Here is a 57,671-nt window from a genome sequence, read left to right on the forward strand (position 1 = left end):
ATGACAACCGTCATGATCCCAATAATTAAAGGAATGAATGAGGCCATGACACTTCCGAATGCTAAAAGTAACACTACAATGGCAATCGGTAGACCGATAGCTTCGGCACTAGCCAAGTCTTTTTGACTAGCCGTGTTGATATCTTTGTTGATGACTGGTCCACCTGTAATGGAGACGGTTTCTTCTTCATCTGCAATGGCTCGAATGTCTTCTACGATAGTTGGCAATTCTTCCGTTTCTCCAGTGAAGTGGATTTGAGCGTACGCAATATCTCCCGAGCGTAAGCTGTCGTCCTCTAGTGGAGAGACGATTTGATCTGCTACATTTAAATCCTCAACAGCAATTAAGGAATTCTCGATAATCTCATCTGAAGAGCCATCGAATACCATCAATATCGTATCTTTAGGGATATCAAATTTTTCAGTCAGCACTTCCATGACTTGTTCGTGCTCTCCGTCCGTGCGGAATCCATCTCCCTGGAGTTTATCGGGAAGTTGAATGGCAAAGTAAACGGAAGCAATTAATAGCAGTACCCAAAAAGCAATGATGCTTTTATAAAATCGCGTGACAAACGCGGCGAGAGCTTTCACAGCCGTTCCTCCTTATTTAAGTCAAGTTACCTTATTATTCTACTCCAATCGAAACGATGAATCGAATTTAAAGCTACTGTTTTGAGAAGCCACATTGATTGTACCGCTCGAGAATGAACGCTATGATAAAAGGGAAGTCTCTACAGGAGTAAACTGTAGACAGTGAGAACAGGGAGGGTTTTGAATGGAATATCGGATTGAAAAAGATTCAATGGGTGAAATTCAAGTGCCTGCAGACAAACTGTGGGGAGCCCAAACGCAACGAAGTAAGCAAAATTTTAAAATCGGAACAGATACGATGCCACTTGAAGTCGTTTATGCACAAGCAGCAGTGAAATCTGCAGCGGCAGAGGTGAGTTTTTCTTTAGGTAATCTGTCTGAGGCCAAACGAAATGCAATTGTCCAAGCAGCTGATGAAATTCGCTCTGGTAAATGGGATGACCAGTTTCCACTAGTGGTATTTCAAACAGGTAGTGGAACTCAAACCAATATGAACGTCAATGAAGTGATTGCCAATCGAGGCAATCAGTTGTTAGAAGAACAAGGCTCGGAGGAACGACTCCACCCAAATGACGACGTCAACAAATCACAGAGCTCAAATGATACGTTTCCGACTGCACTTCACATCGCAGGGGTTGTTGCAGTGGAAAAGCGCTTATTACCGGCAATCGATGCTTTGCACAAGACGCTTGAACAGAAATCAAACGAGTTCATGTCAATTGTGAAGATAGGACGTACGCATTTACAAGACGCCACACCTTTATCTCTTGGCCAAGAGTTTAGCGGGTGGGTTCGGATGCTTGAGAAGTCGAAGCAGATGATTGAGACGGTTCTGCCTTTTATGAGAGAGCTCGCTATCGGAGGAACCGCAGTTGGTACCGGGATCAACGCACCAAAAGAATTTGGTGACTTGGTAGCAAAAGAGATTACACGTTTAGAAGGAACGGAGTTTGTATCTGCGAAGAACAAATTCCATGCGCTAACTTCGTATGACGATGTAGTTGCTGTGCACGGGGCAATTAAAGGGCTAGCAGCTGACTTGATGAAGATTGCAAATGATGTGCGTCTTCTCGCAAGTGGTCCTCGGTCTGGAATTGGGGAGTTGACCATTCCGGCAAATGAACCGGGTAGCTCTATTATGCCAGGGAAAGTCAATCCTACTCAGAGTGAAGCGATGACGATGGTGGTCGCTCAAGTGATGGGGAACGATACGACGATTTCGTTTGCAGCGAGCCAAGGGAATTATCAACTGAATGTGTTTAAGCCTGTAATCATCTTTAATTTCTTACAGTCTGTTCGATTGTTGTCAGATGCTATTCATAGCTTTAATGATAACTGCGCTGTCGGGATTGAACCGAATCAAGATGTCATCAGCCGCCACGTAGAGAATTCTTTGATGCTAGTTACGGCACTCAATCCGTATATTGGCTACGAGAATGCTGCAAAGATTGCGAAGTACGCGCATGAGAATGGGACGACTTTGAAAGAAGCGGCACTGCATCTTGAGTTGTTGACGGAAGAACAGTTTGACGAGTATGTGCAGCCACAAAACATGATATAAAAAAACCGCCACTTGGCGGTTTTTTGCTTTTACATAGAAGTCCGGATGGTGTAGTAAATAATGACAAATGACAAAATGATAACGACATTCCAAATCGTATAAGTCGTTTTGGAAATCGGGCGGTCTAACGCTTTCCAGCGATTCACGATGACAAAGAGAACTGCCGTTAAAGCAATAGCTATAAGTACTGTGATCCAGCCTGAGAGCTCTAAAGTGGCACTTACTAGCAATGCTATGAAAACAGCAGGGATCAAAATGGCCCCGTTCACCAGTTTGCGAATGGTCCAAGTAGTTGGGTTCATGTCAGAACTCCTTTCAATTCCGCATCAAGTTCTTTTACAAGAAACGGCTTTGCGTACAAGAAACGTAAGAAAGCAGCTGTTTCTTCAACAGTCGTTTGCTTCGGTTCCTGTCCTGTAAAGTAAGCACGAATCAAAATATTTTTAGGAGTGTTCTCCAAGTTTACGAATTCAACGAGTTGTGTCTCGTACCCTACTAAATCCAGTACTTGCGCACGAATCGAATCCGTAGCTAAAGAGGCAAAGCGCTCTTTGATCAAGCCGTGGCGAAGCATAACATTCAGTTCAGGAGAATCAAGCTGGGTAAACAGTTCATGTTGACAACACGGTACGCTCAAAATCACTTTTGCTCCCCATTTTACTGCACGAGCAAGCGCCATATCTGTTGCAATATCACATGCATGAAGAGTGACAACCATATCCACTTGTTGCGCTTCGTTGTAGTCTGTAATATCTCCCACTTCAAAATGAAGTCCTTCATAATCAAGCTCTCGTGCCAATTGCTCACAATGTGCAATGACATCTTTTTTCAAATCTAGGCCTGTTATGTGGACTTCATAACCTTTTAATTCACGCAAATAATAGTAGAGTGCGAACGTCAAATACGATTTGCCAGAACCGAAATCGATGATGTTAAGAGGTCTGTCTGTTGGTAGATAGGCAAGTGAGTCTTCAACAAATTCCACAAAGCGATTGATCTGTTTGAACTTGTCTTGTTTCTGACTTTTAATTTTTCCGTCTTTGGTTTGGACACCAAGATGAACAAGAAAAGGATGGATAGTATCCGGATCTAGCACGTAATTCTTTTTACGATTATGAGAAAGCTGAGAAGGAAGAGATTCTTCATTTGTCGAGCTTTTGATTGTGACTTTTTTCTTCTTAGAGAGTTGAATATGTGTCGATTCACCTGCCCAAGTAATCTGAAGCTGACGATATTGCTCGAGGAGTTCTTCTACTTTACGAGAGATATCTTCAAGCGTGATGTTTTCATGAGTGATTGTCTGGTCAAAATGATATTCCAGTTGGATATGGTAAATCCCTTTGATTTCAATCGGTTTCCACTTGATTTTTGTGGCTGTATCCGTTTTAAGTCGTGGTTGACTGATGACAGCACGAATGAGCTGGCGGTCCTTCAACCGAGTCGTGAGTTCGCTTTGTAGTTCTTGTAGTTCCATAGAGGATCCTCCGTTCAATCAAGTTCTGTAGTTCATCATAGCATACTCAAAAATTGGAAGGGAATCGAAAGTCTCGTCAGAATTTTGTGATAATATAAAAGGGACAACATAACAAAGGGTGATTGTTTTGTTTAATGAATTGACGATTGGGGAAGTACTTCGAAAAACGGCTAAAAGCTTTCCGAAGCAAGAAGCCTATGTCTATCCGGAACATGGAATTCGGAAGACGTATCACGAGTTTGACCAAGAGACAGACCGACTAGCGCGAGCATTTATGGCCCTCGGTATTGAAAAAGGGGAACATGTGGCCATCTGGGCAGATAACAAGAGAGAGTGGCTATTAACCCAGTTCGCGACAGCTAAAATGGGAGCTGTACTAGTAACCGTCAACACGAGCTATCAAAAGAAAGAACTCGAGTATTTGCTTCAGCAATCTGATAGTACGACGCTACTTTTAGCAGATGGATTTAAGGGGACTTCTTATATCGATATCGTGCAGCAAGTCGCAAAAGATCATGTGCCGCATTTAAAACGCACTATCCTGCTAAATGATAGAGATGTCGAAGGAATGATGAAGTGGTCAGAGCTTGAAGCATTGGCGGATCAGGTGACAGAAGAGGAACTTGAAGAACGATTCCAGTCGTTGTCTAATGAAGATGTGATCAATATGCAGTATACCTCAGGGACGACCGGATTCCCAAAGGGTGTTATGCTATCGCACCGGAACATTGTCAATAATGCACAACTCGTAGGTGATTACATACATCTGACGGAAAATGACCGTCTGTGTATTCCAGTACCCTTCTTCCACTGTTTCGGTTGTGTGATGGGAACGCTATCGAGTGTCATCCACGGGACTACTATGGTCATTGTCGAACAGTTCCATCCTAGAAAGGTGCTACAGGCTGTTCAAGATGAGCGCTGTACGGCTCTTTATGGTGTACCTACTATGTTCATAGCAGAATTGAACGAACCGGACTTCGCCCAGTTTGATCTGTCGAGCTTACGGACTGGGATCATGGCGGGCTCGATTTGTCCTATGGAAGTCATGAAAAAAGTGATTCAGGACATGGGAGCCAGCGAAATCACGATTGCTTATGGACAGACGGAATCTTCTCCAGTAATCACACAGACGAAGACGGATGACGCAATTGAAAAACGAGTAAGTTCCGTAGGACGAGCCCATCCAGGTGTCGAAGTGAAAATCATTGATCCAGCAACTGGTGAAGAGTCGCCAGTAGGAGTTCCAGGAGAATTGTGCACACGAGGATACTTGGTAATGAAGGGCTATTATAAAAACGAAGAAGCGACAAAACGTGCGATCGACCATCAAGGCTGGTTGCATACCGGAGATATCGCTGTTATGGATGAGGACGGTTATATCGACATCACCGGTCGGATTAAAGATATGGTGATCCGTGGAGGAGAAAATATTTACCCGAAAGAAATCGAGGAATTCCTTTATCAGCATCCAAGTGTTCAAGATGTGCAAGTTGTGGGTATACCGGATGCCAAATACGGGGAAGAATTAATGGCATGGATCATCGTGAAAGAAGGGCATACTCTTACTGAAGCAGATGTGCGCGATTTTGCTCGTGGCAACATTGCACATCACAAGATTCCACGCTATATCGAGTTTACTGAAGGCTATCCAATGACCGCTTCTGGTAAAATTCAGAAGTACATGCTTCGGGAACTTGGGCAACAAAAAGTGACAAACTAATAAGTTATTTCCCGGGAAATAGACACGAAAAGACAGGAGAGAGTTTATGCATCTAGATCACATCGTGCACTTTGTGACAGCACCACCCGAAACTATGAAAACAGAAGCGGATTCCGCTGGGTTTAAAAGTGTCCTCGGAGGCAAGCATGCGCAGTGGGGGACAGCCAACACACTTTCTTTCTTAGCATCGAGCTATATAGAATGGCTGTCTCTCATGGATGTGTCAGTAGCGGAGAGAGCGGATCACCCCTTGACCCAGTTGCTGCTTCACGACCGTCCAAATGGACCTGGGTTTGGTACTATCTGTTTGCGTCCAGAATCGATAAAAGACGTGTGGCAGAAATTTCAACGAAAAGGAATCGCCACGACTAAAGTATTGGATGCTTCACGGGAAACCCCAGCTGGAGACGTGTTGCGCTGGAAAATGCTATTTGTACTTGAAGAACCTACAGATCAACTGCCGTTACCATTTTTCATTGAGTGGGAACAGACGCAAGTAGAGAAATACAAGGATTTGAATGCTGAGGGACAACTTCCGGAACATGTAGAAAAGTTGCATGTACAACAACTGGTTCTATCTACGGAAGATCCAAAAGCTACAGTGAAAAAATGGGCAGAGTTGTTCGACGCAAAAACAGAAGGCAATGAAGTCATTCTAGACAATACCCGACTGCACTTTGTAAGCTCGGAAGGAGGTCCTTGTCGCCTGCAACGAGTTGACATCGCAGGGACGGGCACGCACAATACGATAGAGATAGAAGGCGGGACGTATACATTCCTGCCGTAGGAGGTGTCCATAAATGGAACAACTAAAAAGAGATAAAGCTATATTAGTAGGTGTGCAAAAGCAACTGGACCATCACTTTGACTATGAGATGGAAGAGTTAGAGAACTTAGCTGCTGCCATCGACATTGAGACTGCTGGAATCGTCACGCAAAACTTAGAACGAATCCATGCGGGGACTTATGTGGGTACAGGAAAAGTAGAAGAAATCCGACTTTTATTTGAAGCGATGGAAGCAGACCTCGTGATTTTCAATGACGAACTGTCTCCTTCACAAATTCGCAACCTGGAAGCTGCATTAGAGTGTGAAGTCATGGACCGCACGATGCTAATTTTAGCCATATTTTCTCGCCGTGCAAAAACGAGAGAAGCAAAACTACAAGTGGATCTTGCGCAGCTACAATACATGCTGCCACGTCTAGTAGGTCTTCGCGCTTCTCTATCTCGTCAAGGTGGAGGCACGGGTGGTGGATTTAAAAACCGTGGAGCCGGGGAGACGAAGCTCGAGCTTGACCGTCGTAAAATTGAAGATCAGATTTCTCGTATCAAACGAGAACTCGAGACGGTAAAAAGCCAGCGAGATACACAACGCAAGCGTCGTCAGAAACAGGGGCTACCGGTCGTTTCTTTAGTTGGGTACACAAATGCAGGGAAGTCTACAATCATGAATCAAATCATGCAAGTGGCTGGTAAGGAACAAAAACAAGTATTTGAGAAGGATATGCTGTTTGCCACCCTCGAAACGTCTGTGAGACAAGTAAAGCTAGAAGATCAAAAGCAGTTCTTACTCACAGATACCGTTGGATTTGTCAGCAAATTGCCGACTCATCTTGTGAAAGCCTTCCGCTCTACACTTGAAGAGGCTCGTGATGCGGACTTGTTGCTTCATGTGGTGGATGTTTCAAACGAAGAATACCGCTATATGATGGATATTACGAACAAAACTTTAGACCAGATTGGTGTAGAGGATGTGCCTACTCTTTATGTATTCAATAAGAGTGACAAGGCCGACCGGGATTATCCTGTCTATCAAGACGATCAATTGTGGATTGCTGCAAAAGAAGGTGCCGGAATCCCTGAGTTGATTGACCAGATTAAAGACCGTGTTTTCCAAGATTATCAGACGCTCATGTTGCGAATTCCTTTTGAACAGGGAGAAATCGTTGATTATTTAAACACGCATGCGAATGTACTTGAAACTGAGTACGATGATCAGGGGACGTTAATGACGGTTGAGCTGTCAGCAAAAGATGCGGCTCGACTTTCTAGTTATTTGCATTAAAAAAATATGTTCTTTTCAAATTGCTCGTAAGTGGTTTCGGTAGCAGAACGTCCTCTTCTCATTCGAGACGATAGACCTTCTCTAAGAACCATAAACCAAAGGTGCAGGACTCGCTTTTTGAGCGAGTCCTGCACCTTTCTTCATCGTACTTGAGAAAATCCACATCTAATGATAGAAAAAGGTCGATCTGCAACTGCTTTGCCGGAAGTTGTGGAAACTCAAAATCCCGGTGTCGGCTCTGCCTCTATTCGGTAATGCAAAGAATACGGGTAGTTTCTAATAGACTAGGTTTAGGCGGGCTGTGCTGGGGCAAGGCCCGATGTATAGAGCTCGAACGCACAGTCTAGGACAGCTGGTATTCGGAATACATAAAAGGTCCCAACCCCTGGGGTTGTATCAATGAGAAGTACACTTAGAGTGGTCGAATAAGTTATTACTATTCTCTCGCTGACTGGACTGTTAAGTTACTACTTGTGATGACGGGCCCGCTCCAGCGTAGCCCAACTGCTATCTGATCCGTATTCAGCAAGTGGGTTACTACTTCAAAACAAATAGAGGCGGAGACGTCGCAAATATGAATCAGTTCCACAACTTCCCAACAAAGCTTTGACAGTATAGGTCGTATCTAAAGACTTGGATTGATTTATCAGAAGACTATGAAGAGCAGTGGCCGATTCGCTACTTGAGCGAATCGGCCACTGCTGTTTTTATTCATTTTCAAAAATTAATCCTTGTATAAGAGATTAGACTAGTACTTCAAGAATGCAATTTTATTAGAGAAGTTATTTTTAGCTCTCTGTTTACTTTGTAATCCCAAGCTTGGACTCGCGGTACTGACTGTTATGAAGTGTCGCAAACACGCCTCCATAAGCTACCAGTTCGTCATAAGTGCCTTGCTCCTCAATCCCATTCTCCGTCACTACCACAACACGATCAGCGTCGCGAATCGTTGCAAGTCGGTGTGCGATGATCAAAGTTGTCCGGTTTTCCGCTAGTTCAGCTAGGGACGTTTGAATGATTTGCTCAGTTGCCGTGTCTAAAGCTGAAGTCGCTTCATCCAAAATTAAAATCGGTGGATTTTTTAAGAACATCCGAGCAATTGCTAGACGTTGTTTTTGACCTCCTGAGAGTTTCAAGCCACGCTCACCAATCTGCGTTTCATAGCCATCTTGAAGACTTGTCACAAATTCCTCAAGATGCGCTTTTTTAGCAGCTGCCATAATTTCCTCATCAGTTGCTGCCAAGTTACCATAAGCAATATTTTCTCGAATAGTTCCTGTGAACAAGAACACATCTTGTTGTACAATTCCAATTTGATGACGTAAAGATTCTGTCGTCATGTCCCGAATTGGGATGCCATCGATTGAAATCTCGCCTTCATTCACGTCATAAAAACGTGGTATCAAGGAACAGATAGTCGTCTTTCCAGCACCAGATGGTCCCACAAAAGCTACCGTCTCTCCAGCAGCAATTGAGAGGTTGATATTCTCGAGCACCGACTTGTGATCGTCATAGCGGAAGGAAACTTCAGTAAATTCGATATCTCCTTTTAATGCAGGAGCTGGTTTTGCGTGAGGCAGGTTTTGCACTTCTGGCTCTTGTTCAATCATTTCCATAAAGCGTTTGAATCCAGCCATTCCTTTTGGATACAGCTCAAGCAAGGCGGTGATTTTGTCTACTGGCTTGATGAGCACATTCACGAACAACACAAAACTTACAAATTCCCCGTATGATAAATCACCATTTAATGTGTACCAAGATCCCACCACAAGAACGACTAGCGTCACAAACCGAGTCATCATGAAGATGCTCGAATGCGTACCAGCCATGACTTTATAAGCACGAAGCTTCGCTAAACGGAACTCTCCGTTGTCTTTTTGGAACCGGTTCATCTCAAACTGTTCATTTGTGAACGATTGAACGACTCGAACACCTGAAACGCTGTCTTCCACACGAGCATTCACGTCTGCAATTTTGCCATACATACGCTTCCATGCTTTATTCATTTGGATATTTCCATATGTAGCCACGATGGAAAGGAAGGGAACCATGACAATCGCAATAATAGCGAGTTCCGGATGAATGTTGAACATGATCAAGAAAGCTCCGATCAATGTCATCACTGCGATAAAAATATCTTCAGGACCATGGTGGGCCAGTTCTCCCAGGTCAAACAGGTCATTTGTGATACGACTCATGATATGGCCTGTTTTTGTATTGTCAAAGAAGCGGAAAGACTGCTTTTGTACATGGTTGAATAGTTCCCGTCGCATGTCCGTTTCGATATTAATTCCAAGTTTGTGACCGAGATAGTTGACGATAAATTGCATAAAAGTACTCAACATATAAACCAGTAAAAGCAGAATGCTAGTCTGGATGATCAGCGACCAATTTCCTTCTGGGAGTAAGTCATCAATATACCATTGGACGGCAACTGGAAATGCTAGTTCCAGTAATGCTACAAAGACGGCACTAGAAAAATCGATGATAAAAAGCCTTTTATGAGGCTTGTAGTAACTAAAAAATTTGCGCAGCATCTAGGTTTCTCCTTTCCTCAATACTATTTAGTATAGCGAAGTAAACGAAAAAGTCGATGAAAATTTAATTGAGAATGATTTTCATTTTTATCTTGACAAGGCTATATATTTTAATGCTATACTACTACCGTATCATTGATAATGATTATCATTGATTACAAATGAGAATGAGAATGGGATTGAGAGAGCAGATGCTGAAATTACGTTACATGATCATACTGACTAGTGGACTAGCTATCCTCTCGTTATTTGTTGGTGTGAGCAGTATCACGCCAATGGATTTACTTGATATCGAGTCAGAAGAAACACAAATCTTTTTAATTAGCCGTGTGCCTCGACTTGTCGCCATCTTGCTAGCAGGTGCTGGGATGAGTATTGCAGGCTTGATCATGCAGCAACTCAGTCGCAATAAGTTTGTCTCACCAACCACCGCAGGTACGCTCGATGCTACTCGTTTAGGAATTCTTGTATCGATGTTGCTATTTACGAATGCCTCCATGGTTGAAAAAATGTTGGTGGCGTTTTTATTTGCACTGGCTGGAACCTTCTTGTTCATGCAACTACTGGATCGGATCAAATTTAAAGATGCGATATTTATTCCTCTTATCGGAATGATGTTTGGAAACATCCTTTCATCGATTACCACTTTCTTTGCCTACCGTGCCGATGTAATTCAAAATATGTCTGCTTGGCTGCAAGGGGATTTTTCACTCATGATGAAAGGAAGATATGAACTGTTATACATAAGCATTCCTGTCTTACTTCTTGCCTATCTATATGCAAATAAATTCACAGTAGCAGGAATGGGAGAGGACTTTTCTAGAAATCTCGGGATGTCCTACAAGCGAGTTGTAAATCTCGGGCTGGTTCTCGTCTCTTTAATCACAGCAACGGTGGTCCTAACGGTCGGGATGATTCCTTTTCTTGGGTTAATCATTCCAAACATTGTCTCTTTGTTTAATGGGGACCATCTAAGAAAGACGTTACCACAAACTGCTCTTTTAGGAGCGAGCTTCTTACTAGTGGCTGATGTGTTAGGACGAGTCATTATTTTCCCTTACGAGATATCCATTAGTTTAATGGTAGGGGTTTTAGGAAGCGGCATCTTCCTCTATCTATTGTGGAGGGGGAGACGACATGCGTAACCGTACAAAGTTGTTACTAATGACTGGGGTCAGTGTTCTATTTATTATCTTGTATCTGTTTTATGACCTAAACGGCAGTTACAGCTACGCTTTGCCGCGACGAGGAGTCAAAGTAGTAGCGATGCTGATAACCGGAGCAGCTATTGCTTATGCAACTGTAGTGTTCCAAACAATCACTCACAACCGGATTTTGACACCAAGCATTATGGGGCTCGATTCCTTGTATCAGTTGCTGCAAACCGCTTTGATCTTCATGTTAGGTAGCACCCACATTGCTCTTATTAACAAACAAGTTAATTTCTTTCTTTCTACCGCTCTGATGATTGGCTTTGCACTAGTGCTGTATCATCTATTGTTCCGAAAAGGGAATCAACCAATCTATTTCTTACTATTAGTTGGAATTGTAATTGGAACATTTTTTGGTAGTATCTCAACATTTATGCAGGTGTTAATCGATCCTAACGAATTTTTGAGAATTCAAGACCGCATGTTTGCAAGTTTTAATAATGTAGGTACGGATCTTGTCTGGATTGCTCTAGTTCTTACAGTTCTAGTTCTGTTCTGGAGTTGGCGCTCGCATCACTACTTGGATGTAGTCAGCCTTGGTAGAGATACTGCCATCAATTTAGGTGTTCCCTATGACAGTCTAGTGCGCAAGATGCTAATTGTCTCTGCTATCCTGATCGCCATTTCTACAGCATTAGTGGGACCAATCACTTTCTTTGGGCTGATTGTTGCGAATCTGTCGTATCAGTTTATGAAATCCTATAAACACAATCTACTTGTTCTTTCAGCTATGTTAATGAGCTTCATAGCTTTAGTTGGAGGTCAGTTTATTGTAGAGCGAGTCTTTCAATTTTCAACGACACTAAGTGTCATCATTAACTTTATTGGTGGCATCTACTTTATCTACTTACTACTAAAGGAGAGTCGGTCGAAATGATCCAAGTGCAAGCCCTGACTAAATTTTATGGCAAAAAACAAGTCGTGAAAGAAGTTTCAACAACCATCCAGCGTGGAAAAATCACGTCTTTCATAGGCCCAAATGGTGCGGGAAAATCAACTCTTCTATCAATGGTCAGTAAGCTGATGGATGCGGACTCTGGTGAAGTACTCGTCGATGCGACTGCTACTAAGAAAATGAAGTCCAATGATTTTGCTAAAAAAGTGTCGATCTTAAAACAGTCCAATTATATGAATGTTCGTTTGACTGTGAGGGAACTCGTTAGCTTCGGGCGCTTTCCTTACTCTAAAGGACGGCTGACAACAGAAGACGAACAATTTGTGGATCAAGCCATTGAGTATATGGGTCTTCAAGAACTTGAAGATGACTATTTGGACGAACTGTCAGGTGGTCAACGTCAACGTGCATTCATCGCGATGGTCATCGCACAGGACACGGAGTACATCTTGTTGGATGAGCCGCTCAACAATTTAGATATGAAACATTCGGTTCAAATCATGAAGATTTTAAGACGACTCGTCAATGAGCTTGGAAAAACGGTTGTAATCGTTCTGCATGACATAAATTTTGCTTCTGTGTATTCCGATTACATAGTCGCTATGAAAAATGGGGAAGTGGTACGAGAAGGACCTACCGAAACCATTATCGAATCAGCAGCTCTTAAAGAAATTTACGACATGGATATTCCTATACAACAAATGAATAATTGTCGAATCTGTGTGTACTTTAACTCATAATCTAAAGGAGAGAACTCAAATGAAAAAATGGTTAGTGGCTTTACTAGCAGTACTAGTGATCGGATTATTGGCAGCATGTGGTGATAAAGACGAGGCAGCAAATGAAGCTGAAACAACAGACTCAACAGAAACATCCGCTGGAAGTTCGGCAGATACTAAATTTCCCATGACACTTACTCATGAACTAGGCGAAACGGTTATTGAAGATAAGCCAGAAACAGTGGTAGTTTTTGATTTCGGAATTTTGGATGCGTTAAGTAAATTAGATGTAGAAGTGGCTGGAGTTCCACAAGCTGCGATTCCACCTTATTTAGAGGAGTATGCTGGTGACGAATATACGAATGTAGGCTCACTAAAAGAACCTGATTTCGAAGCTATCCACGCGATGCAACCCGATTTAATCATTATTTCTGCTCGACAAGCGGATTTATATCCTGAATTTGAAGAGATTGCTCCGACGGTATACATGGGACTAGATACAACAAATTACATGAATTCATTTGAATCAAATATGACATTAATTGGTGAATTATTTGGAAAAGAACAAGAGATGGCAAAAGAATTAGAGACAGTGAAATCAGAGATTGAAACGATTGCAGCTGATTTAGAAAACGTAGAAGGAAAAGCGTTATTTGTTTTAATTAATGAAGGGAAAGTCAGTGCGTACGGTCCTGGATCTCGATTTGGACTGATCCATGATGTATTTGGTTACGAAGCAGCTGACACGAATTTAGAGGTCTCAACACATGGTCAAGGCGTGTCATTTGAATACTTAGCAGAAACGAATCCCGATATTCTATTTGTTTTAGATCGCAGTCAAGCAATTGAATCCGGTGCCCCAGGAAACGCAGATTTTGAAAATGAACTCGTTCAAAAAACAAATGCCTACAAGAATGGCAAGATCATTTATGTGGATCCTTCTGCTTGGTATTTAGCTGGTGGCGGTTTGGATTCTATGCGCATCATGATTGAAGATATGAAGAAGGGACTCTAGGGAAGGGTTTCTGCCATTTAAGGAAAGGGTATGAAAGTAATTAAAAAGGGGGGACGCAGATGAAACAATGGAAATATGGTCTGGGTGTTGCAGCACTAGTGTTGTTCTTCATTATGTTTTATTTTTACATGAATAAAGACGAACTCTGGACAGACCGCACATTTAGCCAAATCTTCGAAGGGAACATTGTCATTGGTTTCTTTAGTTTCTTTGCTGATCCTCCTACCGTCATTGTTGTGTCTTTGGCATTGTTACTGTACTTGTGGATTTTTAAAAAGAATTATAGAGGAATGCTGTTCGTTCTATTTGCTGTAGGTGGCGGAAGCGTACTGAACCAGCTTTTGAAAACATGGATTGAACGCGAACGACCTGAATTAGAAGGACAGTTGATATCATTCAGCTTTCCATCGGGTCATGCAATGGCAGGAATCATCTACTTATGTACGTTGGCGTACTTTTTGACTGAATATATGTATGATAAAAAACGCCAAACCATCATCTGGTCTGTAGCACTCTTACTTGCACTATTGATTGGATTATCTCGAGTGGCAAATATGCATCATTATGGCTCAGATGTAGTAGCAGGTTGGGCTATTGGATATGCTTGGTTTGCTGCAGTAATGTGGTGGTATGAATATAGAGAACGGCAATTTAGAAAACGAAAACCCTTTTCAACTTAATCTGTTGAAGAGGGTTTTGTGCTAGGAGGGAACTAAATGGAGTTTCAAATACCAGTCGAACTTGTGAAACTTGGAAAACAGCGGATTGAACAATTTCCTGTTGAGGGATTTGTAAGAGGAGGTGGTCCTCAAAAACCACAACTTTTACTAATTGGGGAAGCGCCTGGTGAAAATGAAGCAATCCAAGGAAAACCGTTTGTCGGCAGGGCAGGAGTTGAACTTGAAAAGTCCTTAGCACAAATCGGCTTAACTCGAGAGGATGTCTATATGACGAGCCCAGTAAGAAGTCGTCCTTATCAATGGAAAGAAAAGAGACTGAGAACTGGGGAAGTCATCAATAAAAAATACAACCGCGCACCTAAGCGTCAAGAAATTATTGCACATGCCCCTATTTTAGATTATGAAATTGAGCATCTGGATCCTGTATTGATTGTAACTTTAGGAAATGTAGGGTTGCAGAGATTGCTTGGACCCACTTATAAAGTATCTGAAAAGCACGGGGAACTTATTGACCAGCCTATATACCGTTTAAAGAGCTTAGAAAGTAATGAGATGGTACAAACCAAAAAGAGCTACACATTGATCCCTACGTTTCATCCTGCTGCAGTTTTTTACAATCCTAAGATTCGTGAGGAGGTAGAAAGAGATTGGGCGGCGATAGGATCCTATTTACAACAAATCACTTCATGAATTTCACGTGACTAAAAAAGTTGCACAAAGGAAACATTTCGCATATACTATTAAAAAATACAGAAAAGTAGGATGATTTGTATGGATGGGAATGTTCTCTTTGCCTTGGGCCTAACTGTTTTTGCCGGTCTCGCTACGGGAATCGGAAGTTTACTCGCGTTTTTTACATCTCGCACGAATAAAAAATTCTTATCAATGGCTCTCGGGTTTTCTGCAGGGGTTATGATTTTTGTAGCACTTGTGGAAATCTTTTTTAAAGCTAAAGATGCTCTTGTAGCTGAGCTAGGAGATGTTAATGGCTACTGGATGACGCTTGTTGGCTTTTTTGGGGGTATGCTTTTCATAGGAGTCATTGATCGACTTCTACCATCACTTGGAAACCCGCATGAAGTGAAATCTGTAGAAGCCATGGATGTACAACCGACCTCCGCTGAGCATGCCCGTTTAATGAAGATGGGAATGTTCACGGCCCTTGCTATTGGAATTCATAATTTCCCTGAGGGAATTGCTACATTTATGTCGGCCATGTCAGATCCAAATCTAGGGATTGCCATTGCTATTGCTGTTGCGATTCATAATATTCCAGAAGGTATTGCCGTGGCAGTGCCAATTTATTACGCAACTGGATCACGAAAACGGGCATTCAAATTGTCGTTCCTTTCAGGGCTCGCTGAACCTGTGGGAGCCATCGTCGCTTTCTTGATTTTGATGCCGTTCTTGTCGGATTTAATGTTTGGTGTGATTTTTGCAGGGGTGGCAGGAATCATGGTGTTTATATCACTAGATGAATTGTTGCCTGCAGCGAAAGAGTTTGATGAGACGCATTCGTCCATTTATGGGGTAGTAGCTGGAATGATGGTGATGGCAGCAAGCTTAGTATTGTTCTCTGTGTAATATATAAAGGTCCAACCACAACGGGTTGGACCTTTTTTAGATTGATGGTGGAACTGCGTGCAGACAACGAACGCCCTCTATACAAGAAGGAACTACATGGAATGTCAATGAAGGGAACGCTGAAGCGAGTTCCTCGTAATCAAAACCTGAATCTACAAGTGAAATCAATGTCGGACCCGCTCCACTGATTGCTGTGCCATAAACGCCCGCTTGTTTGGCGGCCTGTCGATATCTTGACGCATGGTCAATCAGTTCAAAACGGTAAGGCTCGTGAAACGAATCGAGTTCCATTAATGAACCGATTTTCTCTTTGTCAGTACTGTGGAGTGCAGCTACTAAAACATTTGATACCGAGCTAGCCTGTACGGCCTGTTGCCTACTGTAGGAGGAAGGCAAGACCTCTCGAGCCGCTTCCGTCTTGAGTTCTTCATGAGGAATGGCAACTAACCAGTGAAGTGGAGAGGCATCTACTGGGACAATAAGAACTTCTTTAGCAACTACAGTAGTAATGACGCAACCACCTAGAATGCTAGCTGCTACATTATCGGGATGTCCCTCGAGTTCACTTGCCCAATTAATCATTTGTTGTTCAGAAAGGTGAAGCTCTGCCATCTCATTTGCTAAGTAAATTGCAGCAACAATTGCCGCGGCACTGCTACCTAGCCCTCTAGTTAGTGGAATGTCACTAGAGAGCAATAACTGACAGGCAGGCATGTCTTTTCCAAAATGATGTGCCGTAGCGATTGCTGTCTTGATTAGTAGATGATCGAGTACTTCTGATACCGGTGGGAGATTCGGTCCGATATGACCTACTTGCCATTTTGTTGACAAGGAGGCTTCAACCGTTAAGTAAAAGGGTAAAGCTACTCCAATGGAATCAAAACCCGGTCCTAAATTTGCAGTACTTCCGGGAACTTGAATACGGAATGTCATCTTTGTAGCACCTCCTGTAAATACTCGTTAAGGGCAGGTGCGGAAGAATCCATTTGCCGAGGACGAATCACTTTGCAGTCCATAGCAGTTTGTGGATCTTTTAAACCATTTCCTGTTAGTACGGCCACTACTGTCGACCCAGGAGCAATAGCCTGTTGCTTGACTGCTCGGAAAACGCCAGCTACAGAGGCACTTGAAGCAGGCTCTACAAAGACACCTTCTTTACTTGCGAGTGCTTGGTAGGCTGTTAGCATCTCTTCATCTGACACAGCTTCAATAACACCGCCTGATGCGTCACGCGCTTCAACCGCTGTTTTCCAGGAAGCCGGATTGCCTATGCGAATCGCTGTAGCGATTGTCTCAGGATGTTCAATAGGTTCACCTCTAACAATAGCCGCCGCACCTTCGGCTTCAAAACCAAAGATTTGAGGGAGGCCACTTGCGAAGTGGTCGTTGTATTCTACAAACCCTTTCCAGTAGGCTGTGATATTTCCTGCATTTCCGACAGGGATGGCTAACACGTCAGGAGCTTTTCCTAAAGCGTCAACAATCTCGAAGCTCGCTGTCTTTTGCCCTTCGATACGGTAAGGATTCACCGAATTCACCAACGTAACTGGAGATGTCTCACTAATAGCACGTACCATTTCGAGCGCCTGATCAAAGTTACCTTGGATTTGGATGACTTCAGCTCCGTACATATAGGCCTGAGCCAGTTTTCCAGCCGCCACTTTTCCTTCAGGGATGACGATAATTGCTTTCATGCCTGCACGGGCTGCATACGCGGCAGCGGCAGCAGAGGTGTTTCCTGTGGATGCGCAAATGACGGCAGTACTACCTTGTTCTTTTGCTTTCGCTACGGCCATCACCATACCGCGGTCTTTAAAAGAACCCGTTGGATTGGCGCCTTCTAATTTTAAGTAGAGCTCGATACCTAACTGTTTAGACAGGTTTTCTGCATATAAAAGAGGGGTGTTCCCTTCTAATAAGGAAAGCTTTGGTGTCGCGTCTGTTATAGGTAGAAATTGTTTGTACTGTTGCAATAAACCGGAATATGCCATGGGAAGTGCCACCCTTCTGTTCTTTTGATGAAAACAAATGTCTTTTCATAAAGGACATTCTACAGGACATCTTCATTGATTTCAATAGGAACTTTTCATTGTCATAAAGAATAAAAAAGAGTATACTCATGTTTGTTATGGACATGTGTAAAGACAGGAGTTTTGATAGATGACAACAATACAACAGCAAAAACCTATTTCAAGAAACAAATTGTTAGGTATCGCAGGACTTGGTTGGATGTTTGACGCGATGGATGTGGGGATTCTTTCCTTTATTATTGCGGCTCTCGCTATTGAGTGGAGCTTAACGCCAGAACAAATGGGATGGATCGGAAGTGTGAATTCGATTGGGATGGCAGTGGGCGCCGTATTCTTTGGGTTGATCGCGGACAAAATTGGACGTAAAAATGTCTTCATGATCACGCTATTGCTGTTTACATTAGCTTCAGGTGCATCAGCACTAGCAGGTGGGTTGGCAGTCTTCATGATTTTACGGTTTTTTGTAGGCATGGGTCTTGGAGGAGAGCTACCGGTTGCTTCGACACTAGTTGCAGAATCTGTTCCAGCAGAAGAGCGAGGGAAAGTGGTCGTGTTGCTCGAGAGCTTCTGGGCAATAGGTTGGATTCTAGCCGCACTTATTGCATACTTTGTCATTCCTGAGTATGGTTGGCGCTGGGCACTCGCTTTAACTGCATTACCGGCTTTTTATGCAATCTATTTGCGGATCAAGCTACCAGATTCTCCGCGCTATGAAAATGTAGAGAATGTGAAACGAAGCGTCTTACAAAACGTTAAAGACCTCTGGACACCTGTCTACCGCAAACGGACGCTGATGCTGTGGATTTTATGGTTTACAGTTGTGTTCTCCTATTACGGAATGTTTTTATGGTTGCCTTCTGTGATGGTTATTAAAGGATTTACACTCATTAAAACGTTCCAGTATGTGTTAATCATGACATTGGCTCAATTACCTGGCTATTTCTCAGCTGCTTGGTTAATTGAACGGATGGGAAGAAAATTTGTCTTGATTACCTATTTGTTAGGAACAGCTGCAAGTGCTGCTGTGTTCGGCTCAGCAGAAACTTTAACTATGCTACTGATTTCAGGTATGCTTCTTTCATTCTTTAACCTTGGTGCATGGGGCGCATTATACGCTTATTCGCCAGAACAGTATCCTACTGTGATTCGAGCGACTGGATCCGGTATGGCAGCAGGAGTGGGGCGCATTGGAGGAATCCTTGGACCACTTCTTGTGGGCTCGATGGTTGCTGCAGGACAAGGAATTGGTTTGATCTTCGGTATTTTCTGTGTAGCTATAATTATTGGCGTTTTAGCAGTTGCTTTCTTAGGAACAGAAACGAAACAACAGGAACTCAGAGATACACTTTAGTCACTGCTTCGGCAGTGGCTTTCTTTTTTTTCATCACCGTTTCGTTTACACTTAGTCTAGTGAAACTTGTGAAGGACGTGGAAAGATGACAAAAGAATTAACAGCACAACAAATTATTGATTTGATTCCTAGCCAGGCAGACATCGTATTTCCTCTAACAAACGGGGAGCCCAACCGGTTGCTCGACATCATGGAAGCTCATCAAGATAAACTCTCAGAAGTGAAGATTCATCAGTTGCTTCCTCTGAAAAAGCGCGCCTACATGGCGAATGAAACAGCTGCTCATTTAAAGCACGTTAGTTATTTTTTAAGTGGCGCTAATCGTGCGGAATTCCATCAAGGAATGACGGACCTAATGCCAAATAACTTTCATGAAGTGACGCGTATTCTGCGGAAAGTGAGTCGTAATATGATGGTGATGGCGGTCGTCTCGCCACTAGATGAATTTGGCTATTTTTCACTCGGAACACAAGCAGACATCGTTAGTGAATTCATTGGCAAAGTCCCTTTTATTGTAGAGGTCAACGAACACATGCCTCGCACATTTGGACAAAATCAGATTCACATCAGTCAAGTTGAAGGATATGTAGTAAACCATCAACCACTCGTCAGTGATGAGCCAGCACCGATATCTGAGATGGATATGAAAATTGCCTCCTTTGTAGCGGAGCGTATCCAAGACGGAGATACATTGCAAATAGGTATTGGAGGCATTCCTAATGCGGTTGTGAGTCAGCTGAAGACACATCGTCACTTAGGAATTCATACAGAGATGTTTGTAGACGGTATTATTGATCTTGTTGAAGCAGGAGCTGTAGATGGCACGCGGAAATTCACCAATCAAGGAAAGATGATTGCCACATTTGCTCACGGGTCACAGCGTCTTTATGACTTCATTAACGGAAATCCGGCACTTGAGTTTCTACCTGTTAGTATGGTCAACGATCCTCGCGAAATCGGAAAAGAAGAGAATATGATCTCCATCAATGCAACGACTGAAGTGGACTTGTTTGGCCAATGTGCAAGTGAGACGGTTGCTGGAAGATACTATTCTTCTACTGGAGGACAAGCTGACTTTGCTAGAGGTGTCCGTTTCTCAAAGAATGGAAAAGGCTTTATCACCATGTCTTCTACTATTAAAAATGGAGAGATGTCGCGTATTAAAGTAGCGCTTGCACCAGGATCCGTAGTAACAACCAATAAAAATGACGTCGATCATATTGTCACCGAGTACGGGGTGGCAGAGATGTTTGGTCGCCCGCTTTCAGAACGAGCTGAACAATTGATTGCTATTGCACACCCTGATTTCCGAGATGAACTGCACTTTGAAGCGAAGAAGCTAGGATTGATTCTGTAAATGAAACCATTATCTCCTGAGTTTTATACACTTCCGACATTAGAACTCGCTCAGGCGCTACTAGGGAAATTACTAGTTCATGAGACAGAACAAGGAATCGTGAGCGGGTATATCGTGGAAACGGAAGCCTATATGGGGCCGCTTGATCAAGCTGCGCATAGCTTTGGAGGACGTAAGACCAAGCGGACAGAAGTCATGTTCAGAGAACCTGGTCATATTTATACGTATCAAATGCATACGCACACGTTAATCAATGTGGTGGCAGAAGAAGTAGGTGCGCCTCATGCTATATTGATTCGTGCAGTAGAGCCGGTCGAGGGGCAAGACCTAATGAGTCGGAACCGCAACAACTTGCCGAAGAAGCAGTGGACTAACGGGCCGGGGAAACTGACGAAAGCACTGGGTATTACAATGGAGCACTATGGAACATTGTGGTATGAACCACCTTTGTATTTAGCTGAAGGACGAGAAGTGAGTTCGATTTCCTCAGGTCCGCGTATTGGTATCGATAATAGTGGTGAAGCCGTACATTATCCTTACCGCTTTTGGGAGACCGAAAATCCTTATGTATCTAAGTATAGAGCACCAAAAAAGACGTTCAGCGAGTAATCGCTGAACGTCTTTTTCAATCAATCATCTTGCCCATGTAAAATTCATCTACATAGTTCCCATGAATGCGAAGTGCATTTTTTCGGGTTCCTTCGAGTTCAAATCCAAGTTTATTGTAGAGCTTTTGTGCAATGACATTTTCTTTGATTACGGTCAGCTCAAGCTTTTCAATCCCCACATCTTTCGCCCAGTTTTCACCGTGATACATAAGAGTGGAAGCAATTCCTTTATTCGAGAACTGCTGTTTGACTCCAATGACGATCGACGCGCGGTGCGAAGCGCGAGGAGAAGGACCACCGATGACTACTAAATAGCCGGCATACTCCCCGTTTAAAATGGCCAAGAAAAGATTTGAGTTGCGAGCGAGTTTCCATTCTTCTAAGCGCTTTCGAATTCCTTGTACGGATTGCTTCTGTTCTGACTTCCCATAAAGCATGAAGTCGGTCTCAGAATAAATCGTCTCTTGTAGTTGAATGAAAGCACGAGCATCTTCCGTCTCCGCTTCACGAATAATCAAGATATCTTGTTGTTCCGGTTCTACAGAAGTCTCATGTTCATGAATCGAGTTTTGAAAAATCACGTACTGACTTAGCTCGATCTCACTAATTCCGTAGCCATTATCAGTCCAAGCAAAATAATGCTGAGCAGGTGGCTTGTTTTTCTTCCACCAACTACGGCTTAAATAGGCTGCATTCGGCAGAGGCTGGCCTAAAATGGCTTCCATCTGATCGAATGTCAGCTTTACGGTTTTTTGATTGGTTTTTTTAAAGAAATCATAAAGAGGTAAATACTTTGCTTCAGTAGTTCGGGCCATAGTCATCATCCTTTATTTCTTAACTCACTTTTTCTCAGTATAGCACGAGAACGACGAGGAAAAGCACATGTCGATTTGGGAAAAAATATGCTAAACTGTAGAAGCAATCATATTACAAGGAGGCATTTCTCATGTCTAAAACACTCGTACTTGGACACAAAAATCCCGATACTGATTCGATTACATCAGCTATCGTCTATGCATATTTGAAAAATCAAGTAGGTCACGAGGCGGAAGCGATTCGTCTTGGGGACGTAACAGAAGAAACAGCATTTGCCTTAAAGCAGTTTAAAGTAGAGGAACCACGCTTAGTAACAGCATTAGAACAAGAAGAACAAGCGGTCATCCTAGTGGATCACAATGAGTTCCAGCAAAGTATTGATGGAATCGAAAATGCACACATCTTAGAAGTGATCGACCACCACCGTGTGGCAAACTTTGAGACAGCAGATCCACTTTACTACCGTGCTGAACCAGTTGGATGTACAGCAACAATCCTATTGAAGCTTTTCAAAGAGCACGGAGTAGAGGTGCCACAAGACATGGCGGGTCTTATGCTATCCGCCATCATTTCCGATTCATTATTATTCAAGTCTCCTACATGCACTGAGCAGGATATCAAAGCTGCAAAAGAACTTGAGGCGATTGCAGGAATCGATGCACAGGAATACGGCTTAAATATGTTAAAAGCAGGAGCTGATGTCTCTTCCAAAACAATTGAAGAGCTACTGACGCTTGATGCGAAAGAGTTTGGCATGGGTAATCACAAAGTAGAAATCGCACAAGTAAATGTAGTGGATCCACAAGATGTGTTAAACCGTCAAGATCAACTAGAAGAAGCGATCTACAACCGCATCTCTGAAAAAGAATTAGACTTGTTCTTCTTCGTCGTGACAGATATCTTGAACAATGACTCTGTTGCTCTTGCTCTAGGAAAAATGGCGAACAAAGCAGAAGATGCATTCAACGTGACATTCACAAACCACACAGCAGTTTTAAGTGGAGTTGTATCACGTAAGAAACAAGTCGTGCCGGCATTAACAGAAGCACTATCTAATTAAGTTCAATTCTTTGATTTTTTGAAACGGACAACTTATGCTGACTAAGAGGTGATTGTATGGAAATCGCAATCTGGTCAGACTATGTTTGTCCGTTTTGTTATATTGGAAAACGCCGTATGGAGCGTGCATTACAAGAGACTGGCTTTGCTGGGCAAGCCACAATTCAATTGAAAAGCTATCAGCTAGATGCTGGGACGCCGGAAGTCGTAACAGAGTCAGTATATGAGTCTCTTGCTCGCAAATACAATACGTCTATCGATCAAGCTAAAGCGATGACGAATAACGTTGTCGAGCAAGCGAAGTCAGAAGGCCTTGAGTATAACTTTGAGCATGCGAAACCTGCCAATACAGCTCGTGCACACCGCCTAGTTAAATGGGCAGATACGCAGCAAAAAGGCAATGACTTGGGAGAAGCTCTACTCCAAGCTTACTTTATCGATGGAAAGAATATTAATGACATCGAGGTGTTAGCTGAACTAGCAGCAGCTGTAGATTTGGATGGAGAACAAGCAAAAGAAGTAGCGTCAAGCAATCAATTTTTCCCGGAAATTCAGATTGATCAAACGGAAGCTGCTCAAATCGGCATTCGAGGAGTTCCTTTCTTTGTACTGAACAATAAATACGCTATCTCTGGAGCACAGCCTATTGAAGTGTTCAAAGAAGCTTTAGAAAAGGTAGCGCAAGAAGAAGGCCTAAAGCCTTCCCTACAAACAATCGGTGGCACAGGGGCAACTTGTGAAGGCGATTCATGTGACTGGTAATCTATGAAAACCTGTATTTTTTACAGGTTTTTTGTTTGCAGTCCTTTACGTTTAGGGTATGAGTATTACGATACATATCATCTAAAAAAGGGGGAAATAGGATGGAATGGTTGAATTCATTCGTGGACTGGGCTAACAATTACCTTTGGACGTACATTTTAATTGCTCTTTTAATCGGTGCCGGTCTTTATTTTTCAATACGTACCAAGTTTGTTCAGTTCCGCATGTTCGGTGAAATGTTCCGTGTTATTACTGAAAAGAAAGAAACGGATACTGGGGTTTCTGCATTCCAAGCATTCACAATTAGTACCGCTTCTCGAGTAGGTACAGGGAATATTACGGGAGTAGCACTAGCAATCGGAATCGGTGGCCCTGGTGCTGTGTTCTGGATGTGGCTGATTGCGATTATTGGTATGGCAACAGCATTTGTTGAAAGTACTCTCGCTCAAGTTTATAAAGTACGAGATGGTGACGAGTTCCGTGGTGGACCTGCGTACTATATGGAAAAAGCTTTAGGGCAGCGTAAAATCGCTATAGTGTTTAGTATTTTATTAACACTTAGTTTTGGATTTATTTTCAACTCCGTTCAATCGAATACAATTGCAGTCTCTGTAAATGATGTCTTCAATATCCCAACATGGGTTATTGGGTTAGCACTTGTCATCCTTACAGCTGTGATTATTTTCGGTGGAGTCCATCGAATTGTAAAAGTAACACAGGTTATCGTACCAGTGATGGCTGTACTGTATATTTTAATTGCTCTATTTGTAGTTGTGACGAATCTGTCCGAACTTCCAGCTTTCTTCTCATTAATCTTTAGCCATGCTTTTGGTCTTGAAGAAGCTGTTGGCGGCGGTGTAGGTGCTGCTATCATGCAAGGTGTTCGCCGTGGATTATTCTCAAATGAAGCAGGGATGGGGTCCGTGCCAAACGCAGCTGCAACGGCCAATGTCTCGCATCCAGCAAAACAGGGACTTGTTCAAAGTCTAGGAGTATTCTTCGATACTATCGTGATTTGTACAGCAACAGCATTCATTATCCTACTCTCTGATTTCTACAAAACAGCAACGGATGATGGGATCATTTTGACTCAAAACTCACTGGCAGATCATGTGGGAAGCTGGGCACCTTACTTTGTGGCCATTGCTATCATCTTCTTCGCATTCAGTTCTGTTATCGGAAACTACTATTACGGTGAAACAAATATTGAGTTGATCAATGCACATCGCGGCTGGTTGCAAGGGTATCGTGTTCTTGTACTAGCAATGGTTATGTTCGGAGCTCTAGCTAAGGTACAATTGGTCTGGAATATGGCCGATTTATTCATGGGCTTGATGGCTGTCATCAATATCGTGGTGATTTTATTGCTAGGGAAATTAGCAGCTCAAGTACTAGACGATTACGTAGAACAACGAAAGCGTGGACTAGATCCACAATTCTACGCTAAAAACATTGCAGGCCTAAAAAATACAGAGTGTTGGGAAGATGACTCTCCTGAAACTAAATAATTCCAACTACCCCTCCGTTTAACGAAAAGACGGAGGGGTATAGTTTTTTATAGTGAAAAACTTGAGGAGGTGTTCGGATGAGTGAAGTATCCCATCCAATCGTAAAACAAGCATTAACAGCGTTACTTGAACGAGACGAATTTTTGCCGGTGTGTAAAGGAGAGAGTCGGACTAAGGCCTTCGCTTCTATGGAAGCGATTTTATCGACTCCTAATCAAATCCATAAGGCTTACATACGTATGCCACTTGAAAATGGTCAAATTGTCCGCATACCCGCTTTCCGTGTGCAACATAACAATGCACTGGGGCCTTATAAAGGCGGGATTCGATTCCATGAATCGGTCAATGAACATGAAGTCGTAAATTTATCCTTTTTGATGACTCTTAAAAATGCGTTACACAATGTTCCATATGGAGGAGGAAAGGGAGGCATTGTAATTGATCCCCGCTCTCTGAGTGAAAAAGAGCTTCACACGTTATGTGTAAAATATGTGAGGAACTTCAACGACATCATCGGTCCAGACAAGGATATACCTGCTCCTGACGTTGGTTCTGGAGAACGCGAGATGGACTGGATGATGGCCGAATATAAAAAGATCAATCATGGTCAACCTTATCTAGGGAGCTTTACAGGAAAAAGTGTTGTCAATGGAGGATCACTTGGACGTCGTGAAGCAACAGGTAAGGGTGTCTATTTCACGATGCGCTACTTGCTTCATGATTATGTTGAAAAGAACAGAACAAATTTAGAGAACAATGCGAATATCTTTGCGAAGACGACCTTAGAGCATGCTGGCCGCCCACTGACAGTAGCTGTGCAAGGATTTGGTAATGTAGGTTCCGTGACTGCACTCGAGGCGTACCGAGACCAAAAACTACAGAACAAGATTGTGGCTGTATCAGACCGTAATGTCACGCTTGTAAACCCTAATGGACTGGATATTCCAGCTCTTGTGGATTTCACAGCGAAGAACAAAGGGGATTTACCTACTAAAGAAGAGCAATTGAGAGAACTGAATGTCGTTGCTACGATTGAATCACGCGAAGCGATTTTAACGATGGATATCGATGTCTTGATACTCGCTGCTCTTGAAGATCAGATTCATCAAGACAACTGGAAAGATATCAAAGCACGTATTCTAGTTGAGGGAGCAAATGCGCCAATCACACAAGAAGCTGACGAACAACTAGCTAAAAATGGAGTTGTCATCATTCCAGATATTTTAGCGAATGCAGGTGGGGTAATTGTGTCCTACCTTGAATGGTTGCAAGGTCGAGAGACTCAGTTCTTCACTGAAGAAGAAGTATTTACCAAACTTTATGAGAAGATGTCTCATACGATGGAGACGATTTTACCTCAGTACTATGCAGATCCGTTTGCTTTGCGCCAAAACGCATTTATCCATGCAGTCGGACGATTGTCAGAAGTGCTATATCGCCAAGGAAAGTTGTATTAAAAAAAGAGAAAGCCTGGTCGATTCTGCGACTAAGCTTTCTCTTTTTCTAATTCATTTAGGATAGGGTCTGCTGTGATACTTAAAGACTGACGTTTGTAATCGAGCTCCAATCGCATCTTCTCAGTCTCCAATAAAAAATTCTCATAGCGCTGTTTTTCTAACGCCAATTCGTCCTTTGTAGATAAGGCACGAATTTCTTCTAGCTTTACCCGCTGTTTCATCCATTTTTCTACAAGACTTGCTCCAACCCCTATAGCTACAATCGCAACAATCCACCACATGGAACACTCCACCTTTGCTTTGTTTAGTAGTTTATACGAAATCCCCAATGGAAAGTTTCAATTTTTTAGATGTGGAAGGCGTTCGCCCAGAAATGCTTCGGAAATCAGACGCAGCCTGTGAGGCGCTCTTTGCCTCATAGGGGGTGAATGATTTGTGAATGTATTTCTAACGCCTGCAACTCGATATCACTAAAAGTAGATAACGCAGCTCAACATAAAAAAAAACAGTTTCTCAAATTTCAAGAAACTGTTTTAGAGGTTTTACACTAGATTCATTTGTTAGAAATTACTGCGCTGGGTTTAACTCTAGCTCAATATCAATCTTAATATCTTCGCCTACTAATACGCCGCCAGTTTCAAGTGTTTGGTTCCATGTTAAACCGAAGTCTTTACGGTTGATCTTTGCATCAGCAGAGAAGGCTACAACTTCTTGGCCCCATGGGTTTGTACCTTTTCCTTCATATTCTGCATCAAATGTAACTGGTTTTGTTACGTCTTTAATTGTCAGGTCACCTGTGATTTTGTACTCGTCGCCGCCTTTAGACTGAATGTCTGTTGCTTTAAACGTAATAGATGGGTAGGTTTCTACATCGAAGAAATCTCCAGAGCGTAAGTGGTTGTCACGGTCTGTATTGTTTGTATTGATAGACGCTACGTCAATTGTGAATTCAATTGTTGCGCCAGAAAGATCTTGTTCATTACCTTCTAGGTTTGCTGAAAAGTCATTGAAATTTCCGCGAACTTTAGAAACCATCATGTGCTTTACTGAGAATCCGATGCTAGAGTGTGCTGTGTCAACTGTGTACTTTGTCATTTTACAATCTCTCCTTAGTTTTTGGAATTGTCTAAAAGTATACCGAGCTATTATTTCGAAATCAAGATATATGATTAAAAAAATATAAATAACTGGTTACTTTACGTAACTTACTATAAAATAATAATAAACGAACGTCAAGTAATTAAATAATGTTTTTTGCGTTTTTTGCAATTTTTTTTTATACTAAGTAAATTAGGAGTGAGTATGATGAAAGAAACAGCACTTTGCCCTCGCCTTTCCAATGCCATGGACTTGCTTGGAAAACGCTGGACGGCTTTAATTATTTATCAGTTGTTAAATGGCTCAAAACGGTTCAATGAGATCGAGTCTTCTATGCCGATCAGTGGCCGTTTATTATCGGAACGTTTAAAAGAGCTCGAGGTGGAAGGGCTTGTCACACGGAAAATCTATTCGGAGGTGCCAGTTCGCGTTGAATATTCTTTGACAGATAAAGGCTTTGCTCTTCGACCTGTCATTGAAGGGATAGAAAACTGGTCTCAGCAATGGACATAATGAAAATGTTTCAAATAGAAAGGATTGTCTTCTTTGTCTAAACAAAAATGGTTTGAAGAACTTTCGGCAGTATTGCCTGCACATACAGTAAAACTAGATGAACCGCTATCATTGCATACGATCACTCGCATGGGAGGTCCGGCAGATGTGTTTGTGTCACCGGATTCTCAAGCGCAAGCAATCGTAGTCATTAATTATGCGGCTCAATATAATATCCCACTACTACTGCTTGGTAACGGTTCAAATATGGTCGTACGAGATGGTGGGGTTAGAGGTATCGTGCTTCAGCTTACCAAGCTTCGTGAAATCACAATTACAAATACTCATGTCTACGCGGAAAGTGGAGCGGCTATCATTGATGTCTCTAAACTTGCAGCAAAAGAAGGTTTAACTGGCCTTGAGTTTGCTTGTGGGATTCCTGGAACAGTAGGCGGTGCGATGGTGATGAATGCCGGCGCTTATGGTGGTGAGATTCAAGACGTCATCAAACAGTGTACTGTAGTGACCCCTCAAGGAGAGCTATTGGTTCTCAAGAAAGAAGACCTAGACCTTGGCTACCGAACAAGCGTCATCTCTAAAAAAGGGTACTTTGTGCTTTCAGCTGAGTTTGAATTGAGCTACGGGGAACAAGTGCATATCGATGAGAAAATTGCCGACCTGACACATCAACGTACATCTAAGCAACCACTTGAATACCCGTCAGCAGGAAGCGTGTTCAAACGCCCACCTGGTTATTTCGCTGGAAAACTGATTCAAGACAGTGAATTGCAAGGAAAAGGATTTGGCGGTGCTGAAGTCTCTACGAAGCACGCAGGCTTCATCGTTAACAAAGATAATGCTACAGCTACGGATTACATCAAAACCATTCAACTCGTTCAATCGACGGTAAAAGAGAAGTTTGGCGTAGATCTGGAGCTTGAAGTGAAAATAGTGGGAGAAGAAGTGAAGTAATTTCTACAGCCAGTCTCAATTTAGAGGCTGGCTTTTTTCGTGCCTAGAAGGAATATGTCGGACAATGCCGAATACCTACGTATAAGGGGGAGAAAAACATGAAAAAGGGATATAAAATACTACTAACCATCGTGATTGGCCTTGTAATTGTCGTAGCTATCACATTACTTGGTCTGAACTGGTTTATTGCGAACTCAAAGCCGCAGTTAGAAGGGGAGCTTGGCTTAACGAGCTTAGAACAACCTGTCACGGTCACACGAGACGAAGAAGGGGTTCCTCATATTGAGGCCCAGTCCGATGCAGATCTATATCGGGCTCAAGGATTTGTACAAGCTCAAGACCGTTTATTCCAGATGGACTTAGCTCGTAGACAAGCGAGTGGGGAACTTTCGGAAGTGGTAGGAGAGGCCGCGCTTTCTACCGACCAATTCTTTTTAACTTTCAGTCTGCGAGATGCAGCTGAAAAATCGTATGAAGGCTACAGCGCGGAAGCCAAGCAAGTATTGGAGTGGTATGCAGAAGGCGTCAATGATTTCATTACCCATGCAAAAGAAGAAGGACAATTAAGCTATGAGTTTACTTTACTCGGATACGAACCAGAACCGTGGACACCGGTGGACTCGTTAACGATAGGAAAATATATGGCCTATGATTTAGGTGGGAACTGGTCGACACTCGCCATTCGCCACTGGGCGTTACAAAACTTAGAAGAAGACAAAGCAAAAGAATTGTTCATCACATATCCGCAAGATGATCCAGCAATTTTAGAAGCGAACAAACAAACAAAAGTACAAGTGGGAGCAGAGTTCCCTTTAGAAGTTATGCCGCATCCGTTTAACGGCAGCAATAACTGGGTGGTCTCAGGCGACAAGACAGCGAGCGGACAACCTCTTCTTGCGGATGACCCGCATTTGGGGCTCAGTACGCCATCCATCTGGTACCAGATGCATCTTCAGTCACCTGAACAAAATGTGAGTGGAGTCATCTTTGCAGGAATTCCAGGAATCATTCTCGGTCACAACGACGACGTGGCTTGGGGTGTGACCAATGTGGGACCAGATGTACAGGATTTGTATATAGAGAAACCTAACCCGGACAACCCCTACCAGTTTTCTTATGATGGAGAGTGGGAAGATGCGGAAGTCCGATCTTACGAGATTGCTGTCAAAGATCAGGACCCAGTTCCGTTTGAAGTGGTTGTGACGCGTCATGGACCTGTGATTTCCAACATTCTCTATGAGGAGTCAGACCCAGAAGCGGTCTTTTCTATGCAGTGGACAGCTCTAGAGCCGACTCAAGAACTGCAAGCCATTTTGGAAATGAACAAATCATCCAACTGGGAACAGTTTGAATCGGCTCTTGAACAGTTCCACGCACCAGCGCAAAACTTCGTCTTCGCAGCTAAAGACGGGACTATCGCATATAAAGCGAATGGACGCTTACCGCTTCGCAAACAAGGAGATGGCCAATTGCCTGTACCTGGAGATTCTTCGGAATACGGGTGGGACGGCTACGTTCCATATGACGAGTTGCCAACTACCGTCAATCCAGAGGAAGGTTTCATCGCTACTGCAAACAATCAAGTCGTCGATGATAGCTACCCGTACCATATCACGGACTTCTGGGCACAATCGTATCGTTACGAGCGGATTGCGGAAGTCCTTCGTGAAAACGATTCGTTAACGGTACAAGACATGATGGACCTACAAATGGATCAACAAAATTTACAAGCACGCCGGTTCTTAGAGCAGATGCTTTCCTCTCTCGAAGCAACAGAGACTGGAGCAGACTATGAAGATTTGATTGCCGAGATGCGAGGCTGGAACCAAGTAGATGATAAAGACCTCATGCAGCCACTCGTTTTCCATAAGTGGATGAAGAAGCTGCCAGATGTCTTATTTGAAGAGGACATCCCTGAAGACATTTATGACATGATGCCAGGGAAAGCCAATATTACAGACCAGATGCTACAACTCTATGCTGATGGGAAAACAAGTGCTTGGGTTGAAGAGGCAGGAGGAGTTGACGCATGGCTGGAGCAAGCCTTTTTAGAAATGATGGAAGAGATGAAAGAGAAACACGGCAGCGACTATATGGAATGGAATTGGGGAGACGAGCACTTACTGACGTTTGACCATCCATTGTCAGGCGCTTCACCCATTCTTGCACGTTTCTTAAATCCGGACCCAATTCCAATCGGGGGATCTGGGATTACTACGCAAGCTGCCGCATTTAATGAGCAAGGAGAAGTGACCCACGGAGCTTCTTGGCGTTTCGTTGCAGACTTAACGGATCTTTCGTCTGCTTATCATATTGTCGGACCGGGACAGAGTGGCCATATGAAATCCGACTGGTTCCACAGTCAAGTGGATGATTGGGCTGAAGGGTCCTATCATGAAACCTCTACAACGGGTGAATACAAGGAATCTTATACACTAGAACTCCTGCCAAAATGATGGGCTAAGCATTGCAAAATTGCCTCAATCAAGGTACGCTTTGCAGTAGACAACAGAGGGTATAGGAGGTCATTATGCGGCTTACAGAATGGACAATGGAAGAACAGGAACAACTCATACACTTTTTGACGACCAACTCCTGGCCGTTTCATGGAAATGCAACACCTGAACGAGAATTGATTGAAAAGACGATCGGAGAAGGTGGCTACGAATCTGATGAAGTAAAAACGTTTTGGGTCGAGAACGACACAGCTGAAAAAGTAGGAATCGTGAAAATCCATGATTTGCAGGATGAGATCCCGTTATTCGATTTACGAATCGCAGAAACGGCTCGTGGAAAAGGCTATGGATCCAAAGCATTGAAGCTTGTGACGGAATACGTCTTCTCCTTACCAGAAAAGAAAATTCGTTTAGAAGGCCACACTCGTTTAGACAATGTAGCGATGCGAAAAACGTTTGAGCGAGCGGGGTTTGTGAAAGAAGCGCAACTCCGTCAGGCTTGGTTCTCTCCTAAAGAAGAGCGCTATTATGACGCAGTAACTTACGGGATGACAAGGGAGGATTTCTTGAAAGGAACTTCTACTCCTGTTGCTTGGGATGAAATGATGGCTGTGAATGACCAGCCACAGAAACCTTATGTTCCCGAACAACTCGAAACTGAGCGCCTTTTAGTTCGAGCACCTAAAATTGAAGATGTGCCGCTCGTCTGGGAAGCCATCTCTGAAAGTATGGAGACGTTGAAGCCTTGGATGATTTGGGCACAGCATCCCCCTAAGATTGAAGAGACGGAAGCAAGCCTACGTAAAGCGATTGCTGCTTATGTGACACAAGAAGATTTCCGTATGCACTTGTTTGAGAAAGAGACTGGAAACTTTATTGGCTCGACAGGCTTCCACCGCATTGACTGGGAACTGCGCCGTTTTGAGATTGGCTACTGGCTGCGTTCAAGTTATGAAGGTAAAGGTTATATCACGGAAGCAGTACAGATGCTGACGGAATTTGCATTCAATGAGCTGCAAGCGGTGCGTGTTGAAATTCGCTGTGATGATGACAATCAAGGTAGCCGCCGGGTTGCTGAACGTTGTGGGTATCAGTTAGAAGGGATTCTTCGTAGAAATGCTCGTAAAGCGGATTCGAAAGACTTTGCAGATACGTGTATTTATTCTAGGATTCACTAGATTCAAAGGGTGCATCCACATTTTAACCGATATCCAGTTGCACCGGTTCCACATTAAAAGCATAAAAAGAAGCCGCAGCATTTAGCTGCGGCTTTTTCTACAGAGAACGTTTTCCCATCACTAGTTGAATCACGAAGATGATACCAGCGATGATTAGTAGGGTGTGGATTAAACCACCACCGAAATCTAATAAGAATCCTAATAACCAAATTACAATAAGTACGACAATCACTAACCATAAAATGCGGCCCATACGAGACACCTCCTTTTCTAATAAACTAAATTTGCTTGGCTAGTAATAGGATACCCTAGCATAAAAAGCCTCAAACCTATCTATGAATTTATTTAGGCGTTTGTCGCTACTCGGGGAGTGTAGTAAACTTAAAGAACTGAGTAGGAAAGGAAGAACGCAAGTGCCAACATCAAGTATGGAAGACCACATTGAACAAATCTATCAATTGATCGAACAAAAAGGGTATGCACGAGTATCTGATATCGCGGAAGCTTTGGAAGTCCTTCCTTCATCCGTTACAAAAATGGTGCAAAAGCTCGATAAAGACGGCTACTTGCATTATGAGAAGTACCGTGGTTTAACATTGACCCCAAAAGGTAATAAATTAGGAAAAAAACTCGTGAAGCGTCATGACCTTCTCGAAAACTTCCTACGACTTGCCGGAGTATCGGAAGAATTGATTTATCAGGACGTCGAAGGAATTGAACATCATTTGAGTTGGGAATCGATTGATCGAATCGCAGAGCTTGTTTTGTTCTTTGAAGAACACCCTGAGCTTCAAATCCAATTAGAGCAATTCCGCTCAGATAGTAAAGTAGAAGATTAGAGGAGGGCTCTCGTATGGCAGAATTAGAAATTGCTGCAGTAGTAAAAGTTACATTATTAGAAAAAGAAGGATCCAAATGGGTCGCTGTGACAGGCGACAAAGACCCTGTGGTCATTAATGAATCAGAAGCACCAGCAGAGTGGGCAGAAGGCCAAGAAGTTTCTGTTTTTACATACCGTGACCGTAAAGGCAACACGGTAGCAACTGGGCATATCCCTGCTATTCGTAAAGGAACTTATGGCTGGGCAAAAGTAGTGAAAGTCACAGATCGAGACGGAGCTACAGTAGATATTGGAGGTACACAAGCCGCTGTAGTCAAAGCGGAAGACCTTCCAAAGCTGCGTGAACTTTGGCCGCAACCAGGCGATTGTTTATTCATGACCTTGCGCACAGATCGCGAAGGAAGCCTACTGGGACGACTGGCTACAGAAGAGAAAATTGAAGAATTATACGTGGAGGCACCTTCTACTGTTTATAACAGTGATCTCCAAGCGCGAGCATATCGGTTATTACCGATTGGTACTTTCTTGCTCTCTGCTAAGGGAATGTACCGGATTTTTGTCCATCAATCTGAGCGACTGGAAGAACCTCGCCTAGGGGAAGATGTCAAAGTCCGCATTATCGAAGTGAAAGAAGACGGAACATTGAATGGCTCCTTGCTACCACGTAAGCAAGAGCGTCTGTCAGACGATGCGGAATCCATTTGGCGTTACTTGCAATCTGTAGGAGGCAAAATGCCGTTTAGTGACAAGTCTACTCCAGATGAAATCCAAGAAATGTTTTCTATGAGTAAGGCATCATTTAAACGTGCGCTCGGTAAACTAATGAAAGACGGGAAAATCGAGCAGCAAGACGGGTGGACGCTTTCTAAATTGTAAGGAAACCTTTTGCTACTTGGAACGTTTAATATGCTGAAAGGGGTAGTCCAATGAAACGATTACTAATTATGTTACTAGCAATTTTACTGTTGGCTCCATTTACCGCATTTGCGGACGGAGAAAACCAAGAAGTCATAGATGAAAAACTAGGTGTACCAATTGTGGTATACGGTGCCAACTTAACGGCAGAACAAAAGACAAGTGTACAAAAAGCATTAAACGTCTCGGAATCCTCTACTGTAGAGGAAATCACAGTGACAGGTGAGGATTTGGCGACGTATATCAAAGACGGCAATCCTTCAGCTCGTATGTTTTCTTCAGCAAAAATCACACGTACTGATGAAGGAAAGGGTCTTGTCATCTCGATTGTGACACCTGACAACATCACACAAGTAACAAACGATATGTATGCCAATGCGATGTTGACAGCTGGTATCGAGAACGCAACAGTGGAAGTCGCTGCACCAAGCCCTGTAACCGGTCATTCAGCTCTTGTCGGAATTTATAAAGCGTATGAAGCTTCTGGTGAAAAGCTGGATTCTGAACGTACAGACGTAGCTAATGAAGAACTATCAGTTGCTACAGTACTTTCAGAAGAAGCCGGAATTGATCAAGAAAAGGTAAGCGAACTACTTACTGAAATCAAAAAGCAAATTGCTGAACAAAATCCTGCAACTAGAGAAGATGTTGAACAAATTGTAAATGATCAATTAAGCAACTTGCAAATTGAATTGTCAGAACAAGATCGTCAATTACTAATCGATTTGATGGATCGCATCCGTCAGTTAGATATTGATTTTAGTCAATGGTCAACGCAATTAGAAGATCTGAGCAAGTCCATTCAAGATCAAATTGGCTCTATTACTGAAAACGAAGGTTTCTGGAACGGAGTCCGAAACTTCTTTAATGATTTGATTTCTTCTATACGATCTCTATTCAACTAAGTAAGGAACACCTATAGCGGTGTTTCTTTTCTTTTGCTTAAAAGTAAGGTACACTCAAGGCATCTCGAATTCAAGATAAGGGGGAACTCCCATGCGTTTAGCAGGTATTCACCACGTCTCAGCAATCACGAAAAACGCAGTTCAAAATCATTATTTTTTCACACAGATATTAGGTATGCGACTCGTCAAAAAAAGTGTAAACCAAGATTCTCCTAGCAGTTATCATTTGTTTTATGCAGACGCAGAAGGTACACCAGGTACTGATATGACCTATTTTGATATTCCGATGGCAGGAAGGACTTATCCAGGAGTCTCAAGTATTTCTAACACTGGATTTCGAGTCCGTTCCGAGGAAGCATTAGATTTTTGGGAGACACGATTAGCTTCATTTGATGTCCCGGTACTTGAGAGGGCGGAAGCATTTTCAAGAAGTGTCTTGTACTTTGAAGATTTTGAAGGCTCCCGTTTACATCTGGTAGTCGATCCAGGTGACGGAATTCCTTATGGAGAGCCGTGGCAGCATCCGGATATTCCTGAAAAATTTGCGATTTTAGGGCTCGGCCCAAGTTATCTTACGGTTCGATATGCTGACAAAACACTGGGCACGTTAACATCTATTTTAGGGTTTGAACATGCAGGAAGTTATCCTTCTGCCGTGCAAGGACAGCCAGACGTAGTAGTCGTTAAGACAGGACTTGGAGGTCCAGCTGGTGAAGTGCATATTCATACTAGAAATGACCTCCCAGTGGAGCGTCCCGGGAGAGGGAGCGTCCATCATGTGGCTTTCCGAATTTCTGATATGGAGGACTACCCGAAATGGTTAGAGCGATTGCAGCAAGCAGGCTTTGAAACATCTGGTCTAGTCGACCGATTTTATTTTAAATCCATCTATTTCCGTGAACCAAACGGCATATTATATGAATTAGCGACAGATGAACCGGGCTTTGCAATTGATGAGAAACAAGAAACCTTAGGCGAACGACTGGCTTTGCCGCCTTTCTTAGAAAGTAGACGAGAAGAAATTGAATCGAAGTTACGTCCATTGACGTTCTAATGAGAAAATATGATAGACTGTAAAAAAGGAGTGGTGATTCATGGATTTTCAATTTACGGAATTAGGAAATGATGTATTCGCATATCAGGTTCGTGAAGGAAATGAAAAGGTAGGAGAAATCACGTGGACTTTACTAGGAGATATTATGGTGATGGATCACACATTTGTATCGCCAAAACTCCGCGGTGGGGGAGTCGCCAAGAAACTCTTAGATCGTGCAGCAGAATATGCACGAGACAATGACTACAAAATGGATGCAGTATGTTCTTATGTAGTATCTGCATTTGACCGGTACAAAGAATACGATGATGTAAAAGCATAAATAAAAGGCAATCGGGTTCGTTAGAACTTCGATTGCCTTTTTATTTATCTTCACTAGTACGAATCATCATATGAAGAACACCACAAGAGCAGTTAATGCAGAAGCACCTGCCAATGTGTATAGAAAATCTCCTTGTGAAAATACTAATTTCTTTTCCATTTTTCTCATCCTCTCTCGTTGTGTAGTTGCTTAGTCTATGTTTACCCGAGGATGAAGAAACAAATCTAGTTTTTTTGTCCTATTTTTTTTTAATGGATACAAAAATGTGAAACATTTCATTCAGTCGTTCGTATAACAAGTGCACAACTATTCGAGGAGGAAACCAAATGAAATTCTCACGTACAGGAGAACTGGTATTAGGTGTTATTGGAGCAGTATTTACAGCTATATCCGTAATTCTACTTACTATCGCTGTTTCTAGCGGAAGTGCAGCACTAGAGGATCCAGAATTAATGGGGCAGTTTGAACAAGAGATTGTAACGGAAATGCAAAATGATCCGACATTGACCGCTCAAGACGTTGAGATGGCTTCTCAGTTCTTCTCAGAGGGATTGGGTGCTATCAGTGTATTTGGATGGGCGGCTGTTGTGGTTTTAGTCATCAGCTTGATCTTCAATATCTTGGCAATAGTCTTTATCTCTAAAAACAGAAATCCGAAGTTAGCAGGAGTCTTCTTTATCCTAGCAGGATTGTTTGCTTTCATTCTTTCTTTAACTTCCATCTTGTTATACATTGCAGCTATTATGTCATTCGTACGTAAAGCTCCAGTAAATGGGCAAAGACAGCAACATCCAGATGATTTGGACTATTACGAACCGAACCGTCCTCTATAATACAAAAAACTCCCACCTCTTAAATGAGTGTGGGAGTTTTTAGTGGGAATAAGTATTGAGCAGTTGTAGTTGGATAGCCTTCAAAATATTCATCAAACTCTTCGACTAGTTCAAATCCGAGCTTCTCATAAAAAGCTCTTGCAGCCGTGTTGACGCTCTCTACATAAACAAAGAGGTTGAGTCCTTTGTCTTGTAACACTTTGATGCCTTTCTCAACTAATAAAGTGCCGTACCCCTTTTGTTTAAATTCGGGGGCGATGTAGAGGGCTGTGAGTTCACTGTCACCATCTTCATCTACTTGTGTAAAACTTGCAAATCCAATGATTTGTGATGCTTCTTCAATCACAAACATATGGGTCTTCTCGATTTGTTTGCAGAGCATAGGTGTGGAGTAATTCTTCTCAAACCAATCCTGCAAACTTTCTATCGGAAAACTAGAACCGTACGTTTCGTCCCAACTGGCTTGAGCGACTTGCCGTACAGAGCGGATATCTTGTTCAGTCATTAATCGGATCACAGCCATCACCTCGAAACTATTTCAACTAGCATATCAAAATTCTGGTTCTCTGGCTACCGCCTATGCCATAATTAAGTGGAAAAAAGGAGAGATGAACCATGTGGACATGTAAAAAGTTTCATGAATTGACCGTTAATGAACTGTATCAACTGTTAAAGCTTCGAGCGGATGTATTCGTTGTAGAACAGAATTGTGTGTATCCGGACATCGATAACTACGATCAAGACTCTTTACATATCTTCTATATACAACAAGAGGAATTGATTGCGTATTGCCGAGTAGTTCCAAGTGGTAAATACGAAGAAGTCTCGATAGGTAGAGTGATTGTTCGTAAAGATTACAGAGGGACGGGGCTGGCACAAGAATTAATGAAGCAAGCACTGGCTGCCGTCAGTCAACAATTCGGTCTACAGCCAATTCGCCTCTGCGCACAAGCACATTTGCAAAGCTATTACGGGGCATTTGGTTTTCAAACGATTTCAGAAGAATTCATAGAGGATGGTATTCCTCACGTTTATATGATGAAAAAATAAAATGTATAGATTAAAGTCTTCTCAAACAGGGTATTACTAGATTATAGAAATAGAATCACACTAATTGGAGGTAATACAATGGCTAGAAAATCAAATGGTTCAGGTTTAGTAGTGGCAGGGCTTGCAGCAGCAGCATACGCATATTTCAGCAAAAAGGAAAATCGCGACAAGGCAATGGTTCAATTCAACAATTTAAAAACAAAATACAACGCATACATGGATCAAAATTCAACAAATAAATCTTATTATGGAACAGCCGGTCATCCTGATCCAACAGATGTGGATGACAACAAAATGGTTGATGAAGGCGCTATGACAAGTGTCCAGTATTACAATGAAGAAGTGCAAGATAAGTCTTCTAAGAAAGAAAAAACAGATGTTTCTAATAAAGAAGTAGACTATCACCAGTAAATAAAGAGCTCTCGTAGCTCTTTTTTTGTAGAAAAAATGTAGAGGAGACTGTTTATGAAAAAAGCAGTGTTGATTTATAATCCTTCTTCAGGCAAAGAATTAGCATCTGAATACAAAGATCGTGTGGTAGAAGTAGTCACATCCATGCAGTATGAAGTGGAAGTTAAGGAAACGCAAGGACCAAAAGATGCCACTCGCTTTGCAGCACAAGCATGTGAACAGCGAGTTGATTTCGTTATCGGGATGGGTGGAGATGGAACCATCAACGAAATCGTCAATGGCCTTGCGGAGCAGCAACATATGCCTTTGTTCTCGTTTATTCCACTTGGCACAGTGAATGATTTTGCACGTGCGTTAGGAATTCCGTTGGATCCGGAAGAAGCTATTGAGGCGCTAAAGGTAGGCAAAGAGCAGAGAGCCGACATCGGCAAATTAGGAAACGACTATTTTATGAATATAGTAGCAATTGGTGAAATCGCATCTAAAGTGGCGGATACCTCTATTGAATCTAAAACGAGATTGGGTCCTCTTGCTTATTTGTTGGAAGGAACAAAAGCAATTCTTCAGGATAACGAAGTCTCCATGAAGATTAGCTATGATGAAGGTGAATGGGAGGGCGATATAACTCTTGTTCTCATTGCACTGACGAACTCTGTTGGAGGATTTGAGCGACTGGCTCCGGATGCAGAAGTAGATGACGGATTTCTTCATGTCTTCATTATTCACGAATCTGGTATTCCTGGCTTCTTACGAGTGGGCACAAAGCTTCTACAAGGCAAGATAGCTGAAGATGACGGTGTAGACTATATTCGAACTAAAAAAGTTCATATTGAGACGAGCCAAGAACTTTTTTGTAATGTAGACGGAGATGAAGGAACCTGTACGCCAGTGGATATTCAGGTGCTTGCACAACATCTTCGTGTCCTAGTACCGGAAAAATTGGAAAATAATTAGTAAAGAGTATTGGTTAAGTGAGCATTATGGTTTAAAATAAATAGATACTAAGTGGTTAAGAAATCGAGGTTAAATCATATGCTCACTAAAATTCATAAAAATCCGCTTTCATCAGACAAATTATTTTTAGAAGCGTTCTCCAGTTCATTTATTGAAAACAGTGCGGACTCATCTCAAGATGAATTGGCAGAACGTTATTTCATGCTGGAAAAAGAAATGTTTCATGATATGCAAACCTTAGATCTAGAACAAGCTCGCGAACGCTTACGCCTGATTATCGATGCCCTGAGCCAGTTGACAGGAAAAGATATGATTCGCGCAGCGCGTCTGTTTTATATTCATCTGGCAGCTACGATGGCTAGAAAATTAATCGATAGTCAAGTGCCTGCAGTGAAAGCTTTTGCATTCAGCCGTTCTTGTATGGATGTCATCGACAATCGGATGAGTGATGTTCTCTTTTTACAGTGTGGAGAAGAATTGATTGAGTTTTATGTTCATGTGCTGTCTGAACGAACAAAACCTCAATTCAACCATCAAACAGTCAATAAAGTGATTTTGTACATAAACGACGAAATCGAGAGTGATTTGTCTGTAGAGGCTATTGCACAACGCTTTGCTATTAGTACTAGTCATTTGTCTCGAATTTTCCGTGAGCACACAGGAATCACATTAGTCGAGTACTTAAATATTCGAAAAGTAGAAGAGTCTCAATACTTTTTACGGCATACCTCTAAATCGATTTCGGACATTTCGGATCAATTCCATTTTTGCAATCAGTCCTATTTCACAAGGATTTTTAAAAAATATACGTCGGTGACGCCTAAACAATTCCGAGATCAGCCAACTACGGCGTTCTTCCAATTTACTTTCAGAGAAAGTGTCATCTGAGTGAACTTCCCTATTAGCGTTTGATTAATAGGGAAGTTTTAGTATATAGTAGGGATAGTTTGAAAAATGAAGGTGACCAATGTGAAGAAAAAATGGAGTTTGGCCGCACTACTAGTGGCCACAGTTGTTTTCCTAAGCGGATGTTCTGGTGTGGAAAATAAAGAAGGTACGTTTTATTCGATTTTTGTTCGTCCATTTGACTGGGCTCTCGATTATTTCGGAACGCTGTTTAATGGAAGTTATGGATTAGCTATTATCGCCATCACAGTAATTATTCGACTTGTCTTAATGCCTCTAATGCTTCGGAATTATAAAGCACAACAAGGTATGAAGCAGAAAATGGATAAACTGAAGCCTGAGATGGATGACATTCAAAAGCGCTTGAAAGAAGCTAAATCAAAAGAAGATCAAATGGCGTTGCAACAAGAGATGATGGGCTTGTACCGCAAGCACAACGTCAACCCACTAAATATGGGTTGTTTACCAATCTTGATTCAAATGCCGATTGTTATGGGACTTTATTTTGCCATCCTATACTCAGTTGATGTAAAAACACATGAATTTTTGTGGTATAGTCTTGGTTCCCCAGATATTGCGATGACACTGATCGCCGGTGTAGTTTACTTCTTGCAAGCCAAAGTTTCATTATGGACAGTTCCAGAGCAACAAAAACAACAAATGAAGATTATGATTTGGATTTCTCCAATTATGATCATGTTGATTTCCTTTACGTCGATGGCTGCGTTACCACTGTATTGGACAGTTGGTGGTCTGCTATTGATTTTCCAAACGTACTTAGGTCGTAAATTTTACTCTCAACATCCTGAAAAAGCAGTTGATGCTGCATGAGTGAAAAACTTCCGTCACGTATGAGAAATTGGGTTTTTGGAATTCCAGTAGTAGTTTCTAGTGCGCTTGCCATTTATTTTGTAATTCAAGGCTCACTAAATTTAGCTGTGTTGTTCATGACTCTCGTGTTTGTATTTACGAACAGCTACAGAGCGATTACATTTAAGGAACGTGGCATGGAAAAAGAAGCAAAGTGGATGAAAGGAATGGCTGTGTTCTTTGCAGTTGCTTTCATCGTAGTACTTGTACTAACTGTTATATAAAAAATGTGTGATTTCCTTAGCGGAGATCACACATTTTTTTATGCTTGTAGTTTAGTGCGCTGGGTAAGAATTAGAACAATTGCTGGAACTGAGAAAATCGCCATTCCTAAGAAGGCTAGTCCAGGTTGCAAGTCATACAAATACCCGCCCATAAAAGTTAATAAAGCACTGCTAAGACTCATTGCAAATGCAGCATATAACCCTTGAGCCGTTGGAATTGATGATTTGTGTAACGTGCGCGCGATGAACTGGATAAACGCATAGTGAGCAAGTCCAAATGATATCGCATGTAAAACTTGAGTGGCCACAAAGACAGAGGCAAATGGGAATAACCAAATCGCGATCCACCGAACGGTAGCACCTATAGCGGCTATCATAAACATCGTTTGTACTTTCGATTTACCAAAAAGTCGATCCGCTAGCATGAATAACACAATCTCTGCTAAGACTGCCACGTTGATAATGACACCGATCCATGAGTTACTAACTCCAATATCTTGAAGATAAATAAAGCTATAAGAATTATAAGATGCATGAGAACCTTGAATTAAAATGACAATAGTAAGAGCTGCCAAAAATTCTTTTTGCCCAATCAACACTTTAGCGAGTTGCCAAGTGCTCACTTGTTGTTCCTTTATCGGTTTATCAACTAGTGCTACAGGAGCTTTAAAAGAAGTGGCAAATACAACAAAAGCTAATGCCCCGATCATCACCCAGAGAATGGCCTGCTCTCCGTACCTTGCTGTGGCAAAACCAATCACGAGGACTGCTGCCATAAATCCTGCAGAACCGAAAGAACGGCTTCTTCCGTAGTGGATCCGGTCTTTTTGCATCAATAGGGAAGCAGAGCTCTCCATAGCTGGCAATAGATTTGGATACACCAAACTAAATAAAATGGTGATCAATAACAACATCGTAAACGAGGATAACGGAATATAGAGAACGAAAGTAGCGAGAGATCCAATTGCTAGCAAACGCAAAAACAAATGAATACTATAGCGTTTTGTCAACTCGGGGAACAGAACTAACGTAGAAAAGGCTCGAGCTATCATGCCAGCTCCCATAATGACACTAGCTGATGCGACGGAAAGGTCTTTCACATTGGTCAAGTAACCTGTCCAGTAGGGAAGGAAGACACCCCACGTAAAGAAAAAGATAAAAAATTGGACTGACATCCATTTTTGAGAATTCATGTTGTTCATCCCTCATTCTTCAATTCAATTCAATTCAATTCTTTCATTATACGCCACTCTTCTGAGAAAGGAAGAATTATTCGGTAGAACATGATACACTTAAAGTACTTTTGTAGACAGGAAAGAAGGCTTTGAATGAATACGCGCATGAATTTGTACCAACCCCCAAAAAAGAAAAAATGGCCTTGGATTGTAGCTGCGCTAGTAGCGCTCCTTATCTTAGGTAGTGCCATTTGGGCACAGCAGACAGGCTACTTATCTGCACTTACTGCCGACACTTCCCCGGTTGAATCACAACAAGTAGTACCACCTAAGTCTCAACCTGAAGAGGTAAAAGAACTACAACAACAAGAACCAGAAAAAGAACCGGAACCCGCTCCTGAACCGGAAATTGATCGGTCAGGTGCTAAAGGGTATGAAGGCAATGAAACTCTTCCACAAGAGCCTACTGTTGTAAAAGGAATTTTGATGGCTAGCAAACAATATCCACTTCCTGCAGACTACGCTCCGGGAGAAAGTGAAGAAGCCAGAGCGGCTTTTGAAGAAATGGCAGCAGCGGCTAGGGTAGATGGATTTGAATTAGTAGCATTCAGTACGTTTCGTTCTTTTGAAAGACAACAAGAGTTGTACAAACGGTATGTAAAGAATGATGGACAAGAAGCAGCAGACCGCTATAGTGCGCGTCCTGGTTATTCCGAGCATCAAACAGGCCTTGCATTTGATATTGGAGAACAAAACTTTGAAGAGCATTTTGCTCGTGAAAGTTTTGGGGAGACAGAAGCAGGGAAGTGGGTAGCGAGCAACGCTCATGAATTTGGGTTTATCATGCGCTATCCAAATGGAAAAGAAAAAATTACAGGTTATATGTATGAGCCTTGGCATTTCCGCTATGTCGGAGAAGAGCTTGCAAAAGAACTAAATGAGTCTGGCCTTACAGTAGAAGAATATATTGAACAATAGGAAAAGCTGCTCCGAATTTAGGAGCAGCTTTTTACAATATTGGAGAAAGTAAACGAGCCATCGATTCTTTCGCTTTGATTAAGCGAGTTCGGTTCAAATAAATCTCTCTCGTGAGCTCAGTAGAATACGTCATATCTTCTTCAAACAAAAGTGCTAGTTGATGTGAAGTTTCGCGGTCATAAATAAACGCATTCACTTCAAAGTTTAATTTGAAGCTCCGAACATCAATGTTTGCTGTCCCCACTGTAGAGGCTTCGTCATCGATGACAATCATTTTCGCATGCAAGAAGCCGTTTTGATAGATAAAGATTTTTGCGCCGGCCTTCAATAATTCTCCTACATGTGAATAAGTCGCCCAGTAAACAAATATATGATCCGGTTTATTAGGAATCATGATCCGGACATCAATACCAGCTAATGCAGCGATACGAAGAGCATCCATGAAGCTTGCATCCGGAATGAAGTAAGGCGTTTGGATGTAAATGTACTTTTTAGCAGATGTAATTAGCTTAAGATAGCCATTCTTAATTTGTTCCCATTCTTCATCAGGACCACTTGAAACGATTTGCAGACCAACAGAGCCTTTCATCGGAATTGCAGGGAAGTAACGCTCATCATATTCGATGTCGTGATCGGAAGACGCTTGATTCCAGTCAAGTATAAATCGCGTCTGTAAGGGGTGCACGGAACTTCCTTCTATTCGAAGATGAGTATCACGCCAGTAACCAAACTTTTTATTAAGTCCTAAATATTCATCTCCTACATTAAAGCCCCCGATATAGCCAATTCGTCCATCGATTACTACGATCTTACGATGGTTGCGGTAATTCAAACGCATGTTGATCATAGGGAAGATAGCAGGGAAGAAAGCCTCTACCCGGCCCCCTAATTCAATCAGCTCCCGAAAATGGCGTTTTCTTAGCGTACGAGAACCCATTTCATCATAGAGGATTCGGACTTTCACGCCTTGTCGTGCTTTTTCGAGTAACACCTTATAGATCTCATTTCCTAAATTATCGAGACGTAAAATATAATACTGCATGTGAATATGGTCTTTTGCTTGTCGCATATCATCAAGTAACGAGTCGAATTTCTCTCTACCGTCATTGAAGATTGTCACAGCATTGTCTTGAGTCAGCACGGCCTGATTATTGTTCAAGTGCATGACGATCAGATCTTTATAATTATGGGCATCGTCGAGACGAAACTCAAAACGATTTTCTTCGATAGCAGCTTTCTGATAATCAATCAGCTGTTCGATACCCACTTTTTTTCTGCCCTCCCAGCGGAAGAGCGTTTTCTTTCGCAATTGCCTTCCGAAGAACAAGTAGATGATAAACCCTAAAATAGGAATAAAGAATAGGACCATTATCCAAGCCCATGTTGCACTCGCATCGCGTCTTTCTAGAAAAATCAGAGCGATGGCTAGGAAAATATTTAAAATAATGATAGCAGTAGCGGCAACACTAAAGAGTGTGGCTGTCATCTTGACCCCTCCTTTACAATGATTGTCTTTACATTCAGTATAGCGAATGAACAAAAAATAATATAGTTTCTCAGTAATTCTTACTTTACAGGTTGGAATTAAAAGAATAGAATAAGATACATCTTGAAAAAATAAGGAGGAAATTGCCTGTGTTTGTTTTATTAAATGTCGTCGCTTTGCTTGCCCTTGTCGGGATTTTAGTTTGGATGAAGCGTAAAAATAAATCATTTTCTACACGCGTATTCACAGCACTAGGTTTTGGTATTGCATTAGGCCTTATTCTTAATCTTGCATACGGTTCAGATTCGGAAATTTTAACGGAAACATCTACTTGGTACAATGTCATTGGAGTAGGGTATGTTCGTCTTCTACAAATGATTGTTATGCCTTTAGTCTTCATTTCGATCGTTGGAGCATTTGCGAAGTTGAAGCTTGGGAATCAATTAGGGAAGATTGCAGCCATCATCTTAGCTATTTTGATTGGAACGACTGCAGTAGCAGCAGCTGTTGGTATTTCATCTGCAGCGCTGTTTGATTTAAACGCAGAACAAATTTTTAGTGGAGAAGCAGAACAGTCACGTGGAGTGGCAATTGAAGAATCATCTGCAGAAGTAGCAGATCAGACACTTCCGGATCAATTACTAAGCCTTCTTCCAGCGAATCCTTTCCTAGACTTAACAGGAGCTCGTCCTACATCTACAATCGCGGTTGTTATATTTGCAGCGTTCATTGGATTTGCTTATTTATCTGTAGTACGACGCTCTCCAGAAACTGCATCCGTATTGAAAAAAGGAATTGATGCACTGTATGAACTGGTCATGGGAATCGTTCGGATCGTCCTTCGTTTAACACCATACGGAATTTTAGCCATCATGGCTCGTACTGTAGCCACTTCAAACTTTGAAGCTATTTACACGTTAGGGAAATTTGTTCTTGCTTCTTATGTAGCTTTAGCTGTTATGTTTATCATTCACCTCTTGATTCTTTTGATTTCAGGAGTTAACCCAATCACTTACGCGAAGAAAGCATCAGAAGCGCTGTTATTTGCTTTCACATCACGTTCTAGTGCGGGTACTTTACCACTAAATATTCATACGCAAACGCATAAACTTGGTGTACCTGAAGGAATTGCGAATTTCTCTGGATCCTTCGGTCTTTCTATCGGACAAAACGGATGTGCAGGAATTTACCCAGCAATGCTTGCCTTCATGATTGCTCCGACAGTTGGGATCAATCCACTAGATATCGGGTTCATTCTAACGGTCATTGGAATCGTAGCCATCAGTTCATTTGGAGTTGCCGGAGTGGGTGGGGGAGCTACGTTTGCAGCTATCCTCGTATTATCTGCTCTTGATTTGCCAGTAGCCCTAGCAGGACTTCTAGTATCTGTTGAGCCTCTTATTGATATGGGACGTACAGCAGTGAACGTAAGTGGCGCTATGACTGCCGGTGTCACAACTGCTAAAGTGACTGGGGAGTTAGATGAATCTATCTATAATCAGCCTCAATCTGAACAAACAGTAGAGTCTTATTAATAAAACGAGCTAGTGTCCCAACGGACACTAGCTCGTTTTTTGTTTTAAAGATGTAAGCAATTCGTTCATTTTTCTTTGATAAGGAGTCTCTGGGTAATTTTGCAGGTCACTCCAAGAAGATTGTACGAGTTGAAGGGCTTCTTCTGTTCGACCTTCTTCTTCATAGATTTTGGCTAAATAGTAATCGCGTTCGGAGAACATGCTCAAATCAATAGGGTGACTGATGATCTCAGGAATCTCTGTATGCTCAAGTAATTCTTTAGCTTCCTCTATTCGCTTCATATGGTATGCAATCTTCGCCATCTCCACGCGCTCAAAATCTAGCTCCTCAACAGGTTTTGTAGATTCCTCAAGAAATTTATCCATTAAAGTTTGTGCCTTCTCGTAATCGTGAGCATACGTTGTATAGTAGTGAATCCAGATGAATTGGTTAAATGTAGAAATTTCTTCATCTTCCGTAAACGTGGCGTAAGCCTCTAACCGATTGATGTATAGTTCTGCTTCTTCTAAGTCACCAGCCATCATGGCATGAATGACAGCTAACCGGTACAGATGATCAAGGCGATAAAACACTTTCTGTTTCTTAGAAAATTCAATCGCGTCATGCATCGTCTTCAATGCCTTTTCTTTTTCCCCGACGGCGTAGTAAAAGACAGCGCCTGTGTAATCAAAATCGAGACGTGACAAGGGGTCTGTCCAAGACGATGTTTCTTCCATCTGCTTCCGCTCATTTTCTAAGAGTTCCAGTGCTTCCTGATAGTCCTTCTCTCGGAACTTGCAGGAGATGCGGTAAAGTCTTAAAGAAGCAGCGCGGCGAGAGACCTGGATTTCATCATAAAGTTGAATGGCTTTGTCGCTATATGTTTTCCAGTCAGGAAGCTTTCTCTCATAAGCTGCTCGACTATAAAGATCTAGAAGTCGTGCATCCATATAGCCTTTTGTAAGAGAAGGGAGGAAAGGCTCTATCGTTTCTATAATCGGATCAAAAGACGCTGGCTTCATATAATCCACTTCTGAGAATAAATCTTCTGCACGCTTCACCACTTCTTTTTTCTCTGAAGAAGATGATTCTTCTAATAAATCACTCACAGGCACTTCAAGCATAGAAGCGATATGTTGAAGGCTCTCCATAGAAGGTTTTGCTTTATTATTTTCAATTAGGCTGAGCATGCCTTTTGTGATAGCAGTTCCAGCCAATTGTTGTAATGTCATTTTTCGTTCTTTTCGTAACGAGCGAATTCGTTCTCCAAGAGTCATCATCATCCCTCATTTCTAGTTAGTTTAATTATATTAAACTTTATGCTTGCAATCAATAAAATCTCGTGGTATATTTTGTTTAATAAAATTAAACAATCGAGGAGGTGCCCTCATGAATGAGGCGTTAAAAGTTCGAAAAGCCACCCAACATCTATGGACATTCACGGTAAGTAAGATGATCAGTACATTTGGTGCTTCAGTTTACACGTTTGCCATTAGCTTTTACATTTTGCAACTGACAGGATCTGCTTCTAGCTTTGCAATGAACTTGATTTTTAGTATTTTGCCTCGTGCCATCTTGGGACCTTTTGCAGGTTATGTGGTCGATAAATACAATCGGAAAATAATTGTTATTTTAGCTCAGCTTACCATAGTAGCAACGATTGTAGGTTTAACTGTGTATATGATGGCCTTTGGCCTGTCATTGCCTGCCATCTATTTAGTAACAGCGATACTTGCTATGGCTTCTACCTTTTCAGGGGTGGCGTTCAGTTCTTCCATCTCCAGCTTGATCGATGAACCACGAATTCAAAAAGCGATGTCCTTGAATCAAATGTCCATCTCATTTGCCGCGATTGCAAGTCCAGCGGTAGGAGGGATTTTATACGGAACGGTTTCATTAGAAGTCTTCTTGATTGTATTCGCATGTGCATCAGCACTAGCGGTCGTCCTTGAGTCTACGATGAACTTCACCCTGTATTCTAAACGCAAAGAACCAATTGAACAAGATAAAGAAAAAGAAAAGATGCTGGATAATATGAAAGCAGGCCTTGCCTATGTCAAAAAGCAACCGATTCTGATGTCTCTTATGATTATTGCTTTAGCGGTAAACTTCATTTTTGGAGCTTTTCAAGTAGGGTACTCGTACGTACTAATTGATCAGTTGGAAATGTCAGCACAGCATTTTGGTTTCACGGAAGCAGCATTTGCAATTGGAATGTTACTGACATCAATTTACTTGTCAGCGAGAAAAGATTTCAAGTTTCCATTATTGATCTCTAAGCGAGGTATTTTGGTACTAGGTATCATGCTCGCAGCCATCACAGTACCATTACTGGTGCCTGTTAGCTACACACAGATGCTCGTATTCTACATTGCCGTCATGTTTATACAAGGTGTAATGGTCATCTTCACAAATACACCGATGCAAGTGTATTTCCAAAAGACAATTGATGATGACTATAAAGGGCGTGTCTTTGCACTGCTTGAGACATTTGCGATTGCGCTAATACCGTTTGGCATGATTTTGTTTGGTTTCTTGTTCGATGTATTCCCACCAGAACCAATCTTCTTGATCTCAGCTGTTGCTTTAGTGGGGACAGTGCTCTACTTAGCTAGACCAGCAATCCTACACCGAGCGCACCCAGAGTTGCTGGAGAAAAAGAACAAAGCACTACCTAAAGAAGTCCAGCCTTTATAAAAAAACAGCTAGTCCCTCATGGGGCTAGCTGTTTTCAATGACAGGTGCTGTCCGTAATGATTTGTTGTTCTTTCTGAACAATAGAATTAGCAGAATACTCGCAAGCGAAAGCACAGCGGATATCACATATAACGTATTTGGAAGCTGCGTGAACAACCAAGCAAATGTGAGAGGCCCGATGATGCGCCCTAAATTGTCCATAGAGTAACTGACACCAGCTGCAGTTCCGTAATTCCCACCAGATTCTTTAGTAGTTAAGGCTACTAAAGTGGTTCTAGCCAGCGCGTTTCCTGCAGTAAAGATACACAGTGTAATTCCTGCCATAACTAGACTCGTAGTGAAGAAAGTTAGTGCGAGTCCAAGAGCCGCGATTACCTGTGACCAGATGATCCAAGTGGTCTCCGTTCCGTTTTTAATACGGCGCACAATTCCGCCTTGAACTACTGCATCTACTAGACCACTGAACAAGAATAAGTACCCTAGTTGTAGGGGAGTAATCTGAATCCGTTCAATATGGAACAACTGGAAGGTTGCTTCTAGTCCTGCAAGCAGGAGGGTAACTACAAATGAAAAGATGAATAAATATTTAATTCGGTAGCCCCATAAAGAACTTGCGCCTTTAGGGAGGATTTGGCGTTTCTTCGCTTCACCCACTCGCTCAGGCTCTTTTAAAATAATCTGAGCATAAACCATTAACACTAGAGTAAGAGTGGCAGAAACAGTGAACGGCAGTTGAAGGGAGATATCGCCTAAAATACCACCAATGGCAGGACCAAAAATAAATCCTAAACCGATCGACATCCCAAGAAGACCTAAGTATTTATTGCGGGTTTCTTCTGTCGAAATGTCAGAAGCATACCCCGTGACGGCACTATAAAGAGCTCCCGAGAAGAGTCCTCCGACAAGGCGAGACAGGTAAAGTAAAATCAGGGAATCAAACGAAAAAGCAAAAATCCAAAAGCTTAAACTAAACCCAAAGAGTCCAACTAGAATTAGTTTCTTTCGACCGGTTTGATCGGAATATTTGCCCCACAATGGTGCTGTGAAGAAGGAGGCAAGAGCATAGACGGACAACAGTCCCCCTACATGCACTTCCGAATAGTTCTGTTGAAGAATGACCTCAGGTAGTACGGGAATAATAATTCCGAAGCCCAAATAGACGAAAAACTGTACAGACATCAAAAGGGCGATTGATTGTTTCATAAACAAGACCTGCTTTCTTTATTCTGCTTCTTATTCTACACCCTTTCTATGCAGAAAAAAACCATCTCAGTTACGAGATGGTCAAGGTTTTACACGTTGAAGGCGAAGTGCATTTAACACGACTGAGACAGAACTGAATGCCATTGCAGCTCCTGCAAGCCACGGTGCTAAAAATCCTGCTGCGGCAATGGGAATTCCAATCGAGTTATAGGCAAATGCCCAAAATAGATTTTGTTTAATGTTTCGTACGGTTAAGCGGCTCATCTCTAATGTATCCGGCAACGTCATTAAGTCACCTTGCATCAATGTGACATCTGCAGTTTCCATAGCGACCGAAGAGCCAGTCCCCATAGCGATTCCGATATCTGCAGCAGCTAATGCTGGCGCGTCATTGATGCCATCTCCGACCATTGCCACTTTGTGACCCTTTTGTTGATACTGAATCACAACATCCGCCTTACCAGTAGGAAGGACTCCAGCAACTACTTCTTTGATGCCAACTTGGCTTGCGATTGCTTTTGCTGTTTCAGGTTGGTCACCAGTTAACATGACCACTTGAAGACCCATGGCATGTAAGCGTTCGATTGCTTGTTTAGATGATTCTTTCACTGTGTCGGCTACTGCAAATGTAGCAGCGTACTGACCATCAACCGCCATGTATAGCACACTTTTTCCTTCAGATTCCCAAACAGCGACGTTTGAAGAAGGCGAACCTTGCACATCCTTTTCAGAGAGCAATTGCTGAGTTCCAATAAAGATGCTGTGTTGCTCTACAGTGGCTTCAATTCCTTTGCCAGGGATCGCTTTAAAAGTAGACGCTACTGCAAGGTCACCTTTGTATGCAGTAGTGATAGCTCTTGCAATTGGATGTTCGCTGCCTTGTTCTGCTGCAGCGGCAAGCGCAAGTACATCCTGTTCGGTATACCCCGGTGCCGTGTCAATATGAACTAATTCAGGAACACCTTTTGTAATCGTTCCCGTTTTATCGAGAATGATGGTATCGATATTTTTTGTTTGCTCCATGGCTTCTGCTGTTTTGAATAGAATTCCAAGTTCGGCAGCTCTACCTGATCCAGCCATGATAGAAGTAGGTGTGGCTAGACCAAGTGCACACGGACAAGCAATGACGAGAACTGCAATTGTACTAACTAAACTTTGTTCCAAGTTACCATTAGACACGATAAAGTACCACACCACAAAAGTGATAACAGCGATTCCTACAACGATAGGAACGAAAATGCCGGAAATTTTGTCTGCTAGGCGCTGGATTGGAGCTTTAGAACCTTGTGCTTGTTCGACCACTCGAATGATAGAGGATAGCATCGTTTGCTTTCCAATCCCGGTTGCTTCCATTCGAAGAGATCCATGCTCATTAAGTGTTGCAGCGTAGACTAAGTCTCCAGTAGCTTTTTCAACAGGCAAGCTTTCACCAGTCAACATAGACTCGTTCACTGAAGATTGTCCTGAAACGACTTTTCCATCGACCGGTACTTGATTCCCAGGCTTGATAACTACAATGTCGCCTTGTCGAACATCGTGAATTGCAATTTCTTGTAACTGCCCGTCTCGTTCGACGGTAGCTGTAGTAGGTTGCAGTTGCATTAGTTTTTTAATCGCTTCAGAAGACTGACCTTTCGCGCGAGCTTCAAATACTTTTCCGAGTAAGATTAAAGTAATGAGTACAGCACTAGTCTCAAAGTACAGACCCTGATGATGTGCCGCGCCACTTAGCGTCAGATACACACTGTAGAAGTAGGCAGCTGAAGTTCCAAGTGCCACTAGGACATCCATATTGGCGCTTCCATTACGAAGGGCATGATAAGCTCCTTTATAGAACATGGCACCAACATAAAATTGGACAGGAGTCGCAAGCGCCCACTGAACATATGGGTTCATCAGAAACTCGGGCACGTACATCCACTGAGTGAACGAAAAATGCCCGACCATGGTCCACAGTAGCGGTAACGAGAGCAGGGCAGATAGCCAGAACAATCGTTTCTTATGTTTGTAGGCTTCAGCTCTATGGTCGACATGCTCGTGCTCCTCAGGAAGCGTTGCGCCATATCCGAGATCTTCAACTTTCTTGACCAACTCACTTGGAGAAAGCTCTGCAGGGTTGTAACTGACGCGAGCTGTTTCTAATGCGAGATTGACAGAAGCCGAAGAGACCCCGTCAAGTTTGTTAAGTCCTCTTTCAATTCGACTTGAACAAGCAGCACACGTCATTCCTTGGATGGCCAAGTCTGCCGTTTCATAAGCAACACCATACCCAAGCTTCTCAATCGTCTCTGCCATATCACGCACGCTTAGAACAGACTCATCATAAGTGACGTGAGCTTTTTCGTTAGCAAAGTTTACGGTAGCTTGATCGACACCATTTAATTTAGATAGACCTCGCTCAACTCGATTAGAGCATGCGCTACAGGTCATTCCTGTTATTGGAATCTCTGTTGTTTTCATTTAGATTCCTCCTTATACGTTATGGGGGTATGTCGTGTTCGAAAAAATAACTGCAACGGGGCAGTTATTTTAAGCATTAAAATGTTTTTACTTTGTATCCTTCGTCTTCAATAGCTGCAATAATTTCACGAATTTCTACTGCTTCTGGATCGAATTCGATATCCACTTCGCCAGTTTCTAAGTGTACATCTACTTCATCCACTGCATCAAAAGCTTTTACACGGTCATGAACTGCTTTTACACAGTGACCACAAGTCATACCTTCAACATGTAATTTAATAGGTTGGATCATTGGAATTCCTCCTTATTTTTTGGTGAGTTTCTGTACAGTTACAAGCAGTTCATCCAGGATGTCTTCATCGCCCGCTAACATCTTATTGCGTACACAACTCTTCAAATGACCTTCTAACAAAATGTTGGCCACACTATTTAAAGCGGCTTGTGTAGCAGAAATTTGAGTAATGATGTCATCACAATAAGCATCTCGCTCAATCATACCTTTGATTCCGCGAATCTGCCCTTCGATTCGATTCAGTCGAACGGTTAAGTTTCGTTTCGTTTCAGGAGAATGATGCGTTTTTCGCATTGTTGGAATCGGCTGAAGATTTTCCATTGAACCACCTCATGTCTGGATTAGTGCCATTATAAGATACCCGCACAGGGTAAGTAAAGAGAAACATCTCGACTTAAAAAAAGCGTTTACATCTTTTCTACAATTGTAACAAAATTGAAAGATTTAAAAATACATTATAGTGGTACAATAAGAAGGAATCAAGAAATAGGACGGGTGCGATACAAAATCGTAGGAAAGGGTGAGGTACAGTGGCAAAAGAAATGGACGTCAAACAAATGATGAGCAATCTTGCAAAGCTAGGTGTAAAGGTTACTAAGACGAAGTCCCGCCTCGAAATGCTGAAAGCTTTAGCGCCTCCAGCACCAAAACCTCAACACAGTTAATGACTCCCCCATGTGGGGAGTTTTTTTGTGTCTATATTTGTCCAGTTGGCTTTTATAAAGAGATCGATGTAGGACAAATAGGTTCCCATGAAGAAGATAGGGCTTCTCTTGAAGAAGATGTTTCAAATGATGTTGAAAAAAGAACCGCTCTTGCAGAAGAACGACCGCTCACCGCCTCAAAACCACTCTTTTCCACACAAAAAGGCGCCTATTTCAGGCGCCTTTCAATCTTTTCTATTATTTTGTGGCGTTCTTCACATCTAGACGGTATCAAGTTCCGAACGTCAGAAATCCACGCAAAAACCATTCACCCCAACCGAGGCAAAGAGCGCCTCAATTGGTGCGCCTGGTTTTCACGAGATTTCTGAGCAAACGCCTTCCACATCTAGACTAATCATCGTCCGAGTTCCCAAACATGTAAGTCTTATGGTGAAACTTCATACTGAAGATCAAGCCAAGGGCGAGCATGTTCCCCATAAGCGAACTTCCGCCATAACTAATGAACGGAAGGGGAATCCCTGTGATCGGAAGCAATTGAATCGTCATCCCGATGTTTTCAAATACGTGGAACGTAATCATCGCGATGATACCCGCAGCTACGTATGTGCTGAAAGGATCTTTTAGTTGCAGCGTGATTTTCGTAAGATGGTAGATCAAGACGAAGTACAAGACGATAACTAGACTCGCCCCGATGAATCCGTACTCCTCTCCAATTACGGCGAATATAAAGTCAGTGTGATTCTCTGGAACATATACTTCGCGCCCCCCGTACCCTTTACCTAAGATTTCTCCTGATCCGATTGCATTCAAGGAACTGATTAAGTGAAGGCCTTCGTTTGAAGCATACGAATAAGGGTCCAGCCACGAGTAAATTCTAGCTCGTTGATAGGGGCTAAATCCTAGTGTGTTGACTAAAAAATCTTCCATGTTAAGTGCTACCCAAATCAAACTTCCACCTGCAGCCACTGCGGTTCCGACAATTGGTAAGATGATCTTCCAACTGATGCCGGCAACCAGAATCAAAGCGGCTGTGATGGCGATGAAGACGAGTCCAGTTCCTAAATCTGACTGTTGCATAATTAAGACGAAAGGAACAATGAACAAGCCGCCAATTTTAGCTAAGAGTAGAAAGTCACTCTTTATTGTCTTGAACGGATAGTTCTCATGATGCTTCACAATCATGCGTGCAGCGCCTAAAATATAAAAGGTTTTCATAAACTCGGCGGGTTGAATACTTCCGATACCGGGTAAATGAAACCAGCTCTGTGCGCCGTTTCGAGAAGCGACGAAAGAAATGGTGTCTGGTAAAATCCAGAGGACGATCAAAGGAATCAAACCGACTCCGTAAATGATCCAAGCCATCTTTTTATACTGTTCGGGCTCTAAAAACATGACCATGGAAATGATGACCATGCCGACTATGTACCAAAAAAGTTGTTTTGGTATAAAGTTGGTGCCATATTGTCCTGTAGTTTGAGCTGAAGAAATGGCCATTAAGCTGATAATCAAAAATAACAGGAGTAAAAATCCTAAAACCCAATCAAAGCGGTCCGTAAATTGTTTGTTTGTGTTCATTTTGTCACCTACATCTAAATTTCATCCCTTTATTATAACGCACAACAGATTTTTATGCCTGCTTTTGATAAACTAGTTATGGAGGAGGGACGTCTTATGAGAAAAATAAAATTACCTACTGTGGATGAATATATTCATCATCTGTTTGTTCATGGAAACGATGGACAAAACTTTGCCCTGTTCAGTGGTTTGACGTTCCCGACCGTGTTGAATTATTACCAGGACACTCGCGTTCTTGTAATGTTAGAACATGGTTTTGAAGATGCATCATTTGATATGCACACTCATTTTGAATACATTGTTCAAGATGATTTCCGAGATTTCACAAGATCGTTACAAGATCAGAAATCAAGACTTTGTCTACTCGACGTGGAAGATGAAAAACGCCTCGTCCAGCTGACTCCGCAAGAACAGGCGGAACTATTATATGTTGCCCATAAAAAAGAGACATTTCGGAGTCCTTTTTATCATACGTTACAAAATCGATTTGTCTATTTGGCGGATGAGAATGAGCGCATCGCCAAACTGTATTTTAGAGACTACAAAGAAATGACGCGTTTAATTGTCTTTTTGTTCAATCAAATGGTTACACAAAAGACACGGGGGACCATGTTCTTCCGTAGACGCACCCAACAAGTGGTGCCCGAACTTCTTCATGAACAGTTTTTAATGTTTGAAGAATTGTTAGAAGACGGTGCCTTGTTATCGCTTGCGCGACTGGATGACGGCAGTTTCCGATTAGAGTTACGAGAAATCGCAGACCCGTCTTTCCCAGACGAAATTATGGATGAAGTAGAAACCTACCTATCACAACCAACACTCGGGCTATTGCCATTTATAGCGCGATCAAAAACGGAGGATGGAAAATGAAGAAAATTGGAATCGTTTATGGCGGTAAATCAGCAGAACACGAAGTATCCCTTATGACAGCAAAGGCAGTCATTGCTGCTCTTGATTTTTCGAATTATATAGTGACACCTATTTACATTACACTCGACGGGGAGTGGGTGTGTGGTGATACATTGCAAGCACCTGTAGAAGATGCTGAATCTCTTCGCTTTACAGGAACAGGCCAAAAAGACTCTATCGAACAATTCGTCACTCTTGCTTCTAACAAGACGTCTCGATTTGATATTGTGTT

59 protein-coding genes (2 of these 59 only partly in view) are annotated in these 57,671 nt (G+C 42.3%); 40 read left to right on the plus strand and 19 right to left on the minus strand.

The window, feature by feature from the left end; translation table 11 throughout:
- On the minus strand, positions 1-590 hold the beginning of the coding sequence (locus CF394_RS09160) for an MMPL family transporter (RefSeq protein WP_094943149.1). It extends 1,543 nt beyond the left edge of the window; only the first 590 of its 2,133 coding nucleotides appear in the window; its start codon is at positions 588-590; its stop codon lies beyond the left edge, outside the window.
- A gap of 184 nt (positions 591-774) precedes the next feature.
- Here CF394_RS09160 and fumC point away from each other — a divergent pair, with 184 nt between their 5' ends.
- Positions 775-2,151: a class II fumarate hydratase gene (gene fumC / locus CF394_RS09165; RefSeq protein WP_094943151.1), complete on the plus strand. Its 1,377-nt coding sequence runs from the start codon at positions 775-777 to the stop codon at positions 2,149-2,151.
- Positions 2,152-2,180: 29 nt separating this feature from the next.
- Here fumC and CF394_RS09170 read toward each other — a convergent pair whose 3' ends face one another.
- Both CF394_RS09170 and CF394_RS09175 read right to left on the minus strand, forming a co-directional pair.
- Positions 2,181-2,453: a hypothetical protein gene (locus tag CF394_RS09170; protein ID WP_094943153.1), complete on the minus strand. Its 273-nt coding sequence runs from the start codon at positions 2,451-2,453 to the stop codon at positions 2,181-2,183.
- Positions 2,450-3,625: a class I SAM-dependent methyltransferase gene (locus tag CF394_RS09175; protein ID WP_094943154.1), complete on the minus strand. Its 1,176-nt coding sequence runs from the start codon at positions 3,623-3,625 to the stop codon at positions 2,450-2,452. Before CF394_RS09175 ends, CF394_RS09170 begins: the two co-directional genes overlap by 4 nt.
- Positions 3,626-3,752: 127 nt before the next feature.
- Here CF394_RS09175 and CF394_RS09180 point away from each other — a divergent pair, with 127 nt between their 5' ends.
- Genes CF394_RS09180 through hflX form a run of 3 tightly spaced genes read left to right on the plus strand, consistent with a single transcriptional unit; the run spans position 3,753 to position 7,414 of the window.
- Positions 3,753-5,348 carry an AMP-binding protein gene (locus CF394_RS09180; RefSeq protein ID WP_094943156.1) on the plus strand — a complete coding sequence of 532 codons (1,596 nt, stop codon included), beginning with the start codon at positions 3,753-3,755 and terminating at the stop codon, positions 5,346-5,348.
- Between the two features lie 46 nt (positions 5,349-5,394).
- A complete protein-coding gene (locus CF394_RS09185) occupies positions 5,395-6,135 on the plus strand; it encodes a VOC family protein (RefSeq protein ID WP_094943157.1) in 741 nt (246 codons plus the stop codon).
- 13 nt (positions 6,136-6,148) lie between these two features.
- A complete protein-coding gene (gene hflX / locus CF394_RS09190; protein WP_094943159.1) occupies positions 6,149-7,414 on the plus strand; it encodes a GTPase HflX in 1,266 nt (421 codons plus the stop codon).
- Between the two features lie 800 nt (positions 7,415-8,214).
- Here the strand turns inward: hflX and CF394_RS09195 are convergent.
- Positions 8,215-9,951: an ABC transporter ATP-binding protein gene (locus CF394_RS09195; protein WP_094943160.1), complete on the minus strand. Its 1,737-nt coding sequence runs from the start codon at positions 9,949-9,951 to the stop codon at positions 8,215-8,217.
- Positions 9,952-10,145: 194 nt separating this feature from the next.
- On the opposite strand from CF394_RS09195, the gene CF394_RS09200 reads away from it, so the two are divergent.
- The 7 genes from CF394_RS09200 (at position 10,146) to zupT (ending at position 16,055) form a co-directional block, all read left to right on the plus strand.
- Positions 10,146-11,096, plus strand: coding sequence for an ABC transporter permease (locus CF394_RS09200; RefSeq protein ID WP_094943264.1), 951 nt, complete (start codon positions 10,146-10,148; stop codon positions 11,094-11,096).
- Positions 11,089-12,039 carry an iron chelate uptake ABC transporter family permease subunit gene (locus CF394_RS09205; RefSeq protein ID WP_094943162.1) on the plus strand — a complete coding sequence of 317 codons (951 nt, stop codon included), beginning with the start codon at positions 11,089-11,091 and terminating at the stop codon, positions 12,037-12,039. Before CF394_RS09200 ends, CF394_RS09205 begins: the two co-directional genes overlap by 8 nt.
- Complete coding sequence (locus CF394_RS09210) at positions 12,036-12,797, plus strand: iron ABC transporter ATP-binding protein (protein ID WP_094943163.1); 762 nt, start codon at positions 12,036-12,038, stop codon at positions 12,795-12,797. Before CF394_RS09205 ends, CF394_RS09210 begins: the two co-directional genes overlap by 4 nt.
- A gap of 19 nt (positions 12,798-12,816) precedes the next feature.
- Positions 12,817-13,791: a siderophore ABC transporter substrate-binding protein gene (locus CF394_RS09215; protein ID WP_094943165.1), complete on the plus strand. Its 975-nt coding sequence runs from the start codon at positions 12,817-12,819 to the stop codon at positions 13,789-13,791.
- Between the two features lie 59 nt (positions 13,792-13,850).
- Positions 13,851-14,471 carry a phosphatase PAP2 family protein gene (locus tag CF394_RS09220; protein ID WP_094943166.1) on the plus strand — a complete coding sequence of 207 codons (621 nt, stop codon included), beginning with the start codon at positions 13,851-13,853 and terminating at the stop codon, positions 14,469-14,471.
- Positions 14,472-14,507: 36 nt separating this feature from the next.
- Positions 14,508-15,161: a uracil-DNA glycosylase gene (locus CF394_RS09225; RefSeq protein WP_094943168.1), complete on the plus strand. Its 654-nt coding sequence runs from the start codon at positions 14,508-14,510 to the stop codon at positions 15,159-15,161.
- Positions 15,162-15,242: 81 nt separating this feature from the next.
- Positions 15,243-16,055 (plus strand): zinc transporter ZupT, encoded by an 813-nt coding sequence (gene zupT, locus CF394_RS09230; RefSeq protein ID WP_094943169.1) that lies wholly within the window; start codon positions 15,243-15,245, stop codon positions 16,053-16,055.
- A gap of 36 nt (positions 16,056-16,091) precedes the next feature.
- Here the strand turns inward: zupT and thrB are convergent, their stop codons facing one another.
- Positions 16,092-16,988 (minus strand): homoserine kinase, encoded by an 897-nt coding sequence (gene thrB, locus CF394_RS09235; protein ID WP_094943171.1) that lies wholly within the window; start codon positions 16,986-16,988, stop codon positions 16,092-16,094.
- Positions 16,985-18,046: a threonine synthase gene (thrC, locus tag CF394_RS09240; RefSeq protein ID WP_094943173.1), complete on the minus strand. Its 1,062-nt coding sequence runs from the start codon at positions 18,044-18,046 to the stop codon at positions 16,985-16,987. Before thrC ends, thrB begins: the two co-directional genes overlap by 4 nt.
- Before the next feature lie 169 nt (positions 18,047-18,215).
- Between thrC and CF394_RS09245 the strand changes: the two genes are divergently transcribed.
- The 3 genes from CF394_RS09245 to CF394_RS09255 all read left to right on the plus strand — a co-directional run bounded on the left by CF394_RS09245 (position 18,216) and on the right by CF394_RS09255 (position 21,402).
- Positions 18,216-19,436 carry an MFS transporter gene (locus CF394_RS09245; protein ID WP_094943174.1) on the plus strand — a complete coding sequence of 407 codons (1,221 nt, stop codon included), beginning with the start codon at positions 18,216-18,218 and terminating at the stop codon, positions 19,434-19,436.
- Between the two features lie 85 nt (positions 19,437-19,521).
- Complete coding sequence (locus CF394_RS09250) at positions 19,522-20,793, plus strand: acetyl-CoA hydrolase/transferase family protein (protein WP_094943176.1); 1,272 nt, start codon at positions 19,522-19,524, stop codon at positions 20,791-20,793.
- Entirely contained in the window at positions 20,794-21,402 is a 609-nt protein-coding gene (locus CF394_RS09255) for a DNA-3-methyladenine glycosylase (RefSeq protein WP_094943178.1), read from the plus strand.
- A 16-nt stretch (positions 21,403-21,418) separates the two neighbouring features.
- On the opposite strand, the gene CF394_RS09260 is transcribed toward CF394_RS09255, so the two are convergent.
- Positions 21,419-22,216: a GNAT family N-acetyltransferase gene (locus CF394_RS09260; RefSeq protein WP_094943179.1), complete on the minus strand. Its 798-nt coding sequence runs from the start codon at positions 22,214-22,216 to the stop codon at positions 21,419-21,421.
- A 131-nt stretch (positions 22,217-22,347) separates the two neighbouring features.
- Between CF394_RS09260 and CF394_RS09265 the strand changes: the two genes are divergently transcribed.
- The 4 genes from CF394_RS09265 to CF394_RS09280 all read left to right on the plus strand — a co-directional run bounded on the left by CF394_RS09265 (position 22,348) and on the right by CF394_RS09280 (position 27,003).
- On the plus strand, positions 22,348-23,277 hold the full coding sequence (locus CF394_RS09265) for a manganese-dependent inorganic pyrophosphatase (RefSeq protein ID WP_094943181.1): 930 nt from the start codon (positions 22,348-22,350) through the stop codon (positions 23,275-23,277).
- A 56-nt stretch (positions 23,278-23,333) separates the two neighbouring features.
- Positions 23,334-24,038: a DsbA family oxidoreductase gene (locus tag CF394_RS09270; protein ID WP_094943182.1), complete on the plus strand. Its 705-nt coding sequence runs from the start codon at positions 23,334-23,336 to the stop codon at positions 24,036-24,038.
- Between the two features lie 101 nt (positions 24,039-24,139).
- The gene (locus tag CF394_RS09275; protein ID WP_094943183.1) at positions 24,140-25,546 is read left to right on the plus strand and encodes an alanine/glycine:cation symporter family protein; all 1,407 of its coding nucleotides are present in this window, start codon (positions 24,140-24,142) and stop codon (positions 25,544-25,546) included.
- Positions 25,547-25,623: 77 nt separating this feature from the next.
- Positions 25,624-27,003, plus strand: a complete 1,380-nt coding sequence (locus tag CF394_RS09280) for a Glu/Leu/Phe/Val family dehydrogenase (RefSeq protein ID WP_094943184.1) — start codon at positions 25,624-25,626, stop codon at positions 27,001-27,003.
- 29 nt (positions 27,004-27,032) lie between these two features.
- Here CF394_RS09280 and CF394_RS09285 read toward each other — a convergent pair whose 3' ends face one another.
- Complete coding sequence (locus CF394_RS09285; RefSeq protein ID WP_094943186.1) at positions 27,033-27,284, minus strand: hypothetical protein; 252 nt, start codon at positions 27,282-27,284, stop codon at positions 27,033-27,035.
- Between the two features lie 286 nt (positions 27,285-27,570).
- Positions 27,571-28,098, minus strand: a complete 528-nt coding sequence (locus CF394_RS09290; RefSeq protein ID WP_094943187.1) for a YceI family protein — start codon at positions 28,096-28,098, stop codon at positions 27,571-27,573.
- A 210-nt stretch (positions 28,099-28,308) separates the two neighbouring features.
- Here CF394_RS09290 and CF394_RS09295 point away from each other — a divergent pair, with 210 nt between their 5' ends.
- From CF394_RS09295 to CF394_RS09310, 4 genes are all read left to right on the plus strand, one after another.
- The gene (locus CF394_RS09295; protein ID WP_094943189.1) at positions 28,309-28,614 is read left to right on the plus strand and encodes a winged helix-turn-helix transcriptional regulator; all 306 of its coding nucleotides are present in this window, start codon (positions 28,309-28,311) and stop codon (positions 28,612-28,614) included.
- 33 nt (positions 28,615-28,647) lie between these two features.
- Entirely contained in the window at positions 28,648-29,565 is a 918-nt protein-coding gene (gene murB / locus CF394_RS09300) for a UDP-N-acetylmuramate dehydrogenase (RefSeq protein ID WP_094943190.1), read from the plus strand.
- A gap of 98 nt (positions 29,566-29,663) precedes the next feature.
- The gene (locus CF394_RS09305; RefSeq protein WP_094943192.1) at positions 29,664-32,021 is read left to right on the plus strand and encodes a penicillin acylase family protein; all 2,358 of its coding nucleotides are present in this window, start codon (positions 29,664-29,666) and stop codon (positions 32,019-32,021) included.
- Between the two features lie 74 nt (positions 32,022-32,095).
- The gene (locus tag CF394_RS09310; RefSeq protein WP_094943194.1) at positions 32,096-33,199 is read left to right on the plus strand and encodes a GNAT family N-acetyltransferase; all 1,104 of its coding nucleotides are present in this window, start codon (positions 32,096-32,098) and stop codon (positions 33,197-33,199) included.
- Between the two features lie 97 nt (positions 33,200-33,296).
- On the opposite strand, the gene CF394_RS15560 is transcribed toward CF394_RS09310, so the two are convergent.
- The gene (locus tag CF394_RS15560; protein ID WP_106408205.1) at positions 33,297-33,452 is read right to left on the minus strand and encodes a lmo0937 family membrane protein; all 156 of its coding nucleotides are present in this window, start codon (positions 33,450-33,452) and stop codon (positions 33,297-33,299) included.
- A gap of 160 nt (positions 33,453-33,612) precedes the next feature.
- Here CF394_RS15560 and mntR point away from each other — a divergent pair, with 160 nt between their 5' ends.
- The 6 genes from mntR to CF394_RS09340 all read left to right on the plus strand — a co-directional run bounded on the left by mntR (position 33,613) and on the right by CF394_RS09340 (position 38,069).
- Positions 33,613-34,038 carry a transcriptional regulator MntR gene (mntR, locus tag CF394_RS09315; protein ID WP_094943196.1) on the plus strand — a complete coding sequence of 142 codons (426 nt, stop codon included), beginning with the start codon at positions 33,613-33,615 and terminating at the stop codon, positions 34,036-34,038.
- Between the two features lie 14 nt (positions 34,039-34,052).
- Positions 34,053-34,916 carry a CvfB family protein gene (locus CF394_RS09320; protein WP_094943197.1) on the plus strand — a complete coding sequence of 288 codons (864 nt, stop codon included), beginning with the start codon at positions 34,053-34,055 and terminating at the stop codon, positions 34,914-34,916.
- 50 nt (positions 34,917-34,966) lie between these two features.
- On the plus strand, positions 34,967-35,860 hold the full coding sequence (locus tag CF394_RS09325; protein WP_094943199.1) for a DUF1002 domain-containing protein: 894 nt from the start codon (positions 34,967-34,969) through the stop codon (positions 35,858-35,860).
- Between the two features lie 91 nt (positions 35,861-35,951).
- Positions 35,952-36,914 (plus strand): ring-cleaving dioxygenase, encoded by a 963-nt coding sequence (locus CF394_RS09330; protein ID WP_094943200.1) that lies wholly within the window; start codon positions 35,952-35,954, stop codon positions 36,912-36,914.
- Between the two features lie 40 nt (positions 36,915-36,954).
- On the plus strand, positions 36,955-37,236 hold the full coding sequence (locus CF394_RS09335; protein WP_094943202.1) for a GNAT family N-acetyltransferase: 282 nt from the start codon (positions 36,955-36,957) through the stop codon (positions 37,234-37,236).
- Between the two features lie 326 nt (positions 37,237-37,562).
- On the plus strand, positions 37,563-38,069 hold the full coding sequence (locus CF394_RS09340; RefSeq protein WP_094943203.1) for a DUF4064 domain-containing protein: 507 nt from the start codon (positions 37,563-37,565) through the stop codon (positions 38,067-38,069).
- Positions 38,070-38,088: 19 nt separating this feature from the next.
- On the opposite strand, the gene CF394_RS09345 is transcribed toward CF394_RS09340, so the two are convergent.
- On the minus strand, positions 38,089-38,586 hold the full coding sequence (locus CF394_RS09345; protein ID WP_094943205.1) for a GNAT family N-acetyltransferase: 498 nt from the start codon (positions 38,584-38,586) through the stop codon (positions 38,089-38,091).
- A 98-nt stretch (positions 38,587-38,684) separates the two neighbouring features.
- On the opposite strand from CF394_RS09345, the gene CF394_RS09350 reads away from it, so the two are divergent.
- The 6 genes from CF394_RS09350 (at position 38,685) to CF394_RS09375 (ending at position 42,484) form a co-directional block, all read left to right on the plus strand.
- On the plus strand, positions 38,685-39,119 hold the full coding sequence (locus tag CF394_RS09350; RefSeq protein ID WP_094943206.1) for a GNAT family N-acetyltransferase: 435 nt from the start codon (positions 38,685-38,687) through the stop codon (positions 39,117-39,119).
- Between the two features lie 78 nt (positions 39,120-39,197).
- Entirely contained in the window at positions 39,198-39,530 is a 333-nt protein-coding gene (locus tag CF394_RS09355; RefSeq protein WP_094943208.1) for a YbyB family protein, read from the plus strand.
- 54 nt (positions 39,531-39,584) lie between these two features.
- A complete protein-coding gene (locus tag CF394_RS09360) occupies positions 39,585-40,484 on the plus strand; it encodes a diacylglycerol/lipid kinase family protein (RefSeq protein WP_094943209.1) in 900 nt (299 codons plus the stop codon).
- A 78-nt stretch (positions 40,485-40,562) separates the two neighbouring features.
- Complete coding sequence (locus CF394_RS09365) at positions 40,563-41,372, plus strand: helix-turn-helix domain-containing protein (RefSeq protein WP_094943211.1); 810 nt, start codon at positions 40,563-40,565, stop codon at positions 41,370-41,372.
- A gap of 81 nt (positions 41,373-41,453) precedes the next feature.
- Complete coding sequence (gene yidC, locus CF394_RS09370) at positions 41,454-42,221, plus strand: membrane protein insertase YidC (RefSeq protein WP_094943212.1); 768 nt, start codon at positions 41,454-41,456, stop codon at positions 42,219-42,221.
- Positions 42,218-42,484, plus strand: coding sequence for a hypothetical protein (locus CF394_RS09375; protein WP_243370771.1), 267 nt, complete (start codon positions 42,218-42,220; stop codon positions 42,482-42,484). Before yidC ends, CF394_RS09375 begins: the two co-directional genes overlap by 4 nt.
- Before the next feature lie 38 nt (positions 42,485-42,522).
- Here the strand turns inward: CF394_RS09375 and CF394_RS09380 are convergent, their stop codons facing one another.
- Positions 42,523-43,677, minus strand: coding sequence for an MFS transporter (locus CF394_RS09380; protein ID WP_094943214.1), 1,155 nt, complete (start codon positions 43,675-43,677; stop codon positions 42,523-42,525).
- Positions 43,678-43,812: 135 nt separating this feature from the next.
- Here CF394_RS09380 and CF394_RS09385 point away from each other — a divergent pair, with 135 nt between their 5' ends.
- On the plus strand, positions 43,813-44,637 hold the full coding sequence (locus tag CF394_RS09385; protein WP_207761701.1) for a M15 family metallopeptidase: 825 nt from the start codon (positions 43,813-43,815) through the stop codon (positions 44,635-44,637).
- Between the two features lie 31 nt (positions 44,638-44,668).
- Here the strand turns inward: CF394_RS09385 and cls are convergent, their stop codons facing one another.
- A complete protein-coding gene (gene cls, locus CF394_RS09390; RefSeq protein ID WP_094943215.1) occupies positions 44,669-46,123 on the minus strand; it encodes a cardiolipin synthase in 1,455 nt (484 codons plus the stop codon).
- A 143-nt stretch (positions 46,124-46,266) separates the two neighbouring features.
- Between cls and CF394_RS09395 the strand changes: the two genes are divergently transcribed.
- Positions 46,267-47,658, plus strand: a complete 1,392-nt coding sequence (locus CF394_RS09395; protein WP_243370775.1) for an L-cystine transporter — start codon at positions 46,267-46,269, stop codon at positions 47,656-47,658.
- Between the two features lie 27 nt (positions 47,659-47,685).
- Here the strand turns inward: CF394_RS09395 and CF394_RS09400 are convergent, their stop codons facing one another.
- Entirely contained in the window at positions 47,686-48,915 is a 1,230-nt protein-coding gene (locus CF394_RS09400) for a helix-turn-helix domain-containing protein (protein ID WP_165767524.1), read from the minus strand.
- 112 nt (positions 48,916-49,027) lie between these two features.
- On the opposite strand from CF394_RS09400, the gene CF394_RS09405 reads away from it, so the two are divergent.
- Complete coding sequence (locus CF394_RS09405; protein ID WP_094943218.1) at positions 49,028-50,335, plus strand: MFS transporter; 1,308 nt, start codon at positions 49,028-49,030, stop codon at positions 50,333-50,335.
- Between the two features lie 24 nt (positions 50,336-50,359).
- Here the strand turns inward: CF394_RS09405 and CF394_RS09410 are convergent, their stop codons facing one another.
- From CF394_RS09410 to CF394_RS09425, 4 genes are all read right to left on the minus strand, one after another.
- Positions 50,360-51,538: an MFS transporter gene (locus CF394_RS09410; protein ID WP_094943220.1), complete on the minus strand. Its 1,179-nt coding sequence runs from the start codon at positions 51,536-51,538 to the stop codon at positions 50,360-50,362.
- A gap of 81 nt (positions 51,539-51,619) precedes the next feature.
- Positions 51,620-53,998 (minus strand): heavy metal translocating P-type ATPase, encoded by a 2,379-nt coding sequence (locus CF394_RS09415; RefSeq protein WP_094943221.1) that lies wholly within the window; start codon positions 53,996-53,998, stop codon positions 51,620-51,622.
- Positions 53,999-54,074: 76 nt separating this feature from the next.
- Positions 54,075-54,290, minus strand: a complete 216-nt coding sequence (locus CF394_RS09420; protein ID WP_094943223.1) for a copper ion binding protein — start codon at positions 54,288-54,290, stop codon at positions 54,075-54,077.
- Between the two features lie 12 nt (positions 54,291-54,302).
- Entirely contained in the window at positions 54,303-54,611 is a 309-nt protein-coding gene (locus tag CF394_RS09425; RefSeq protein ID WP_094943224.1) for a metal-sensitive transcriptional regulator, read from the minus strand.
- 209 nt (positions 54,612-54,820) lie between these two features.
- On the opposite strand from CF394_RS09425, the gene CF394_RS16170 reads away from it, so the two are divergent.
- A complete protein-coding gene (locus tag CF394_RS16170) occupies positions 54,821-54,955 on the plus strand; it encodes an Lmo0850 family protein (protein WP_279327653.1) in 135 nt (44 codons plus the stop codon).
- A gap of 390 nt (positions 54,956-55,345) precedes the next feature.
- On the opposite strand, the gene CF394_RS09430 is transcribed toward CF394_RS16170, so the two are convergent.
- A complete protein-coding gene (locus CF394_RS09430) occupies positions 55,346-56,530 on the minus strand; it encodes an FtsW/RodA/SpoVE family cell cycle protein (RefSeq protein WP_094943226.1) in 1,185 nt (394 codons plus the stop codon).
- 96 nt (positions 56,531-56,626) lie between these two features.
- Between CF394_RS09430 and CF394_RS09435 the strand changes: the two genes are divergently transcribed.
- Both CF394_RS09435 and CF394_RS09440 read left to right on the plus strand, forming a co-directional pair.
- Complete coding sequence (locus tag CF394_RS09435; protein WP_094943227.1) at positions 56,627-57,400, plus strand: hypothetical protein; 774 nt, start codon at positions 56,627-56,629, stop codon at positions 57,398-57,400.
- Positions 57,397-57,671 carry the beginning of a D-alanine--D-alanine ligase gene (locus CF394_RS09440; RefSeq protein ID WP_094943229.1) on the plus strand. 811 nt of this gene lie beyond the right edge of the window, so 275 of the gene's 1,086 nt are visible here — the first part of the coding sequence; it begins with the start codon at positions 57,397-57,399; its stop codon lies beyond the right edge, outside the window. The genes CF394_RS09435 and CF394_RS09440 overlap by 4 nt, the downstream gene beginning before the upstream one ends.

Source organism: Tetzosporium hominis (genome assembly GCF_002265435.1).
In the GTDB taxonomy this organism is placed as follows: Bacteria; Bacillota; Bacilli; order Bacillales_A; family Planococcaceae; genus Chryseomicrobium; species Chryseomicrobium hominis.

What these genes read in the sequence shown, in the direction of transcription:
- fumC (WP_094943151.1), top strand. Translation starts at nt 775, where the DNA reads ATGGAATATCGGATTGAAAAAGATTCAATGGGTGAAATTCAAGTGCCT.
- CF394_RS09170 (WP_094943153.1), bottom strand. Translation starts at nt 2,453, where the DNA reads ATGAACCCAACTACTTGGACCATTCGCAAACTGGTGAACGGGGCCATT.
- CF394_RS09175 (WP_094943154.1), bottom strand. Translation starts at nt 3,625, where the DNA reads ATGGAACTACAAGAACTACAAAGCGAACTCACGACTCGGTTGAAGGAC.
- CF394_RS09185 (WP_094943157.1), top strand. Translation starts at nt 5,395, where the DNA reads ATGCATCTAGATCACATCGTGCACTTTGTGACAGCACCACCCGAAACT.
- hflX (WP_094943159.1), top strand. Translation starts at nt 6,149, where the DNA reads ATGGAACAACTAAAAAGAGATAAAGCTATATTAGTAGGTGTGCAAAAG.
- CF394_RS09195 (WP_094943160.1), bottom strand. Translation starts at nt 9,951, where the DNA reads ATGCTGCGCAAATTTTTTAGTTACTACAAGCCTCATAAAAGGCTTTTT.
- CF394_RS09205 (WP_094943162.1), top strand. Translation starts at nt 11,089, where the DNA reads ATGCGTAACCGTACAAAGTTGTTACTAATGACTGGGGTCAGTGTTCTA.
- CF394_RS09210 (WP_094943163.1), top strand. Translation starts at nt 12,036, where the DNA reads ATGATCCAAGTGCAAGCCCTGACTAAATTTTATGGCAAAAAACAAGTC.
- CF394_RS09215 (WP_094943165.1), top strand. Translation starts at nt 12,817, where the DNA reads ATGAAAAAATGGTTAGTGGCTTTACTAGCAGTACTAGTGATCGGATTA.
- CF394_RS09220 (WP_094943166.1), top strand. Translation starts at nt 13,851, where the DNA reads ATGAAACAATGGAAATATGGTCTGGGTGTTGCAGCACTAGTGTTGTTC.
- CF394_RS09225 (WP_094943168.1), top strand. Translation starts at nt 14,508, where the DNA reads ATGGAGTTTCAAATACCAGTCGAACTTGTGAAACTTGGAAAACAGCGG.
- zupT (WP_094943169.1), top strand. Translation starts at nt 15,243, where the DNA reads ATGGATGGGAATGTTCTCTTTGCCTTGGGCCTAACTGTTTTTGCCGGT.
- thrB (WP_094943171.1), bottom strand. Translation starts at nt 16,988, where the DNA reads ATGACATTCCGTATTCAAGTTCCCGGAAGTACTGCAAATTTAGGACCG.
- thrC (WP_094943173.1), bottom strand. Translation starts at nt 18,046, where the DNA reads ATGGCATATTCCGGTTTATTGCAACAGTACAAACAATTTCTACCTATA.
- CF394_RS09245 (WP_094943174.1), top strand. Translation starts at nt 18,216, where the DNA reads ATGACAACAATACAACAGCAAAAACCTATTTCAAGAAACAAATTGTTA.
- CF394_RS09250 (WP_094943176.1), top strand. Translation starts at nt 19,522, where the DNA reads ATGACAAAAGAATTAACAGCACAACAAATTATTGATTTGATTCCTAGC.
- CF394_RS09255 (WP_094943178.1), top strand. Translation starts at nt 20,794, where the DNA reads ATGAAACCATTATCTCCTGAGTTTTATACACTTCCGACATTAGAACTC.
- CF394_RS09260 (WP_094943179.1), bottom strand. Translation starts at nt 22,216, where the DNA reads ATGGCCCGAACTACTGAAGCAAAGTATTTACCTCTTTATGATTTCTTT.
- CF394_RS09265 (WP_094943181.1), top strand. Translation starts at nt 22,348, where the DNA reads ATGTCTAAAACACTCGTACTTGGACACAAAAATCCCGATACTGATTCG.
- CF394_RS09270 (WP_094943182.1), top strand. Translation starts at nt 23,334, where the DNA reads ATGGAAATCGCAATCTGGTCAGACTATGTTTGTCCGTTTTGTTATATT.
- CF394_RS09275 (WP_094943183.1), top strand. Translation starts at nt 24,140, where the DNA reads ATGGAATGGTTGAATTCATTCGTGGACTGGGCTAACAATTACCTTTGG.
- CF394_RS09280 (WP_094943184.1), top strand. Translation starts at nt 25,624, where the DNA reads ATGAGTGAAGTATCCCATCCAATCGTAAAACAAGCATTAACAGCGTTA.
- CF394_RS09285 (WP_094943186.1), bottom strand. Translation starts at nt 27,284, where the DNA reads ATGTGGTGGATTGTTGCGATTGTAGCTATAGGGGTTGGAGCAAGTCTT.
- CF394_RS09290 (WP_094943187.1), bottom strand. Translation starts at nt 28,098, where the DNA reads ATGACAAAGTACACAGTTGACACAGCACACTCTAGCATCGGATTCTCA.
- CF394_RS09295 (WP_094943189.1), top strand. Translation starts at nt 28,309, where the DNA reads ATGAAAGAAACAGCACTTTGCCCTCGCCTTTCCAATGCCATGGACTTG.
- CF394_RS09305 (WP_094943192.1), top strand. Translation starts at nt 29,664, where the DNA reads ATGAAAAAGGGATATAAAATACTACTAACCATCGTGATTGGCCTTGTA.
- CF394_RS09310 (WP_094943194.1), top strand. Translation starts at nt 32,096, where the DNA reads ATGCGGCTTACAGAATGGACAATGGAAGAACAGGAACAACTCATACAC.
- CF394_RS15560 (WP_106408205.1), bottom strand. Translation starts at nt 33,452, where the DNA reads ATGGGCCGCATTTTATGGTTAGTGATTGTCGTACTTATTGTAATTTGG.
- CF394_RS09320 (WP_094943197.1), top strand. Translation starts at nt 34,053, where the DNA reads ATGGCAGAATTAGAAATTGCTGCAGTAGTAAAAGTTACATTATTAGAA.
- CF394_RS09325 (WP_094943199.1), top strand. Translation starts at nt 34,967, where the DNA reads ATGAAACGATTACTAATTATGTTACTAGCAATTTTACTGTTGGCTCCA.
- CF394_RS09330 (WP_094943200.1), top strand. Translation starts at nt 35,952, where the DNA reads ATGCGTTTAGCAGGTATTCACCACGTCTCAGCAATCACGAAAAACGCA.
- CF394_RS09335 (WP_094943202.1), top strand. Translation starts at nt 36,955, where the DNA reads ATGGATTTTCAATTTACGGAATTAGGAAATGATGTATTCGCATATCAG.
- CF394_RS09340 (WP_094943203.1), top strand. Translation starts at nt 37,563, where the DNA reads ATGAAATTCTCACGTACAGGAGAACTGGTATTAGGTGTTATTGGAGCA.
- CF394_RS09350 (WP_094943206.1), top strand. Translation starts at nt 38,685, where the DNA reads ATGTGGACATGTAAAAAGTTTCATGAATTGACCGTTAATGAACTGTAT.
- CF394_RS09355 (WP_094943208.1), top strand. Translation starts at nt 39,198, where the DNA reads ATGGCTAGAAAATCAAATGGTTCAGGTTTAGTAGTGGCAGGGCTTGCA.
- CF394_RS09360 (WP_094943209.1), top strand. Translation starts at nt 39,585, where the DNA reads ATGAAAAAAGCAGTGTTGATTTATAATCCTTCTTCAGGCAAAGAATTA.
- CF394_RS09365 (WP_094943211.1), top strand. Translation starts at nt 40,563, where the DNA reads ATGCTCACTAAAATTCATAAAAATCCGCTTTCATCAGACAAATTATTT.
- CF394_RS09375 (WP_243370771.1), top strand. Translation starts at nt 42,218, where the DNA reads ATGAGTGAAAAACTTCCGTCACGTATGAGAAATTGGGTTTTTGGAATT.
- CF394_RS09380 (WP_094943214.1), bottom strand. Translation starts at nt 43,677, where the DNA reads ATGAATTCTCAAAAATGGATGTCAGTCCAATTTTTTATCTTTTTCTTT.
- CF394_RS09385 (WP_207761701.1), top strand. Translation starts at nt 43,813, where the DNA reads ATGAATACGCGCATGAATTTGTACCAACCCCCAAAAAAGAAAAAATGG.
- cls (WP_094943215.1), bottom strand. Translation starts at nt 46,123, where the DNA reads ATGACAGCCACACTCTTTAGTGTTGCCGCTACTGCTATCATTATTTTA.
- CF394_RS09400 (WP_165767524.1), bottom strand. Translation starts at nt 48,915, where the DNA reads ATGACTCTTGGAGAACGAATTCGCTCGTTACGAAAAGAACGAAAAATG.
- CF394_RS09405 (WP_094943218.1), top strand. Translation starts at nt 49,028, where the DNA reads ATGAATGAGGCGTTAAAAGTTCGAAAAGCCACCCAACATCTATGGACA.
- CF394_RS09410 (WP_094943220.1), bottom strand. Translation starts at nt 51,538, where the DNA reads ATGAAACAATCAATCGCCCTTTTGATGTCTGTACAGTTTTTCGTCTAT.
- CF394_RS09415 (WP_094943221.1), bottom strand. Translation starts at nt 53,998, where the DNA reads ATGAAAACAACAGAGATTCCAATAACAGGAATGACCTGTAGCGCATGC.
- CF394_RS09420 (WP_094943223.1), bottom strand. Translation starts at nt 54,290, where the DNA reads ATGATCCAACCTATTAAATTACATGTTGAAGGTATGACTTGTGGTCAC.
- CF394_RS09425 (WP_094943224.1), bottom strand. Translation starts at nt 54,611, where the DNA reads ATGGAAAATCTTCAGCCGATTCCAACAATGCGAAAAACGCATCATTCT.
- CF394_RS09430 (WP_094943226.1), bottom strand. Translation starts at nt 56,530, where the DNA reads ATGAACACAAACAAACAATTTACGGACCGCTTTGATTGGGTTTTAGGA.
- CF394_RS09435 (WP_094943227.1), top strand. Translation starts at nt 56,627, where the DNA reads ATGAGAAAAATAAAATTACCTACTGTGGATGAATATATTCATCATCTG.